A 57,251-nucleotide genomic window follows, 5' to 3' on the forward strand; every position below is an offset into this window, starting at 1 on the left:
GTCCAATCTGCCGGCGCGGAGGGATCCCTGACACACAGTGCACCCCCACGGTCAAGGACCGGGGCGGCGCCGTTCGTGCAGGGGTCAGGCTCCGCGCGGGCCGGCCGTGCTCTCCCGGATCTGCAGGGTGGTGCGCAGCACCACCGTCTGGAGCGGGGGAGTGTTGTTGCCCTCCATGCGCTGGAGGAGCAGTTCGGCGGCGGTGCGCCCGAGTTCGTAGGAGGGCAGTTCGACGGCGGTCAGGGACGGCCGGACCAGGGAGGCCCAGGGGACGTCGCCGAAGGACAGGACTCCGACGTCCGGCGGCGTACGGCCGACCTCTCCGAGCGCGTCCATGACACCGATGGTCATGAGGTTGTTGGCGACGAACACCGCGTCCGGCGGTTCGGGCAGGGCCAGCAGTTCGCGCATCGCGCTGCGGCCGCCGTCGACGCGGAAGTCGGCGTGCCGGACGTACGCCTCGCCGGACGCGACCTCGTCACCGGGGGCGGAGTCCAGGGCGGCGCGGTAGCCCGCCAGCCGCTCCTCGGAGGTGGAGGCGCCGGCGGGGCCGGTGATGCAGGCGATCCTGCGGTAGCCGGCGTCGAGCAGATGGCGCGTGGCCACCTCGCCGCCGTGCCGGTCGTCCACCCTGACGGCGTCCACCTCGGCGTCGCGGGGCCGCCGGTCGACCGCGACCACGGGCACCTTCCGGGCGGTGAGCGGTCCGAGGTCCGTCTCCTCCCGGGAGGCCGCCGCCACGATCACGCCGGCCATCTGCTCACCGAGGGCGACCTCGAGGTAGCGCCGCTCCTTGTCGGTGTCCTCGTCGGAGTTGCACAGGACGACCGAGAGGCTGGTGCGCTGAGCGGCGTCCTCGACACCCCGGGCGAGGGAGGTGAAGAACGGGTTCTCGATGTCCGGGATGATCAGGGCGATCACACTGGAGCGCTGCTTGCGCAGCGACCGGGCGACCCGGTTGGGCGCGAAGCCGAGCGCCGCGGCCGCCTCCTGAACGGACTGGGCGCGTGCCGGTGTGACATTGCCGCCGTTGAAGACGCGCGAGACCGTGGCCGGGGATACTCCCGCGGCTCGCGCCACGTCATGGATCGTCACCACCTGCGTATGCACCTTTCACCGTGTGGGACTCCACCCTACCTTGCGCCTGAAAAGGATTTCATCCCTTAACCAGCGGCTTTGCGGCCCCCGGGCCGGGCAAGCGCGGTCGTTGCGGTGTAAACCACCCGTCCCGGCGGGCAAGTACTTGTCATGAACCTGCGGCCCGGTGGTCGGGCCGCAGTCTCGTGGAGGTGTGGGATGCACCGAAGACTCGCCACCGCACTCGCCGCCCCGGCCCTGGCCCTCGTCAGCGTCCTGGGCACCGCCACCGCCGCCGACGCCGTACCCGCCGACAAGCCCCAGGTCCTGGCGAGCTGGACGCAGACCAGCTCGTCGAGCCACAACCTCTGGGCCGCGGCCCGGGCCAACCAATCGGCCTGGTCCGCCTACGAGTTCAACTGGTCCACCGACTACTGTTCCTCCTCCCCCGACAACCCGTTCGGTTTCCCGTTCTCGACCGCCTGCGCCCGCCATGACTTCGGCTACCGCAACTACAAGGCCGCGGGCATTTTCAGCGCCAACAAGGCCCGGCTCGACAGCGCCTTTTACGAAGACCTCAAACGCGTCTGCGGCCGCTACGGCGGGGCGACGAAGACCGCCTGCAACAGCACCGCGTGGACGTACTACCAGGCCGTCAAGGCCTTCGGCTGAGCGAAGCGTTCACCGAGGGTAATACGGTCGCGGCCGGTGGCCCGCCGCTGCAGACTGTGGCCCGTGGATCGCTTGGCGGAGATCGCGGATCGGCTGGTGGAGGTCGGCGGCGTGGTCGGGGTGTGTCTGGGAGGCAGCCGGGCGCGCGGTACACACGGCCCCGATTCCGACTACGACCTGGGCCTGTACTACCGGCCGCCGCTGGACACCACGGCTCTGCGTCTGCTGGCGGCCGAGCTGACCGGCGGGCCGGTGGAGGTGACCGAGCCGGGTGGCTGGGGGCCGTGGGTGGACGGCGGCGGGTGGCTGACCGTCGACGGCCGTCACGTCGACTGGATCTACCGCGACCTGGACCGTGTGCACCGCGTCTGGCAGGAGTGCCGGGCCGGGCGCTTCGAGATCGGCACCCAGCCCGGCCACCCTCTGGGGGTGTACTCCCACGCCTACGCCGGTGAGGTGGCCCTGGGACGTGTCCTCGCCGATCCCGGCGGCGAGCTCCGGGCCCTGCGGGAGCGTACGCGGCATTATCCGGAGCCGTTGCGCGACGCGCTCATCGGCAACGCGCGATGGGAGGCACCGTTCGTCCTGGGCTGCGCACGCAAGGGAGCGTCCCGGGGAGACTCCTTCTATGTCGCCGGCTGCCTCTTCCGCGCGGTCGGGCTTCTCGTGCACGCTCTCCATGGCCATGCCGGGTGCTGGGTGCTCAACGAGAAGGGTGCCGTGCGGGCCGCGGGGCAACTCCCCGCGGCTCCCAAGGACTTCGCCGAGCGGGCTCACGCGCTGTTCTCCGTGCCCGATACGTCTCCCGAGGCGCTCGGCGCCGCGCTCGACGACGCCGAACGGCTGGTCGCCGAGGTGTGCGACGGCCTCGCCGGGTGACCGCCCACCTCGGCTGCGGACACCTTCTAGCGGCGGTTGCGCACCAGTACGTACAGGAAGTACGGCGTGCCGATCACGGCCGTCATGAGGCCCGCGCCCAGCTGGGCCGGTGCGATCACGGTGCGGCCCAGCAGATCCGCGGTGCACACCAGTACGGCGCCCAGGAGGACGGCGACCGGGAGGACACGGGTGTGCCGGCGTCCGACCAGGGCGCGGGCCGCGTGCGGCGCGACCAGGCCGACGAAGCCGATGGTGCCCGCGGCGGACACGGCGGTGGCGGTGAGCAGCACGCTCAGGACGAGGAAGCCCAGCCTGCCCCGCGTCGGATCGAGTCCGAGCAGCCGGGGGGTGTCCTCGTCCAGGGAGACCAGGTCGAGTTCCTTGTGGCGTACGGCGGCCAGCACGAGGCCGGCGGCGAGGACCGCTGCGAGGGGCAGCACGTCGGGCAGGGTCCGGCCGTAGGTGGAGCCCGACAGCCAGGTGAGGGCCTTGGTGGCGTTGAACGGGTCGGTGAGCACGATCAGCAGGCTGATCAGGGCCGTCGTACCGGTGGCGGCCCCGATGCCGACGAGGACCAGCCGGTTCTGCTGGAAGCCCCCGCGCGCGGCGAGTCCGAACACCACGACGGCGGTGACCGCTGAGCCCGCGAAGGCGGCTCCGGCGACGCTCCACGCGGCGGCGGCCGGGACGGTGGTCACGAGGATCACCGCGCCGAGCGCGCCGCCGCCGGAGACGCCCAGTACGGCGGGTTCGGCCAACGGGTTGCGGGTGACGGCCTGCACCAGGGTTCCGGCCAGCGCGAGCGCCGCGCCGGCGAGGAGGGCGGCGAACACCCGGGGCGTGCGGGTGTCCAGGACGAAGGAGACGGTACGGCCCGCCCTGCCCTGCGCCCAGTTGAGCACGTCGCCCAGCAGCAGCTTGCTGTCGCCCAGAAGGACTGCGGCGACGGTGATGCCGATCAGGGCGAGGGAGAGCACGGTGACGGTGATGAGGAAGACGGTCCTGCTGCGGATGCGCAGTTTGTCGGGCGCGGCTGCGCCGGCGGTGTCGCGGAGCCGGGCCGCCATCACGACGAGGAACACCGCGCCGGTGAGGCTGGTGACCACACCGGTGGGGACGGCCACCGCGGTGTCGGAGTCGACGAACAGCCGCAGCAGGACGTCGGCCCCGAGGACCAGTGCGGCGCCGACCAGGCCCACGAGCGGTGCTCCCGTCCGCAGCCGGGTGACGCCCCGGAACCAGCGGGCGAGCGGACGGACGAGGGCCGGGGCGCACAGGCCGACGAAGCCGATCGGTCCGGCGAGGGTGACGGCGGCCGCGGAGAGCAGCGTCGCGAGGACGACGGCCATGACCCGGGTGGACCGTACCGGGACGCCGAGTCCGCGGGCCGCGTCGTCGCCGAGGGAGAGGGTGTCCACCCGGCGGGCGATCAGCAGCAGACCGACGAGGCCGATGACGGCGACGGGCAGTATCCGCAGGACACCGTCGAAGCCATTCTGGCCGATGCTGCCCTGGTTCCACTGGTAGAGGCCTTCGGTCTCCTGGGGGAACAGCAGGAGCAGCCCTTCGGTGACGGCGGTGAGTCCGAGGGCGAGCGCGGTACCGGCGAGCACCAGGCGTACGGTGCCCGCGCCGAGCCCCGACAGGCCGAGGACGACGGCCGCCGCCGCGAGTCCGCCGGCGAAGGCGATGCCCGAGGAGGCGAGGAGCGGGAGGGACACACCGCTCACGGCGGCGACGCCGAGGGCGAGGTACGACCCCGCGTTGACGGCGAGGGTGTCCGGGGAGGCCAGGACGTTGCGGCTGACGGCCTGCAAGGCCGTGCCGGCCATGCCGAGGGCCGCGCCGACGAGGAGTCCGGCGGTCATCCGGGGCAGCCGTGAGGCGATGACGACGGACGCGTCGTCCGCGTCGGCCCGGCCGGTGAGGGCCTTGAGGACCTCGGCCGGGCCGACCGCGGCCGTGCCCTGGGTGATGTCGACGACGGCGAGGGCCGTGACCAGGAGCACCAGCGCGGTCGTCACCGCGGCCGCGCCCGTCCGGGACGACACCGTCGCCGGACGGGGGGTGGGAGGGGTGGCGGTGACGGTCATCGCGCTACTTCGTCAGCGCGGCGACGAGGGTGTCGGTGTACGCCTCCATCGAGCCGGTGCCGCCGAACATCCAGATGCCGTCGTCCAGCCGGTGCACGTCATCGGACTTCACGAACGGCAGCGACTTCCATACGGAGTTGTCGGCGAGCTCCTTGCCGAAGGGGTTGCTGCTCGCGTCGTCGTCGTTGCCGATGTAAACGAACTGCACCTTCCCGAGGTCGGTGAGCCCTTCGACGTCGGTGGCGGCCAGGCCGTAGGCCTCGTCACCCTTCAGCTTCCAGGCGTTCTTCAGTCCGAGCCGCTCGTTGACCCCGCCGATGAGGGAACCGGAGGTGTAGGGGCGGACGGAGACCTGGTTGGCGTTGACGTAGCCGTCGGCGAAGGCGATCTCCGCGCCGTCCAGACCGGCGTCGGCGAGGGCCTTCCTGCCCTCGGCGAGCTTGGCGTCGAAGTCCTTCTTCAGGGTCGCCGCGCGCTCGGTGGTGCCGGTGGCCTCGGCGATGAGGTCGAGGTTCTCCAGCATGCGGTCGACCGGGTCGGCGGCGTCGGCGGACTTCACCTCGAGGACGGGGGCGACCTTGCGCAACTGCTTGACGGCGTTCGGCTGGAGGTCGGTGGTGGCGACGATGAGGTCGGGCTTGAGCGAGGCGATGGTGTCCATGCTGGGCTCGCCGCGGGTGCCGATGTCCTTGGGCTCGTTCTTGAGCGGGACGGCGGAGTCCCAGGTCTTGTAGCCCTTGACGTCGGCCACGCCGACCGGGTCGACACCGAGCGAGATCAGATGCTCGACGACGTTCCACTCGGTCCCGACCACCTTCTTGGCGGGGCCGTCGAGTTCGACCTTCGTGCCGGAGGCGTCGGTGAGGGTGATCGCCTCGGCGGACGCCTTGGCGTCGTCGGCGGCGGGTTCGGTGGTGCCGCAGGCGGCCAGCAGGAGTGCGGCGGCGGTGACCAGGGGCGCGGTGAGCGGGAGGCGTCTCATGAGGGCGTGCTGAGCCTTTCGGTTCGCGTGTGGTGGCGGCCCATCGCGCGGGTGCGCAGCCGGCCGGTGAGGGGGTCGGTGTCGACCTCGATGCGGATGCCGTAGACCTCGGTCAGCCGCTCCGGTGTGAGGACCTCGCCGGGCGGGCCCTCGGTGACGACGCGTCCCGCCGCCAGGAGCACGATCCGGTCGGCGACGGCCGCCGCCTGGTCGAGGTCGTGCAGGACGACGCCGACGGCGATGCCGTGGTCGTCGGCCAGGTCACGCATGAGGTCGAGGAGTTCGACCTGGTAGCGCAGGTCGAGGTAGGTGGTGGGTTCGTCGAGGAGGAGGACGCCGGTCTCCTGCGCGAGGCAGCCGGCGAGCCAGACGCGCTGGAGCTGTCCGCCCGAGAGGTGTTCGGCTCCGCGGTCGGCGAGTTCGGTGACGCCGGTCAGGGCGAGAGCGCGGTCGACGGCGGCGCGTCCGCCGGGGTCCGTGCCGCCCCATCGGCCGCGGTGCGGGTAGCGGCCGAACTCGACGACGTCCCGCACGCTGAGTCCGCTGGGCGTGGGGCGTCCCTGCAGCAGGAGGGCGACGCGGCGGGAGAACTCCCGTGGGCTGAGCGCCAGCGCGTCGGTGCCGGCATCGATCGTGAGCGTCGCGTGCCGCGGCCGCTGCAGCCGGGCGACCGTGCGCAGCAGGGTCGACTTGCCGCTGCCGTTCGGGCCGACCAGGGCGGTCACTTCGCCGGGCCGCAGGGCCAGCGCCGCGTCGTGCACGACGTCCGTGCCGTCGTACGCCACGGTCACGCCGGCGGCCGACAGGTCGTGGCCGCGCGGGCCCGGGACAGCCTCTTCACCAGGAATCACGAGGCAAGGTTAGCCTACCCTAAATTCCCGTTATCAGGGGGTGACCTGCGGCAAGGCGGAAAACATCTGTCGGCCCGTCAGAAGGCGTACCGCACACCCAGCCACGGTGCGTGGCGGGCGAGCAGTTCCCGCAGCTCCTCGAGAGCACGCCGCTTGACACCGGCCCGGTAGCGGAGGTTGAGGGCGCCGTTCTGGGAGCGCTTGGTCTCCTGCGCGTCGGGCCGCCACAGCACGTCCTCGCCGCGCGGATGCCAGCGCAGGTTGACCTCGTGCAGGTCCGCGTTGTGGGTGAGCATGATCACTTCGGCCCGCGCCTGCCGCTTGACGCGCTCCGGCAGCACGTCGTCCATGTGCCGCAGCAGTTCGGTCCAGGCGTCCTGCCAGCCGGTGCGGACGACGACGGGCGAGAGGTTGAAGTGCACCTCGTACCCGGCGTCAAGGAAGTCGGCGGCGGCGGCGATGCGCCGGTCGACCGGGCTGGTGCGCAGGTCGAGCAGGCGGGAGTCGTCGGGCGGCATCACCGAGAACCGGATGCGGGTGCGGCCGCGCGGGTCGAGCGCCAGCAGGTCGGGGTTGACGAACTTGGTGGCGAACGACGCCTTCGCGGTGGGCCAGTCGCGGAAGGCGCGGACCAGATCGGCGGTGTTGTCGCAGACGAGGGCGTCCACGGAGCAGTCGCCGTTCTCCCCGATGTCGTACACCCATGCCTCGGGGTCGCACTGGTTGGGTTCCGGTTTGGGCCCCTGCGCGGCTACGTGGCGGGCGAGGTGTCCGATGATGGCGTCGATGTTGGTGAAGAGGGTGATGGGGTTGGCGAAGCCCTTGCGCCGGGGCACGTAGCAGTACACGCAGGACAGGGCGCAGCCGTTGGACGGGCCGGGGGCGATCCAGTCGGCGGAGCGGCCGTTGGGACGGGTGGTGAGGGTCTTCTTCACACCCAGGACGAGGGTCTCGCGCTTGATCCGCATCCAGCGGTCGGCGCTGCCCTCGTTGCCGTGCAGCTCGGGGATGCGCCAGTGGGAGTCGACCTCGATCAGCCGGGCGTCGGGGAAGCGGGCGAGGATCTGCCGGCCGCGGGGGGAGACGGCGGCGGCGGGCTCGGCGTGGATCTCGTGGATCGCGAGGAGGCGGCGGGCGTCCGGGGAGTCGCGGAAGGGGGTGGCGGAAGGGGGTGGCGCGTCCGCCGTCGGCGGCTGCGACAGCTCGTCGAGGCCGAAGAGCGGCTCCTGCGGGGTGGGGGACGAGGAAGGGTGGTGGCGCATGTCCTGACCGGCTGCTTCGGGAGGGGGCGGGGCGTGGTGCCCGCCGGCGGGCTTCGGGCGGAACCCGGCGTTCCTCTTCACTGTACGGCGCGGTGGGGGTGCGGCGCGGCGCCGTACGGGGGTGCAGGTCAGGGGGTGTCCGAGCCTGCGGTGCGGGTGCGGCGGCCGGGGTTGCGCAGCCCGGCGCTTGCGGGGTGCCGTCGCGCCCACCCGTGCCGCCCCAGCGGCACGACTGCCCGCGGACGCGGCAGCGGCGGAGCGCGGCAGCGGCCCCACCGCTCCCGCGCTCCGGTCATCATGCTTGGGGGGTGAAGCGGTTCCAGACTCGGTGGGAGGTCAGGAGCTCGCGGACCTGTTCGAGGACTGCCGTGCCGGAGTCGGCGACGACGATGCCCGGGGCGTCGGTGGCGACGCCCGCCGCGTCCAGGGCCGTCTCCCCGCCCGCCCACGCGCCGATCGCCTTGCCGTGCCGGAAGGCCTCCGTCAGCAGTTGGTCCACCCGCGGGTCCGTCGCCGGCCGCGAGGCCGAGGGCGCGCCCTTGCCGTCGCGCGCACCGGGAGCGTCACCGCCCACCGCCGGCGGGCCCGCGAGCAGGACGGCGTCGAACTCGACGGAGCGCGCGGTCACATAGCTGCGCTGGGCGGTCAGCGCGCCCGCGCCCGTGCCGAGGATGCCGCCGGTCGGTGCGACGATCAGGGGGACCATGCCGGCTTCCAGCACCGCGTCCCGTACCGCGTGCACCGCGTCGAGGTCGCCGTCCGGGGCCGTGAGGACACCGATGACGCGGCCGTCCACCGGCCAGGTCCCCCCGACCTGGGAGAGCGCCGGGCTCGGTTCGACGTCGGCGAGCGGCACGGTGGGCTCCGGTGCCGGCAGTCCGAGCCCTTCCGCGACGCCGGCGCACAGCTCGGGGTCGATGTTGGCCAGGACCTGGAGGGTCCGTTTCCTGATGGCCTCCTCGTAGCACTTGCCCAGTTCGAAGGTGTAGGCGCCGATGATGTGCTCGCGCTCCACCGGGCTCATGCTCAGCCAGAAGCGGCGAGGCTGGCTGAAGTGGTCGGCGAACGACTCCGGCGCCTCGCGCACCTTCGACGCCTCCGGAATCCGCACCGGTGTCTCGACGAACGCGCCGGCGTCCGCTCCCGCCGTGAACGGGCAGCCCCCGTCGAGGGAATTGGGCCGGTACGGTGCCACGCCCCGGTGCACGGCGGTCTGGTGCATGCCGTCGCGCAGCATGTCGTTGACCGGCGCGTGCGGGCGGTTGATGGGCAGCTGCGGGAAGTTGGGGCCGCCGAGGCGGGTGATCTGGGTGTCCAGGTACGAGAAGAGCCGGCCCGCGAGCAGCGGGTCGTCGGTGATGTCGATGCCGGGCACGAGGTGGCCGACGTGGAAGGCGACCTGTTCGGTCTCGGCGAAGAAGTTGGACGGGTTCCGGTCGAGGGTCATCAGCCCGATCGGCTGCACCGGCGCGAGCTCCTCGGGCACGATGTTCGTCGGGTCCAGCAGGTCGATGCCCTCGAAGGTCTGGTCCGGGGTGTCGGGGAAGGTCTGGATGCCCAGTTCCCACTGCGGGTACGCACCCGACTCGATGGCGTCCGCCAGGTCCCGGCGGTGGAAGTCCGGGTCGTTGCCGTTGATGAGCTGCGCCTCGTCCCACACCAGGGAGTGCACGCCCAGCTTGGGCTTCCAGTGGAACTTCACCAGCGTCGTGCCGCCCTCGGCGTTCACGAGGCGGAAGGTGTGGACGCCGAAGCCCTCCATCATCCGGTAGGAGCGGGGGATGCCGCGGTCCCCCATGAAGAAGATCGTGTGGTGGGTCGCCTCGGTGTGCAGCGAGACGAAGTCCCAGAAGGTGTCGTGGGCGCTCTGCGCCTGCGGGATCTCCCGGTCCGGGTGCGGCTTCGCGGCGTGCACGACGTCGGGGAACTTGATGGCGTCCTGGATGAAGAAGACCGGGATGTTGTTGCCGACCAGGTCGAAGACGCCCTCGCTGGTGTAGAACTTCGTCGCGAAGCCGCGCGTGTCGCGTACGGTGTCGGCGGAGCCGCGTGAGCCGACCACGGTGGAGAACCGTACGAACACCGGTGTCTCGACGTCCGGGGCGAGGAAGCCGGCCTTGGTCACGGAGGCCGCCGTGCCGTAGCTGCGGAAGACACCGTGCGCGCCCGCGCCGCGGGCGTGGACCACACGCTCCGGGATGCGCTCGTGGTCGAAGTGCATGACCTTCTCGCGCAGATGGTGGTCCTGGAGCAGGACGGGGCCGCGCGGGCCCGCCTTGAGCGAGTGGTCGGTGTCGTACAGCCGTGTGCCCTGCGCGGTGGTCAGACGGCTCCCGGACTGGGCCATCCGCGCCTGGTCGGCACCGGTCGGCTGCCCGGTGGGCGACACGGTGTCCGGGCCGCTCTGGTCCGGCTTGGGCGGCAGCGGCTCACGGGGCTCGGTCGGCTCGGCCACGGTGGGCGGCTGAGGGCCCGGACGGCCGGGAATCCCGTCGGCCGGGGCCGAGGGGTCGCCCTGCAGGCTTTCGGTGATCTTCTTGGCTGCCCGCTTGACGGGATTGGCCTCGCTCATGGGGGGTGACTCTCCTCCGCTTCAGACCGGCCACGGACGGGGTGGCCGTGCGTTCGATTGCCGACTGCGGGCGACCCAATGGGGGCAAAGGGCTAGAAAAGGGCATCGAGCATCGCCACCGTCTCACGGTGAGAACGCCCGCGCAGCAGGCGCGGCCCGATGGGGTGAACTCCCCGCCCGCAGCACCCACGTCCGTACTCCCTCCCGGTCCCCCGCCCCATCCGACCGCCCCGCCCGCGTACCCACGGCCGGGGAGTCAAGGCATGCGGGTTCGGCACCGGGCGCCGCCGCCGACCGGGCGCCGGTTTCAGCAATTCACGTCGGAGGGCTTGCCCGCCAAATGTCTCACCACTTAAATCAAAGCCTGAACTAAGCAGCGATGCAGGCGTGTTGCTCCTCCGGCAGGCCCTCATCCACAGGAAGAGCCGCGTCACCGCACCACCCGCCGCGCGGACGGTTCCGCCTGCGCGCACGCGGGCCCGCCCCGCGTCCCCACATCGCACCAGGAGAAGGCTGACGCATGAGAAGCAGCGAACAATTCGGTCGTCCGAGACGCAGAGCCCTCGGCGCGGCATCGTCGCCACGGCGGCCCTCCTCACCCTGCCCGCCGCGAAGACACCGGCCGCCGCGGCCGAGACACCCCCGTCCAGGGAGCTCCGGCGAGCAACTTCGAGACCGGCCCGTACACGACGTTCGACACCACGCCGATCTCCCGCGAGAAGCCGTTCCTGTACCTCGACGGCGACGAGTACAGGGTGTTCGTGCCCGCCAAGCGCACCGACGCGCGCGGTGTCTCCTGGCCGGCCAACGCGGGCGGTACCTCGCTGCCCCTCGACCGGTTCTACGTGGTCAAGCCGGGTGCCACGGCCGCGACCATCAACGCCGCCCTCGACCAGGGCCTCAACCTGCTGTTCACGCCGGGGGTCCACCGCATCGACGAGACGATCGAGGTCGACCGTGCCGACACGGTGGTACTCGGCCTCGGTCTGGCGACGATCGTTCCGCAGGGCGGGATCGACGCCATGCACGTGGCGGACGTCGACGGTGTCCGGCTCGCCGGTTTCCTCATCGACGCGGGGCCGGTCAGATCCGACACGCTGCTGCGCATCGGCCCGGCGCGATCGTCGGCCGATCACTCCGCCAACCCCACCACGGTGCAGGACGTGTTCGTCCGCATCGGCGGCGCGGGTCCCGGTCTGGCCACCGACTCCGTCGTGGTCAACAGCGACGACGTGCTGATCGACCACACCTGGATCTGGCGTGCCGACCACGGCGAGGGCGTCGGCTGGGAGACCAACCGCGCCGACTACGGGCTGCGCGTCAACGGCGACGACGTCCTCACCACGGGCCTGTTCGTCGAGCACTTCAACAAGTACGACGTGGTCTGGAGCGGCGAACGCGGACGCACGATCTTCTTCCAGAACGAGAAGGCCTACGACGCCCCGAACGAGGCGGCCATCACCCATGACGGCATCGTCGGGTACGCGGCCTACAAGGTCGCCGACTCGGTGAACGAGCACGAGGCGTGGGCGCTGGGCAGCTACTGCAACTACACGTCCGACGACACCATCGTGCAGCACCACGGATTCCAGGTGCCGGTGAAGCCCGGCATCCGGATGCGGCACCTGCAGGTGATCTCCCTCGGCGGCAAGGGGCAGTACCGCCACGTCATCAATGACACGGGAGCCCCGACGTCGGGCACGGACACCATCCCGTCCAAGGTCGTCCACTTCCCCTGAGGGTGACGGCGTCCCGCGCCGGACTCAGAACAGCTGCCCCTGTTCGGCAGGGGCGGTCCGGCGCGGGGCGCGGCGCGGGACCGGGCCGCGGGCCGGGGTCTCCTCGCCGAACAGCGGCTCGGTGCCGTACTCGTCCGGCTCGGCCGGCACCACGACCGGGCCGGTGCCCACGTTGAGGCACAGCGGGGCCTCGCAGTCGAAGTCCCCGGGCGTCATGTCCGTCCAGTCGCGTTCCCGACGCTCACTCACCGACGCTCCGCTCCCCGTCCATCGGGCCAGGTTATCGGCCGGAAGGCGTCCGGCGAACGATGCGCTGCACCGCACGGTCCCGCCAAGTGACGCAGGCCACATCCGCGTTGCGGTCACACATGGCGGGGCCGGTCCGTCAGTGGGGTGTATCCGCGAAGCTGACCAAGGAGAACATCATGAACGCGCGTGTCGACTTCTTCGGCAACCCCCTCGCCGCCAAGGTTCTGCGCCACATCAACTCGGCGGGCAAGGCGGTGACGGATTCCGGGCTGCCGCACGCCACCCAGGAACTGGTCAAGATCCGTGCCAGCCAGATCAACGGGTGCGGCTTCTGCACCGACATGCACACCAAGGACGCCACGGCCGCCGGGGAGACCCCGGTCCGCCTCAATCTGATCGCCGCCTGGCGCGAGGCCACGGTCTTCACCGAGGCGGAGCGTGCGGCGCTGGAGCTGACGGAACAGGGAACCCGGATCGCCGACGCGGCCGGCGGTGTCGACGACGAGGCCTGGGCCGACGCCGCCCAGCACTACGACGAGGAGCAGCTCGTCGCCCTGATCTCCCTGATCGCCGTGATCAACGCCTACAACCGCATCAACGTCATCAATCAACAGCCAGCCGGCGACTACCGGCCCGGCCAGTTCGGGTGACCCCGGGCCGGCCGCCCCCGCGCGGGGGCGGCCGGTGACCGGGCTCCCACCTGCTCGAGCGGTGGTCAGGCCTCCGCGCGCTTCGGCAGCCGCCAGCCGGGGCGGACGAAGTGGCAGGTGTAGCCGTCCGGGTAGCGCTGGAGGTAGTCCTGGTGCTCCGGCTCCGCCTCCCAGAAGGGCCCGGCCGGCGCGACCTCGGTCACCACCTCGCCCGGCCACAGCCCCGACGCGTTGACATCGGCGATCGTGTCCTCCGCGACACGCTTCTGCTCGTCGTCGAGGTAGAAGATGGCGGAGCGGTAGCTCATGCCGATGTCGTTGCCCTGCCGGTTCTTCGTGGTCGGGTCGTGGATCTGGAAGAAGTACTCCAGGATGGTGCGGTAGTCGGTGACGGCCGGGTCGTAGGTGATCTCGATCGACTCGGCGTGGGTGCCGTGGTTGCGGTAGGTGGCGTCGGGCACGTCACCGCCGCTGTACCCGACCCGCGTCGTCAGCACGCCCGGGAACGTGCGGATGAGCTCCTGCATGCCCCAGAAACAGCCGCCCGCGAGCAGCGCCCTCTCCTCGGTCCTCGTCATCTCGTCCCGCCCTTCTCCCAGGTGTCCTGCGACGTTCCCCAGTGAGAACCCCGCCGCGCACCCCATTGTTCCGGCCACGCCCGCACCGGCGGACGGCGGCCCGGCCAACCTGCCCGCATGCTGAGCGACACGCGGGCCTGGCACTGCGACCACCCCTCCCTGCTGATGTCCCTGCTGCCCGGGAGGGTGCGGGTGGGCGACGAGGGCGCCGGGGAACGTGCCGGCCTGCTCGCCCGCCCGTTGCTGCGCGTCCACCGCGTCGAGGTCACCGCGCGCACCCGGCCCCGGACCTGCCAGGCGTGGACCGCACCCGAGCGGGTCCGCCCGCCCGAGGCCACCTGGCGGCCGGAGCTGTGGCGGCGCGCCGTCCACGTCATCCGCCGGGAGCCGCCGACCGCTGGGGGACGCGGTACACGGCGAACGGCAAGGTCGTCCGGACGGAACAGCCGCTGCAGCGGCCGGGCGGCCGGTGACGACGGTGGGCCGGTCGGACTCAGGTGAAGAGGGAGATGCGGGCCGTGATGCTCTTCCCGGCCGGTTCCTGCCGTACGTCCAGGGCCTGGGCGACGGCCATCACGATCTCGAGTCCGTGCTGGCCGACCCGGCCGGGGTCCGCGTCCCGGGGCACCGGCGCCGCGGGGTTGCCGTCGTGGACGACGACCTCGACGGCGTCGTCGGCCAGCCGCAGGTCCAGCCCGACAGGACCCGGCGCGTACTTCCGGGCGTTGGTGACCAGTTCGCTCACCACGAGCTGGGTGACCTCGACGGCGCGCGTCGACACCGGCAGGCCATCCTCCGCCCGCAGCCGGCCCAGGAACGCGGCCGCGAGGTGGCGTGCCTGCGCGATCCAGGCACCGTCGTCGTCCAGGGCGTAGGACGCCCGCCGCCCGGGTGCGCCTGGCACCGCATCCCCTTCGCCGACAGGTCCTGGTTCCATCCGGTCCGCCTTCACTCACCGATCACACCGCGCGACTACCCGCATCGCTCCCCCGCACGCCACTGAAGTGTGACAGGTACCTCCGACATCTCAGCCGGCCAGGTGCCGCTCCATCCAGTCGGCGGCGGTCCGGCGGAACAGACGGCGGTTGTCGGCGCGGCGGAAGTCGTGGCCCTCGTGGCGCAGCAGCAGGAGTTGGGCCTCCAGCCCGCGTTCCCTGGCGGCCCGGACGAACTGTTCGGACTCGCCCGGGGGGACGTTGGTGTCGTGCTCGCCGTGCACGGCGAGGATCGGGGCCCGCAGTGCGTCGACGCGGCTCATCGGCGACAGCGCCCGCAGCAGTTCCCGGTCGTGCTCCGGATGCCCGTACTTGTGGGCGGCGGACTGAGCGATCCAGGGCTCGGTCCCGGCGAAGAAGGTGGCGAAGTCCGACATGCCGCACACCGCGACACCGGTGCGGAACAGATCCGGGTGCCACACCAGCGACGCCATCACCAGATAGCCGCCGTAGGAGCGGCCCATCACGGCCATCCGGCGGGGGTCCGCGAGGCCCCGCACCATCACGTGCGCGGCACAGTCCGCGACGTCGTTGATCGCGTCGAAGCGGCCCCTGCCCAGGTCCGCGTCGACGAAGGTGCGCCCGTGCCCGGACGATCCGCGGACGTCGGGCGCGAACACGTCCAGTCCCCTGCCGAGGAGTTCCAGGTAGAGCGGTTCGAGCACCGGGCGTTCCTGTTCCTCCGGACCGCCGTGCAGGTGCAGGACGCACGGTGCCGGTTCGCCGGGCGAGCGGCCGGGTGCCCGGTAGTACCAGCCGCCGAGGGTGAGTCCGTCGCGGGCCACGGGGCTCATGGGCATCGGCCGTACCGGTGTGCGGCCCGCCGGGAGGGCGTCCTCGTCGCGCGAGGACCAGGGGGTGCGCAGGGGCTGTCCGTACGGCAGCCACCACACGCCGGGGTGGCGCCGTGATCCGGACAGGGCGACGACGGGGGCGTCGGGGTCGGCGGTCGGGGCGATGCGCGTGACCACTTCGTGGGGCAGGTCGACGGTGCGTGCGACACCGGCGGAGGCGGGCCGGGACGTCCCGATGCCGGCCGGCCCGCCGTCGGACCGGGCGGCGGTCAGCCCGGCGGTCTCCAGTTCGCTGACCCCGCGCACGTTCCAGGCCAGTACCGCGCGCCGCCCGTCCCGTCCCAGGGACAGCAGCTCCAGGCCGCAGTCGGGGCGCTGGGCGGCGACCGTGGTGCCGAGCAGATGTCCCCGCGGGTCGAGGTGGGCGGCGACGAGGGCGGCGTGCTCCCGGCCGCCGTCGCTGCGCAGCCACACGGTGCCGGCGTCCGGCGAGAAACCGCCGATCCACGGGTCGCCGTCGGCGACCGGCAGCGCGCAGGTGACCGTCCGGTCGCCGGTGCGCAGCACGAGCGCCTCCCTGCGGCCACGGGGGCCCCGGTACACCAGGGCGAGCCTGCCGTCCCGGCTGAGGTCGCACACCCGCTGGTTGGCCGCCCCGCGTTCGCTCGCCAGCAGCACGGGCGCGGCCGCGCCGTCGGGGTCGACGAGATACGCGGAGAGGGCACGCGGCTCCGGCTCCTCCGCGGACACCGTCCGGTCCCCGTCGGTGGCCCACGCGGGCTCGTGCCGAGGTGCGCCGGGCTCCAGCAGCACGCCCCGGCCGTCCCGGTGTGCCCGGACGGGCGGGGAGGCGCCCGCCGCCCCGGGGTGCGCGGCGAACGGGAGCCCGGCGGGGGCGGAATCGGTGACGGTCACCGCGATGGCCGAGCCGTCGTGCCGCCAGCACCCCAGGCGAGCGGAGGTACCGGGTTCGCCGCCGGCCAGCAGGTGCCGCCCGGTGCCGTCGGGGCGTACGCACAGCACGCGGGTGAGTTCTCCGCCGTCCGGAGCCACCGTGTAGGCGATCCACCGTCCGTCGGGGGACCAGGACACCTCCGTGACCGGATCGGGGTCGGCGTCGAGCCGGCGCACCTCCTCGCCGTCGACGGGGCCGGTCCACAGCTGCGGCACTCCGGCCCGGTCGCAGATGAAGGCGACGTACCGGCCGCCGGGGTCCGCCGACGGGTACCAGCAGCCGTGGACGGCCGGGGGCGGCACGTCGTACGGCGTGGCGGTGTCGCCGAGCGGCAGCGGCTCCGGGGAGGGCAGCTCCCGTGTGGCGGCGTCGGTGCGGGTCTCCATGCCGGTCAGCGGATCCCGTGCGTCTGCAGCCATGTCTCCAGCAGCGCCATCTGCCACAGGGTGTTCGCTCCTCGCCTGGTGCGGTGCGCGTTGGGTGCGTCGAGCAGTGCGGCGACGTAGTCCTCGCGGAAGACGCCGCGGGCCCTGGCCTCGGGGGCGGTGAGGGTCTCGTGGACGCGCTGGAGGACGGGCCCGGCCATGTGCTTGATCGCGGGGACGGGGAAGTAGCCCTTGGGCCGGTCGACGACCTGGCGGGGCAGGACCCGGCGGGCGGCGGCCTTGAGGACGCCCTTGCCGCCGTCGGCGAGCTTCAGCTCGGGCGGGCAGGCGGCGGCCAGTTCGACCAGTGCGTGGTCGAGGAACGGCACCCGGGCCTCCAGGCCCCAGTCCATCGTCATGTTGTCGACCCGTTTGACGGGGTCGTCGACCATCATCACGAGCGTGTCGAGGCGGAGGTCGGCGTCGAGTGCCGTCTCGGCGCCCTCGGCCGCCATGTGCGCGCGGACGAACCCGGCGGAGGTGTCCTCGGCGGGGAGGAACCCGGGCTGGAGCATCGACGCGAGGTCGGCGTGCGAGCGGTCGGAGTAGGTGTCGATGTAGGCCTCGGCGGCCTGCGGCCGCGGCACGTCCGCCATCTGCGGGTACCAGTGGTAGCCGGCGAACACCTCGTCGGCTCCCTGGCCGCTCTGCACAACCTTGACCTCCTTGGCCACCTGCTCCGACAGCAGGTGGAAGGCCACCACGTCGTGGCTCATCATGGGCTCACTCATGGCGCCGACCGCGCCGTCGAGGGCGCCGGCGACCCGGTCGGAGGGGACCATCAGCTGGTGGTGGCGGGTGTCGAAGTGCCGGGCCACGAGGTCGGAGTAGTGGAACTCGTCGCCCTCCTCGTCGCCCTCGGACTCGAAGCCGACGCTGAAGGTGGCCAGGTCCGGCTGCCCTTCGTCGGCCAGCAGCGCCACGATCAGGCTGGAGTCCAGGCCGCCCGAGAGCAGCACCCCGACCGGCACGTCGGCGACCATGCGGCGGCGTACGGCGGTGCGCAGGGCTTCCAGGACGGCGTCCGTCCAGTCGTCGGGGCCGAGGCCGGCGTACTCGGGGCGGCGGGTGTGGTCGGGGTACCAGTAGAGGCGGTCGCGGTGGCTGCCGTCGGGCTGGACGACCCGCACCGTGGCCGGGGGCAGCTTGCGCACGCCGTGGAGGAGGGTGCGGGGTGCGGCGACGGTGGCGTGCCAGCTGAAGTACTGGTGCAGGGCGACGGGGTCCAGTGAGGTGTCGACACCACCGGCCGCGAGCAGCGCGGGAAGGGAGGAGGCGAACCTCAGTCGTTCGGTGGTGCCGGAGAGGTAGAGCGGCTTGATGCCGAGCCGGTCCCGGGCCAGGACCACACGCCCGGTGTCCTGTTCGACGATCACGAAGGCGAACATGCCGAGGAAGCGCTCGACGCAGTCGGTGCCCCACTGCTGGTACGCCTTGAGCACGACCTCGGTGTCGGACTGCGAGAAGAAGCGGTGACCGAGGGCGTGCAGTTCGTCGCGCAGTTCGCGGTAGTTGTAGACGCAGCCGTTGAAGACTCCGGCGAGACGGGCGCGGGGGTCGGTCATCGGCTGGGCGCCGCTGTCGGACAGGTCGATGATCTTCAGTCTGCGGTGTCCGAGGGCCACCGGCCCCTGGGACCACAGCCCGCGTCCGTCGGGGCCTCGCGGTGCGAGCCGGTCGGTCATGCGTTCCACGGCCGCGATGTCCGGCTGCCCGCCGTCGAAACGGACCTCTCCGCTGAGACCGCACATCAGTGGGCCCTCCTTTCCCTCGGGTCCGCGTGGTGGTCCGGGGCCTGGGACGGGGGCGGGGAGGCATGCGTACGACTGGACATGGTGGTGCGACACTCTCCTTGGTCAGGGGTGGTCCGGGAATTGCGCACGAGACCGGAGGACCGGTGGACGGTCCGGATCAGCCGGGCGTGCCCGGCGTCGTGGCCGAGTGGACGTGGGCCCGGGGGCGGCCCGCACCGGGCGGGCCTGCCGGACGCCGGTGACGGCGTCGGGTGGCGGTGGGGGCGAGGCGGTCGCCGCGGGTCTCGGAGGCCAGCATGTCGATGCCGGCGAGCAGGTCCTCGTCCCGTGCGGCCCGGCGCAGCCGGTGTGCGGCGCTGCCCGTGGCGAGGGCCTCTTCGAGGAGCGTGCGCGCGGTGGTGAAGTCGCCGTACGCCTCCAGGGCGGGGCGCAGCCGGTGCAGCATGCCGCGCAGCACGATGGGGGCCGGGGCGCCACGGCGGGTGGCCGGGTCGACGAGCCGGCCCTCGAGGCCCGAGCGCGCGGCGCGCCAGGTGGCGGCGCGCAGCCACTCGTGATGTCCGTCGCACCCGGGCTCCGCCCCGCGCCGCAGACGGTCGAGGGCGTCGCGCACCAGCGCCCTGAAGAGTCCGGCGACCAGCACCACGGTCTCGGTGCGCGGGCAGGCGTCACAGATGCGCAGTTCGAGCGTGCGCTGGTGGGCCGACGGCCGTACGTCGTGGTAGAGCATCCCGGTGTCACTGATGACGCCCGAACCGATCAGCTCCGCCATGGCGGCGTCGTACTCGGCGGCGCTCCGGTAGCAGCCGGCCGGGCCCGCGGTCGGCCACCGCTGCCAGAGCATGGTGCGCCAGCTCGCGTACCCGGTGTCGGCTCCGAGCCAGAACGGGGAACTGGCCGTCAGGGCCAGCAGGGGCGGCAGCCAGGGCGAGAGCAGGCACATGGCGCGTACCGCGGTGTCCCGGTCGGGTACGTCGACGTGCACCTGGGCGCTGCAGATGAGCTGTTCGTCGGCGACCCGGCGGTAGTCGTCGGCCATGCGCCGGAAGCGGGGGTCCTCGGTGACCTCGTGGGAGGTGACGCGGGCCAGCGGAACGGTGCCGGCGGCCACGACGGCCAGGCCGAGCGAGGAGGCGGCCGCGTCCAGCCGGCGCCGGGTGTTGGACAGGTCCGCGAAGAGGGCCTCCAGCGTGTCGTGGACACGGCTGTTGCTCTCGACGGCCGACTGCTGCAGTTCACGGCTGAAGCCCGGTCCGCCGAGCCTGTCGAGCAGCGTGCCGGCACGTGGCACGAGCCGTCCGCTCTCCACGTCCACGACATGGAACTCTTCCTCTGCTCCGATACGCTCCGTCACCGTTGGTCCCCTTGCCCTCGTCCTGTGCCGGACCGCCGGGGCCCGGGGCCACCGGCGGTAAGACGGCACATTCCGGGTGCCCAGAATGCGGTGAGGGCAATCGGAGCCGGAGGTCACTCCCGCTGCGCCGCGCGTGCGCCGTCGGTCCTGGTCTCCAGGGCGCGCAGTACGGCCACCATGTCCTCGCCTCCGTGGCCGTCCGCCACCGTCTCCTCGAAGAGGGCGTGGCAGACGTCGAGGAGCGGCGAGGCCGTGCCCGCCTTGCGGGCGGCCTTTGCGATCAGTCGGTTGTTCTTCAGCACGTCGTCGGCCGCGGCCTGGACCGTGAAGTCGCGCGAGAGCAGTTTGGGCGCCTTCATGCGCGAGACGGCGCTGGCCAGGGGACCGGCGTCCAGGACGTCGAGGAAACGGCGGCGGTCGAGCCCGTGCCGGTCGGCGAAGTGGAACGCCTCGGTGAGCCCGGTGACCTGCGTGATCAGGAACAGGTTCACGGCGAGTTTCATCAGCAGGGCGCCCGGGACCGGGCCGCAGTCGAACGTCTCGCGGCACATCGGGGCGAGCAGCGGCCGTACGTCCGCCACGACGGAGTCGTCGCCCGCCAGCATCGCGACCAGCTGTCCCTGCTCGGCGGGGATCCGGGAACCGGACACCGGGGCTTCCGCGTAGGCACCGCCCGCGGCGCGGACCGCCTCCTCCAGGGCGGCCGAGTACTCCGGCGACACGGTGCCCATGTGGACGACGGTGCGCCCTGCGACACGGGCGGCGAAGTCGGGGGTGCCGCGGCCGAGGATCGCGTCGACGGCGGCCTCGTCGGCCGGCATCAGGATCACGGTGCCGGCCCGGTCGAAGACCTCGGCGGCGCTGCCGGCCACCTCGGCGCCGGCTTCCCGCAGGGGTGCGCACCGGTCGGGGGTGCGGTTCCAGACGACGAGGGGTGTTCCGGCGCGGGCGAGGTTGAGCGCCATGGGCCGGCCCATGACTCCGAGTCCGATGAAGCCCACGTGCACGACGCACCACCGTTTCCGGGTGCGCGGCGCACCCCCACACCTATGACGGCTGTCATAGTAGCGGCCGTCATGACGGCGGTCATAGGGTGAGGGTGACAGCAGTCACGCGGACGGGAGGCCGGGATGACGGTGTCCGGACGGGGGCCCCGGGAGCGGATGGTCTTCAGTGCGGCCCAGCTGATCCGGCGCGACGGCGTGGGTTCCACGGGGATGCGCGACGTGGCCGTGCACGCGCAGGCGCCGCGCGGGTCGCTCCAGCACTACTTCCCGGGCGGCAAGGAACAGCTCGTCGACGAGGCGGTGGGCTGGGCGGGCCGGTACGCCGCCGGCCGCGTGGCCCGCTTCATGGCCGCGCTGCCCGAGCCGACGCCCGGCGGTCTGTTCGACCGGATGGTCCGCCAGTGGACCGAGGAGTACGAGCGGCACGGCTTCGGCGGTGGCTGCCCGGTGGCCGCCGCGACGGTGGACCGCGCCGCGTCCGCCGAGTCGACGCGCGGGGCCGCGTCCGCCGCCTTCGCCGAGTGGACCGGAGCGGTGGCCCGGGCCCTGGCGGACATGGGCGTTCCCGCGGGCCGCTGCGAACCTCTCGCCACGCTCATGATCGGCTCTCTCGAAGGAGCGATCCTCATCGCCCGCGCCGAGCGGAGCGTCCGCGCCCTGACGACGGTCTCCCGTGAGCTCGGCCCCGTCCTGGACGCGGTCGCCGGCGAACCCGTCCGCGCACGTCCGAAGGGTGCCACCAATGAGTGACGCTCTTTCATATTCATTAGAGTGAGCCGGTCAGCATCCGGCTCTTCATGGACCAGTGAGGTAATCCCGAACCATGCCGACCGAAACGTTTGAGTTCCAGGTAGAGGCCCGTCAGCTGCTCCAGCTGATGATCCACTCGGTCTACTCGAACAAGGACGTCTTCCTCCGTGAGCTCGTCTCCAACGCCTCCGACGCGCTCGACAAGCTGCGTCTGGCCGTGCTGCGGGACGACACGCTCGACGCCGACGTCTCCGACCTGCACATCGAGCTGGAAACCGACAAGGACGCCCGGACGCTCACCGTGCGGGACAACGGCATCGGCATGTCGTACGACGAGGTGGGCCAACTCATCGGCACGATCGCCAACTCGGGCACCGCCCAGTTCCTGCGGGAGCTGAAGGAGGCCCAGGACACGGCCGGTGCCGAGGGTCTGATCGGCCAGTTCGGCGTCGGTTTCTACTCGGGCTTCATGGTCGCGGACGAGGTCACCCTGCTCACCCGGCACGCGGGTGAGCAGCAGGGCACCCGCTGGACGTCGCGCGGGGAGGGCACGTACACGCTGGACAGGGTCGACGACGCGCCTCAGGGCACCTCGGTCACCCTGCACCTCAAGCCGGCCGACCCCGACAACCAGCTCCACGACTACACCTCGGTGTGGAAGCTCAAGGAGATCGTCAAGCGCTACTCGGACTTCATCACCTGGCCGATCCGGCTGGTCGGTGAGAAGGGCGACGACGGCGAGGCCGCCGAGCCGGAGACGCTGAACTCGATGAAGGCGCTCTGGGCGCGCTCCCGCGACGAGGTGTCGGAGGAGGAGTACCACGAGCTGTACAAGCACATCGGCCACGACTGGCGCGAACCGCTGGAGACCATCCAGCTGCAGGCCGAGGGCACCTTCGAGTACCAGGCCCTGCTGTTCCTGCCGTCGCACGCCCCGCACGACCTGTTCCAGCGGGACTTCCGGCACGGGCTGCAGCTGTATGTGAAGCGCGTCTTCATCATGGACGACTGCGAGGCGCTGCTGCCGTCGTACCTGCGCTTCGTCAAGGGTGTGGTCGACGCGCAGGACCTCTCGCTGAACGTCTCGCGCGAGATCCTCCAGCAGGACCGGCACATCCGGATGATGCAGCGCAGGCTGACCAAGAAGGTGCTGGCGTCGGTCAAGAGCATGCTGACCGACGACGCCGAGCGGTACGCCACGTTCTGGCGGGAGTTCGGCGCCGTGCTGAAGGAGGGGCTGGTCACCGACGCCGACAACCGTGACGCCCTGCTGGCGGTGGCGTCGTTCACGAGCACGGGCGAGGACGGCGGAACGGTCACCCTGGCGCAGTACGTGGAGCGGATGCAGGAGGGCCAGGAGGACATCTACTACATCACCGGCGAGTCCCGCGAGAGCATCGACAGCTCCCCGCACATGGAGGCGTTCCGTGAGCGGGGCCTCGAGGTGCTGCTGCTCACCGACCCCGTCGACGAGGTGTGGGTCGACGCCGTGGGCGAGTACGAGGGCAAGCGGCTGCGGTCGATCGCCAAGGGCGAGATCGACCTCGACGCCCGCGCGGACGAGGGGAGCGAGGACGACCGGGAGGCGCAGGCCGAGGCGTACGCGGGTCTGCTGGGCTGGATGCGGGAACGCCTGGAGGAGGACGTCAAGGAGGTGCGTCTGTCGACGCGTCTGACGGTGTCCCCGGCGTGCCTCGTGGCCGACGCGAACGATCTCACGCCGGCGCTGGAGAACATGTACCGGGCCATGGGTCAGGAGGTGCCGCGCGCCAAGCGGATCCTCGAACTCAACCCGGATCACGCGCTGGTCAAGGGCCTCAACGAGGCGTACGGGCAGCGCGAGGACCGCTCGGAGCTCACCGACACCGCCGAACTGCTGTACTCGCTGGCCGTGCTGGCGGAGGGCGGCCGGCCGAAGGACCCGGCGCGCTTCGTGCGGCTGATGGCGGACCGACTGGAGCGCACTCTGTGAGGTGACGGCGCGCCCGCCCGTGTTTCAGACACGGGCGGGCGCGGCGGGAGCCGGCCTGCGGGCGGCCGCCCGCAGGCGCCGGCCCCTGCGGGTGAGACCCCAGGGCTTGAGGACCGAGATCACCGTCATGAAGACGTAGGCGGTGAGGGAGACGACCGGTCCCATGAGGACGTCACCGCCGTCGGGCAGGGCGTTTGTGGCAGACACGGCCTCCGCGGCCGCGTTCACTCCCGGCCGCAGCGCGAAGGCCGTGGCCGTGACCGTGGCGAGGGTCAGCCAGAACTTCGTCCACACCCAGCGGTGCCTGGCCAGTCCCCAGGGCGTGCCCAGGGACAGGACGAGCCCGCTGAGGAGCGTCAGGAAGGCGATCGGCAGCAGGAGCCAGTCGGCGAAGAGCTTCATGGCCCGCACGGACGCCTCGAGCACGGCCGGGTCACCGGTGGTGTTCGCGGTGATGCCGAGTGCGAGCAGCCCGACGGTGAGTCCGAGCCAGCCGGCGGAGGCGATGACATGGATGACGAGGTGGGCCCGGCGTGCGGGTCGGCTGAGTTTCACGCGACCCACGGTGCCGGGCCCGGGCGGCGCGGACATCTGACGGCGGGAGTAACCCCGCGTACTGACGTCGGCGTACGTCGCGGGGGTCAGCGGTCGCGCAGCCGGCCCGCCTGTTCCAGGGTGCGCCGGGCCGCGCCGGCCGGCCGGGGTGGCCGGGGTGGCCGCGCACGAAACGCCGGGCGGCACGGGCGGGCTCCCGGCCCAGCCGGTACGCGGCGCCGCCCGGCCCCGGTCGCACCACGGCCCCTTCGTGGACCGGCAGTTCGCGGGTCTTGAGCGAGTCCTTGTAACGGGCGGCCCCGCTGCCCAGGTCGACCATGCGGATTCCGTCGGCGGCCGCGGCCCGGAGCATCCGCAGCAGCAGCACGAGCCCCATCGAGGCGAGCAGAACCGTTGCCGCGGCCCGTCGGGAGCGCACCGTCACCCCTTCGACACGCGTCCGGCGGGGGTGGGAACACCAGACCGGTACCGGGCGGCCCCCGCTGTGCGCCCGGCACGTCCTCCAGTGGCGCCGAGTGCGTACCGCTCCGTCAAGGCCTCCGCGTAGCCACGGAACGCACTCGGTCCGCACCGGCCGCAGCGTTCCCCGGGCGCCCCCTCCCTCACGCCGAGGAACGATCCCTTTTCGGCCGGACGGGCGGCGTGCCGACGGCCGGATCCGGGCACATGTGAGCGGTGACCTCCCCTGACGTTCTCTTCACCCTGCTCGGTGCCGGCGCCCTCCTCGCGGCCGTGCTGCCACGCCTGGTGGCCCGGATACCGCTGTCGCTGCCCCTGGTGTTCCTGGTCTGCGGAGTGGCCCTCCAGCTGCTGCCGTTGCCCATGCCCGAACTGGATCCCGTGTCGGACCGTGCCTGGGTGGAGCATGTCACCGAGATCTGTGTGATCGTCTCCCTCATGGGTGCCGGACTCGCCCTGAACCGGCCCTTCGGCCGGCGCAGCTGGCGGGCCACCTGGCGGCAGCTGGGCGTCACCATGCCCCTGACGATGGCGGCGGTGGGCGTCCTCGCCTGGGGGGTGCTGGGCTGGGCACCGGCCGCGGCACTGCTGCTCGCGGCGGTGCTGGCGCCGACCGATCCGGTGCTCGCCTCGGAGGTGCGGGTGGGCGCGCCCACGGATTCCGAGCACGACGAGGACGAGGTGCGCTTCACGCTGACCAGCGAGGCCGGGCTGAACGACGGGCTGGCCTTTCCCTTCGTCCTGGCCGCCGTCGGGCTCGCGGCCGCCGCGGGCGGGCGGGTGACCGGCGGCGGGATCGCCCACTGGGCCTTGGTCGACCTGCTGTACAAGTGCGCGGTGGGCGTGTTCGCGGGGCTCGCGGTCGGCATGCTGCTGGGCTGGCTGTTCTTCCGCGCGGGGTGGCGGGCGATGCGGCTGTCCGAGCACCGGGAGGGTTTCGTCGCCTTCGGCGCCACGTTCCTCGCCTACGGGGTGACCGAGCTGCTGCACGGCTACGGTTTCGTCGCGGTGTTCGTCACCGCCTGCCGGATCCGCGCGGCGGAGCGGGCGCACGGCTTCCACATCGTGCTGCACGACTTCGTGGAGCAGGTGGAGCGGCTGCTGACCGCCGCGCTGCTGTTCCTGCTCGGCGTGTTCGTCGCCCAGGGCGGGCTGGGGCCGCTGACCTGGCAGGGTGCCCTGGTGGGGATGCTGTTGCTGTTGGTGATCCGGCCGCTGGCCGGGTGGGTCGCCCAGCTCGGTACGCCCGCGGGTCCCCGGGAGCGCCTGGTGATCGCCTTCTTCGGGATCCGCGGCATCGGCTCGCTGTTCTATCTGGCCCACGCGCTCGGCTCCCCCGGTTTCGACGTCCCGGCCGGGCAGTTGTGGGCGGTGGTGACCTTCACGGTGCTGGCGTCCGTCGTCCTGCACGGGGTGACCGCCACCCCCGTGATCTCCCGCCTCGACCGGCTGCGTCTGCGCAGGGCCCACCCGGGCGGTCCGGGAACGGACCCGGACGAGGACGCGGTGGCGGGCGAACGGCTGTGAGGGCGCGGTCCGGCCCGGCGGGGGCGGCGATTCGGGCGGCCGGGCCGACGGGGCGCCCGCCGGCTCGAGCGGAGCCGAGCCACCGGCCGCCCTGCCTGAGCCTCGTCGTTTCGGGGCGAGCACCTACCTCGAGCCACTGGGACGGCCCCGGCGGCGCGACGGCCCACCGAGCCGACCGCCCGCCGGACCCGGGCAACCGCGCCCTCGCCGGACGGCCCACCCGGCCGGCCGGCGCCCTGCCACTGCCCACCCAGCCACCGGCATCTGCGGTCACTCGACCGGGACCCGAACCCACGGCGCGCGGAGCCACTCGGCGGCGCACGGCCCGTCCGGTTACCGGGTCCGCGGCGTACCCGGGCTCCACCGAGCCGAACTCACGCTCCGCCAGGACACCGGACGGCGTTCTCGCGCTGCGCGCGGCGTTCCGATGTGCGCGGTCGTCCCGTTCGGTGGAGTCTGGGGATCATGCCGCGGAAGGATGCGCAGAAGGATGCACAGGACGGCGGGGACGACGACGTGGAGTCCGTCCTCGACGAGCTCTACGCGCTGCCGCCGTCCGAGTTCGTCGCCCGGCGCGAGGAACGGGCCGCGGCCGCGCGGACGGCGCGGCGGGCCGGTGACGCGCGCCGCATCCGCGCCGCCCGCCGGCCCACCCTCGCGGCCTGGGCGGCGAATCTGCTCCGGCGTTCCCGGCCCGACGAGGCGGAGCAGTTCCTGGAGCTGGGACGGGCGCTGCGCGAGGCTCAGGCCACTCTGGATCCGAGCGGGCTGAAGGAGTTGTCGGCCCAGCGACGGCGCATCGTCTCCGAGCTGTCCCGGCAGGCGGCCGGCCTGGCCCGGGAGGCCGGCCATCCGTTGTCGGACACGGTCCAGCGGGAGGTGGAGACGACCCTGCGCGCCGTGCTCGCGGATCCGGAAGCGGCCGGCGTGTGGGCCGCGGGCCGGGTGGAGAGCACGCTCACCCCGCCTTCGGGTTTTCCCGCGGACACGCCCGCCGTGTCGGAACCGGCGGGCAAGGAGTCCCGCACACCCGCCCGTACGCCGTCGGCGCCGGCGCGGAGGAAGGACGAACTGGCGCAACGGCGCGCGGAACGCCAGGAGCGGCTGGCCCGGGCGCGGGAAGCGGCACGGGTGGCGGAGGAGCGGCTGCGTGACCGGCGTGCGGAGCAGGAGGAGGCCGACGGCTCGCTCCGGCGGGCGCGGGAACGGCGCGAGGAGGCCGAGGGGCGGGTGTCCGCGCTGGAGGAGCAACTACGCGATCTGCGCGGTGAGTTGGAGCGCGCCGAGCGCGAGCAGCGGGAGGCGGAGAAGCGGCACCGGGCCGCCGAGGACGCGCTCGGCAAGGCACGGCGGGTGGCGGACGAAGCCGTGAGGGAGGCGGAGCGGGCGGGGAAAGGGGCGCGCTGAACGGGGGACGGCCCAGGTGCGCGAGGGCCGTTCCTCCGGGGGCATGGCGCTCAAATTGAGCCGTGCATTGGCATAGACCTGACACCGACGACTCGCTAAGCTCTGCTCAACTCACCTTGAGAGCGCTCTCACAGTGCGGTTGTTCCACCCCCACCTTGCTGGAACGACGAAGGGCAACCTTCCATGAGACGCACCGGACTCACGCGTGCCTGCGTGGCCGCCCTGTTCATGATCGGCAGCTGGGCCGCGGCCGGCACCCTGCCCGCCTCGGCGCAGAACCCACCCGACTCCCCCGCCGCCCGTGGCGCCGACTCCGCCCCCGCCTCCACCGCCCTGCTGGACGCCATGCAGCGGGACTTCGGCCTGACCCGCGCCGAGGCGGAGGACCGGCTGGCCGCCGAACGCGCGGCGACCGAGCTCGCACCCGAGGCGCGCAGAACGGCCGGATCCGCCTATGGCGGCGCCTGGTTCGACGCCAGGAGCGAGAAACTGACCGTCGCCGTCACCGACGACGCCGACGCCTCGACGGTCCGCACCCTGCGCGCGTCCGGCGCCGCCGTACGCACCGTCGAGCACAGCGCCAAGCAGCTCGACGCGGCCAAGTCCCGTATCGACCGGCTCGAGGCGCCGTCGGGAGTCAACAGCTGGTCCGTCGACCCGACCGCCAACTCGGTCGTGGTGAACGTCGTTGGCGCACACCGTGCTGACAACGATGTCCGCAGCTTCGTGGCCAAGGCCCGCGCAGCCGGCCCCGTCACCGTGCGCACCGTGGCGCGCCAGGCCGAGACGTTCGCCGCCGGGACCGTCGGCGGCGACCCCTACTACACCGGTAACGTCCGCTGCTCCATAGGCTTCTCGGTGCACGGCGGCTTCGTCACCGCCGGGCACTGCGGCGGGGTCGGACAACAGGTCAGAGGCTGGGACGGCTCGTACATCGGCAACTTCCAGGGCTCCTCGTTCCCGGGCAACGACTACGCCTGGGTCAACGTGGGCAGCGGCTGGTGGACGGTGCCGGTGGTGCTCGGCTGGGGCACGGTGTCGGACCAGTTGGTGCGCGGCTCGGCGGAGGCGCCGGTCGGCGCCTCGATCTGCCGCTCCGGGTCCACGACCCACTGGCACTGCGGCCGGGTCCTGGCCAAGAACGAGACCGTCAACTACAGCCAGGGCGCGGTGCATCAGATGACGAAAACGAGCGCCTGCGCCCAAGGCGGCGACTCGGGCGGCTCGTTCATCAGCGGCGACCAGGCGCAGGGCGTCACCTCCGGCGGCTGGGGCAACTGCTCCAGCGGGGGCGAGACCTGGTTCCAGCCGGTCAACGAGATCCTCAACCGATACGGGCTGACCCTGCACACGGCCTGACGGACCGACGACTCATCAGCGGGCCCCGCCGGACGACCGGCGGGGCCCGCCCCTGCGCACACCGGCGAAAGTTACCGTGCCGTAACTTACTCGTGGGTTACCAGCGGTAAGTGAGCGCTGCTAGTTTCACGTTTCACCTTCCGGAGCAGAGCGAGGAGTGAGCCGTGAGCCGAATCAGCAGCGTGCTGACCACCGTGGTCGCCACGACCGCCTGTGTGTGCGTGGCCGCGCCGCCCGCCGCCGCGACCGACCCCGTCGTCTCGCGGGGCGTCACCATCCCCGCCTTCTACACGCCGCCCGCCGAACTGCCCGCGGGCAACGGCGTACTGGTCCGGCACGAGCCACTGCGTCTCGGGCTGAGCCTGCCCAGCCTGGGCGGCCGCTCCCTGCCGGGGACCGCGACCCGCCTGATGTACACCTCCACCGACTCAGGCGGGCAGCCGGTGGCCGTCACCGGCGCCTACATCGAGCCCTCCGCCGACTGGAAGGGCGCCGGCCCCCGTCCCCTGGTGGTGGTCGGCTCCGGAACCATGGGCCAGGGCGACCAGTGCGCACCCTCGCTCGCCCTCCAGCACCCCCTGATCCTCAACGGCCGGACGGTGTCCTTCGGGTACGAGACGGCGGCGGTCCACCGGCTGCTCGCCACCGGGGCGGCCGTCGTCGTCACCGACTACGTGGGCCTCGGCTCGACCGACCGGCTGCACACCTACGTCAACCGCGTCGACGAGGGGCACGCCATGCTGGACGCCGCCCGCGTCGCGCGCTCCGTGCCGGGAGCGTCCGTCACGGACGCCTCCCGCGTGGCCATGTACGGCTACAGCCAGGGAGGCGGGGCCAGTGCCTCGGCGGCAGAACTCCACCGCACCTACGCACCCGACGTACCCCTCGTCGGCACCTACAGCGGGGCGCCGCCGGCCGACCTGACGGAGGTCATGAAGGGCATCGACGGAAGCGCCCTGGCCGGCGCGCTGGCCTGGTCGATCAACGGCTTCGCCCAGGCCGAACCCGAGCTGCGCAGGGTCGTCGACGAGAACATCAACGCCACCGGGCGCGCCGCGCTCGAGGACATCTCCACGGCCTGCGTCGGGGACGCGATCCTCGGCTACGGCTTCACCAAGAGCACCAAGTGGACCTCGAGCGGGAAGTCCGTCGCCGCGATCATCGCCGGTGAGCCCGCCGCCCAGGCCGTCCTCGACAAGCAGCGCCTCGGCACCATGAAGCCCACCGGACCGGTCCGGCTGGTCACCGGCGTCCAGGACGACATCGTCCCGCACGCGCAGGCACGCCGACTGGCCGCGGACTGGTGCGCCAAGGGCGGCGACGTCACCTACAAGGCCGTACGGCTGCCGAATCTGGGCGACAAGCTCCTCACCAACCACCTGGCGCCGCTCCTGGCCGACCAGGGCGACGCGGTCGAGTGGCTGGCCGACCGGCTCAAGGGCAGGCCGGCGGGCTCCAACTGCTGGGCCGTGCCCACCCGGCGCTGAGCCGCGGGCAACGCGACGAGCCCCGTCCCGACGGATCGGGACGGGGCTCGTGAGCAGAGCGCCGGGCAGGCCTTGCACCTGCATCTCCCCGCAGGAAGCGGGGCGTCTTTCCTTGGACCACCAACGCACGGCCGGACTCGGGGAGTTCCCCTCGCCTCAACGTGGAACAACCGTAGCGGTGATCGCCTCACTTGTCACATCGGTCACATGAGTGCGCCGGTGAGGGCTCCCTCGAAGTTCTTCTCCACCTGCGCCTTCTCCGCCGCGCTCGGGTAGGCGTTGGTGCACGAGGTTCCGGCGCTGGCACCCGACATCAGGCTGGAGCAGGGGCCGGGCTTACGGTCCGGCAGGCCGAGCATGTGGCCGAGTTCGTGGGCCGCGATGCGCATCGTGGAGTGACCCTGATCGACCGCCTGGCGTCCGATGTAGACCGTGCCCCTGCCCAGGGAGTCGGGGAGGGAGCGGGGCCAGCCGTCGTCCGCCACGATCCGGATGTCGGCGCGTTCACCGGACGCGGCCGGGCGCAGCTCGACACCGTCCACGCTCGCGTTCCAGATCGCCGCTCCCCGGTCCACGGCGGATCCGAACTCCGCGGCCGCTCCGGCGTCGTAGGTGAGCACCCGGCCGGCCGCCACCAGGGGCTGGGCGGTGCGGGCGGACGGGACGGCCGTGGCCGGGCCGGTCAGCGCGGGGCAGGACAGCACGAGTGCCGCGGCCAGGCCGCCGGTCAGCGTACGGATGCGCATGGTCGACCTCCTGTGGATTCAGAAGCGGAACTGCTGAATCCCATGGAACGGATCGGTTGGACTTCGGGATCACGCGGAGGCACTGTGGGCAAGGATCAACACCATCCCACGGGACACCCCCACTCGCATCACCGGAGACCACCCGATGAACCACATCGCCCATCCCGAGCGCTACGACGGCACCATGCGCTACCGGCGCACCGGCCGCTCGGGGCTCGACCTCCCCCTGCTGTCCCTGGGGTACTGGCACAACTTCGGCGACGACCGGTCCTTCGAGACACAGCGCGAGATCGCCCTGCGCGCCTTCGACCTGGGCATCACCCACCACGACCTGGCCAACAACTACGGCCCGCCCTACGGCGCGGCGGAGATCAACTTCGGCCGGCTGATGAAGCAGGACCTCGCACCGTACCGGGACGAACTGGTGGTCTCCACCAAGGCCGGCTGGGACATGTGGCCCGGCCCCTACGGCCAGGGCGGCGGCTCCCGCAAGTACATGCTGGCCTCGCTCGACCAGTCCCTGCAGCGCATGGGACTGGAGTACGTCGACATCTTCTACTCGCACCGGCTCGACGCCACCACGCCGCTCGAGGAGACCATGGGCGCCCTGGACACCGCCGTCCGCCAGGGCAAGGCGCTCTACGTCGGCATCTCCTCCTACGACGCCGAGCGCACCCGTCGGGCCGTGGCCATCCTCCGCGACCTCGGCACTCCGCTGCTGATCCATCAGCCCTCGTACAACATGCTGAACCGCTGGATCGAGACGGACGGCCTGCTGGACGTGGCCCAGGAGGAGGGCTTCGGCATCATCGGGTTCACGGCACTGGCGCAGGGGCTGCTGACCGGGCGCTACCTGGACGGCGTACCCCAGGACTCCCGGGCGGCGGCGGGCAAGTCGTTCGACACGGCCTGGCTGACCGACGACATGCTGCACCGGCTGCGCGCCCTGGGCGACATCGCGGCACGGCGCGGGCAGAGCCTCGCGCAGATGGCGCTGGCCTGGGCCCTGCGGGACCCGAGGGTCACCTCGCTGGTCATGGGCGCCTCCCGCACCGAGCAGCTGGAGCAGAACGTGGCCGCGCTGGAGAACCTCGACTTCACCGCCGAGGAACTGGCCGAGATCGACAAGTACGCCACGGAGGGCGGCGTCGACCTGTGGCGCGACGCGCGGACGGGCACGATGGGCTGAGCCCCCGGCGGCCGCCACGAGGTGTGCGCGGCCGCGGAAGGGGAACTGCGGTGCTTGAGCCGCGCCGCGAGGCGCGGAGGCCCCCGGCCCTTCGGACGGTCGTATGCAGACCTTCATGCCGTACCCCGATTTCCACGAGTCGGCGCTGGTGCTCGACCGGCGCAGGCTCGGCAAACAGCGGGTGGAGGCGCTCCAGGTGCTGCGCGGGCTGATCGTGCCCGGCTACGGATGGCGCCGCCATCCGGCGGTGCGCATGTGGACCGGCTACGAGGAGGCCCTGGTGCGGTACGGCCTGGAGGTCTGCCGGGTCTGGCGCGACCGTGGCCACCAGGACAGCTGTGCGGCCACCCTCGTCGCCGACCTCGCCGGCGTCCGGCCCGGCGCTCCGGTGCGCGATCAGCGGGCGCTGGCCGAGGCCGGCGAGCTGCCGCCCTGGCTCGGGGACGAGGACCTGCACCGCAGCCATCGCTCGGCGCTCGTCCGCAAGGAACCGGCGGTCTACGCGGAGCTCTTCCCCGGGGAGCCGGACGACCTGCCCTATGTGTGGCCGTCGTCCGACCGGGATCCGGAGGCCGTCGCCGACTGACGGCGCGCGACCGGTCACCCGCGCCGGGCCGGGGCACGGCGCGGTCTCCCGTCACCTCCCGGGCCGGGACCGCGGTGAGGCGCCCGGACCGTTGCCCATGGAACGGCGAGCACGGGTGCCCCGGCGCCCCTCCCCCGGGGTTCGCCAGGGCATCCCGGGCGGCCGTCCGTCACCGGGCGGTCAGGTACTCCTCCACTCCCGGAGCCGCGTGCGCGTCCTCCGCGTTCACCACGCCGCCGACCGCCTTGGCATCGGGCTTGAGCACATACGTCTCGACGCTCGCGGGGCGATCGACGTCGGAGAAGTTCTGCGGGGTGCCGAGGCCGGTGTCGGCGTTCGTCTGGGCCCGGTGCGCCTCGACGACGTCCTCGCGGGTCAGGCCGCCCGCCTCGCAGGCCTTCTTCAGATCGGCGCCCATGAGCTGGGCGGCGTTGTACCCGGACAGCACGCCGGAGTCGACCGGCGACTTCGGGTACTTCTTCTGGTACGACGCCACCATGCGCCGCACGCCGGGCAGGTCGGAGCTGACCGCCGGCGCGGCGCTCACGATGGTGAGCATCGCCGCGAGCGCCGGCGCCGCCGGGGTCTTCATCAGCTGGGGCGCGAAACCGGGGGCGCTGCTGACGACGGGCACCTTCAGGCCGCGGGAGGCCGCGACGCCGACCAGGGAGGCCGTCTGCGCGGGTCCGGCACTGATCAGGACGGCCTTCACGCCCTCCTTGCGCAGGGCCGAGACCTGGGCCGACAGATCGGTGTCCGTCGCCTTGATCTTCTGTCCGGTCACCTTCAGACCGGCCTTCCCGGCCGCCCACGTGGAGCCCTCCAGCGCATTGGCCCCGTAGTCGCCCTCGAAGTAGACGTGACCGATGCTGTCGCCCTTCTTCAGACCCTTGGTGCGGGTGAGGAACTCGACCGCGGCGATCATGTCGACGTCATACGTGGTGCCGAGCACCTGGATGGCGTCCTTGCCGAGCAGGGAGGCCGCCCAGGCCTGCGGGAAGGTGAGCATCTTGTCGCGTTCGATGTCGTCGAGCAGCGCCGCGACCACGGGGGAGCCGATGACCTGGGGCAGCGCCACGACGTCGGGGGCGATGTCGGCGTAGGCGGTGACCGCCTTCTGCACGTCGTAGCCGTGGTCCTTGACGACGATCTCGACCTTGCGGCCGCAGATGCCGCCGTCGGCGTTGACCTCGTCGGCCCACATCTGCTGGGCCTGCACGATGCTCTTGCCGAGCGTGGCGTAGGGGCCGGTCAGGTCGGTGAGCGCGCCGAGTCTGATGGTGTCGGCACCGATGCCGGGCCCGGTGCGCAGGCCGTCGGCCGCCTTGCCGCTCTTGTCGCCGCTCTCCGCCTTGGAGCTGCATCCGGTGGCCGCGAGCAGCAGGGCGAGGGCGCCGGCGAGGACGGTCCCGGCGGTGCGGTGCCGGTTGCGGTGAATGGTGTTCACGGGGTGTGCTCCTTGGGTCGTGCGGCTGCGGCGGGTTGCGGAGGCGCGGGGACAGCGGTGTCCGGGTCGGAGGTGCGGGTGCGGCGACGCCGTACGCGGTCCCGGGCCCGGCGGGCCAGGCCGTGCAGGCCGTCGGGCGCGTACAGCAGGACGAGGACGATGGCCGCGCCGTAGAGGTAGCGGGCCGCCTCGGTGGGGCCCACGGTGCCCTCGGCGGAGCCGGGGGCGGTCACCAGGGGGAGCTGGTCGGCGTAGCGGGTCATCAGCAGGGGCAGCGCGGTGACGAACAGGGCGCCGGCGACGGCTCCGGCGACGGAACCGAGGCCGCCGATGACGATCATGGCGAGGTAGTCGACGGAGAGGGCGAGGGAGAAGTAGTCAGGTACGACGCGCCGGAAGGCGAGCGCCAGCAGCACTCCCGCGAGACCGGCGTACATCGACGACACCACGAAGGCCGCGGAACGGTGCCGGGCGACGTCGACGCCCATCACGGCGGCCGCGGTCTCGCTGTCACGCAAGGCGGCGAGCGCCCGCCCGGGGCGTCCGCGCAGCAGGCCGCGGGCGGTGAACCAGGTGAACGCGAACAGGGCCAGGCCCAGGAACCACAGCCGTTCCTCCGCGCCGAACGGCACACCGAGGACGGTCATTTCGGGGTCGCTCTCCGCGAAGGTGAACCCGCCGAGGCTGAGCGGCGGCACGGAACGGCCGTTGAAGCCGCCGGTGACGGAGTCGGCGGTCAGCAGGACGTGGTGGCCGAGGAAGACCAGGGCGAGCGTCGCGATGCCCAGGTAGATGCCCTTGACCCGGGCGGCGACGGGGCTGAACAGTCCGCCCGCCGTCCCGGCGAGCAGCACCGCGAGCAGGGCGGCGAGGGCCGGGGGCAGTCCCGGTCCGGGTTCGCCCGCGAGCCAGGCGTAGCCGTAGGCGCCGACGGCGAGGAAGAAGGCGTGGCCGAGGGAGAGCTGGCCGGCGGTGCCGCTGAGCAGGGCGAGGCCGACGGCCCCGATGGCCGCGGCCATGGAGAACAGGCCGATGCGCAGCCAGAAGGCGTCCAGGTAGAACGGCGGCAGGCACAGGACGACGGCGAGCAGCAGCAGCGAGGCGCGCCGGCGGGTGAGTGCCGTCAGGAGTCGGTCAGACACGGGCCGCTCCCTTCGCGCCGAACAGTCCGGTGGGCCGGACGAGCAGCACCAGCAGCATCACCGCGTACGGGGCGACGTCGCCGAACCCCTCGCCGAGGATGTGCAGGTCGGACTGGTAGCCGACGACGAGTGCCTCGGTCAGGCCGATGACGAGGCTGCCCGCGAGGGCGCCGGCCGGGGAGGCCAGCCCGCCGAGGATGGCGGCCGGGAAGGCGTTGAGCGCGATCTGGCCGGTGGTGCGCTCCAGGCCCGGCGCGGGGAACGCGGCGAGGAAGACCGCCGCCAGTGCGGCGAGCGCGCCCGCCAGGCACCAGGCGCCCGCGCGGACCCGGCCCAGCCGTACGCCCATGAGCGCGGCGGCCTCCAGGTCCTCGGCCGCCGCCCGCAGGGACAGTCCCCAGGAGGTGAACCGGAACAGTGCGAACACACCGCCGATGACCACCGCCGACACCACGATCGCGGCGAGCCGGCTGTCGGCGACGGTCACCGGTCCCAGCTCGGTCACCGCGTCGCCCCACGGGTCGCCGAGGGACAGCAGGTCGCCGCCGATGCGCCGGGCCAGATCGGTGAGCAGGACGATGTCGATGCCGATGGTGACGATGGTCTGGACGTGGGCCGAGTGGGCGTCCTGGCCACCGCGTTGCAGAAGGAAGCGGTCGAGCGCGCCCGCGAGGGCGGCCGTGCTGAGGACCGCGAGGGCGAGTGCTCCGGCGAACCCGAGGTCGTCGTGAAGGACGGCGATGAGGTAGCCGCCGAAGAGGAGCAGGGAGCCGTGGGCGAAGTTGAGGACGCCCGAGGCCTTGAAGATGACGACGAAGCCGAGGGCGACCAGCGCGTAGACCGCGCCGAGCGCCAGTCCGCCGAGGACGTTGTCGAGAAACCCGGTCATGCCGCTTCCTCCCCTGCCGCGTCGGTCCCGAGGTAGGCGCGCAGCACCTCGGGGTCCCTGCGGACCTCGTCGGGGGTGCCGTGGGCGATGGGCCGGCCGAAGTCGAGCACGGTGACGTCGTCGGCGAGGCGCATGACGAGGCCCATGTCGTGCTCGACGAGGACGATGGACAGGCCGAGTTGGGCCCGCAGTTCGCCCACGGCCTCGGCGGTGCGGGCGCGTTCGGCGGCGTTCATTCCGGCCACCGGTTCGTCGAGGAGCAGCACACGGGGCTCCAGGCAGAGGGCGCGGGCGAGTTCGACGCGCTTGCGGTCGCCGTAGGACAGCAGGGCGACGGGGCTGTCGAAGTGGGGGCCCAGTCCGGTGAGTTCGGCGGTCTCGCGGGCCCGGGCGAGATGGTCGCGCTGTTCCCGGACGGCGCTCGGCAGGCGCAGGGCACTGGCGGCGAATCCGGCGCGGGACAGGGCGTGGCGGCCGAGCATGAGGTTGTCGGCGACCGTGCCGTGGGTGGTGACGATGTTCTGGAAGGTGCGGGCGACGCCGAGGGCGGCGATGCGGTGCGGGGCGAGCCGGGTCAGCTCGGTCTTGCCGAGGGTCACCGTGCCCGCGGCCGGGCGGCACAGACCGGACAGCACGTTGAAGCAGGTCGACTTGCCGGCTCCGTTGGGTCCGATGAGTGCGTGCACCGAGCCGGGGGCGACGGTGAAGGAGACGTCGTCGAGGGCGGTGAGGCCGGCGAAGCGCACGGTGACGCCCCGTACGTCGAGCACGGGCGGTGCGGTGGTGGTGCGGTCGTTCACGCCGCCCCCTGGTCCTCGGCGGCCTCGCCCAGGTAGAGGCGGCGTACGGCGTCGGTGCGGGCGAGTTCGGCGGCGGGGCCGGACAGGCGGGTCTCGCCGACTTCGAGGACGTGTGCGTGGTCGGCGAGGGAGAGCGCCATGCCGGCGTTCTGCTCGACGAGGAGTACGGCGGTTCCCTGGGCGTTGATCTCGCGGATCACGCCGGCGATCCGGGACACCATCTGCGGTGCGAGGCCGAGGGAGGGCTCGTCGAGGAGCAGGAGGCGGGGGGCGGCCATCAGGGCGCGGCCGATGGCGAGCATCTGCTGCTCGCCGCCGGAGAGCAGACCGGCGGCCTGGTGGGTGCGTTCGGCAAGGCGCGGGAAGAGTGCGAAGACGCGGTCGCGGGCCTCCTGTACCTGGGCGCGACCGCGCCGGCCGAGACCGAGTCCGCCGGAGCGGAGGTTCTCGTCGACCGAGAGTCCGGCGAACACGCGCCGTCCCTCGGGGACCTGGACGACTCCGGCGCGCACCGCTGCGACGGGGTCCTTGCCGTCGAGCACCGTCTCGCCGTAGCGGATGCGGCCGGCCGTGAGCGCGCCGCGGTGCAGGCGCAGCGTGCCGGAGACGGCCCGCAGCAGGGTCGTCTTCCCGGCGCCGTTGGCGCCGAGCAGTGCCACGACGGCGCCGGGTGGCACGGTCAGGGACACGGAACGGAGAGCGGACAGCGCGCGCCCGTACGTGACGTCGACGTTCTCGACGTGCAGCGCGGGCAGGCCGTCCGGTGGTGCTTCGGGCATCGCGGCTCCTCGGGGCCGGACCGCCGTTCGGGGCGGCGTCGGCTTCGGGGGAAGGGGTGCTCACGACAGCACGGGGGTGGAGGGGCGGTACAGGTTTCGGCATGCGTACGCTGCGGCGTACCAATGGGGGTGGGTGGGGGTTGTGCGCGTGCCCAGACGCCGGCCGCTGGGGGCGCGGGGTGGAGTGGCTGGGCGCCGGGCAGGTTTGGGCGCCGGGGCTCCGGTGGGCCGGGGCGGGTGGCAGTGGGCGCTTCCGGCGGGGTGCCGTTGCGCCCATCCGTGCCGCCCTGGGGGCACCTCCCAGGCCCTTGAGGCACTGAGGGAGGCGCGACTGCCTTCAGTCGTGCGGGGGACGGGTGCGGGCGCGGATGGGCGCGGCTACGCGCGGGAGGGCTACGGGCGTGGGTGGGCGCGGGTACGCGTCGGACCCGTGCGGGCACGGCCGGGCGCAGCTACGCGCGGGAGGGGTACGGGCACGGCCGGGCACAGGTACGCGCGAGAGGGATGCGGGCGCGGGTGGGCGCGGCTACTGGTGGGGCGGGTGCTGGCGCGGCTGTCTGGGGCTGTGGAGGGTGTGGGCTGTCAGGGCGAGGGTCACCTCTACCAGGTCGGAGGGGCGGGAGAGGGAGCGGCCGGTGAGTTGTTCGTAGCGGCGCAGGCGGTTGAGGACGGTGTTGCGGTGGCAGTACAGGCGCCGGGCCGCCCGCTGGGCCGAGCCGTCACAGGCCAGCCACGTTGCCAGGGTGTCCAGCAGGACCTCCGCGTCGGCGGGTTCGAGAGGGGCGAGCGGGCCGAGGAGCCGCTCGGTCAGCGCGGCGCCGAGTTCCGGGCTCGACGCGACCAGCGCCGCCGGGAGGTGTTCGGTGAGCCGGACCGTACCGCCCGACTCGGGGCTGAGTCCCAGCGCGGTGTCCGCGAGGCGCCGGGCCTCCCCCACGGCGGCCAGTCCGTCGACCGCGCTGCTGACGCCCACCCGTGTCCCGGGTGCCTGCTCCTCGGGCACGATCGGCTCCTCGCCGTCCTCGACCAGAACGATGCCGTAGTCGGCGTCCACACCGGTGTGCCAGTGCACGCGCACACCGGGAGCGAGGGCCGCTTGGGCACCGGGACAACCGGCGAGCCGGCCGCCGGCGGCCGCGACGACCACGTACCGCCCGTGCTCCGGCAGGTCCAGCGCCTGCGCCGCCTCGGGCAGGTCGGCGATCCTGCTCGTGCCGTCCAGCAGCGCCGAGGCCAGCAGACGCACCCTGTTCTCCCTGCGCCACGCCAGCTGCCGCTCGGTCTGCCGGTAGGCCTCCGCGACCAGGGTGCAGTGCTCGTCGACGAAGTCCCACACGTCGGACGCGACGTGCACCAGCAGGCGTACGTCCTCGGGCGCCGTCCTCGACGTCTCGTCGACCAGGCCCTGCCACACCAGTGAGCCGCCCAGCCGGAAGGCGTGCAGCAGCGCGTCCAGCGGAAGCCCCTGTTCGGCGCGGGTGGCGCCGATCTTCCAGGAGCAGCGGCGCGCCGCGTCCCGGGCACCGCGCGGGTCGATCAGGGAGGTGATGCTGTGCCGCAGCGACCGGTGCACCTCCTGCCACGTGGCGGTGGCGTCGCCGTCCATCGCGGACCGGTACGCGGGTTCCCGCTCCTGCAGCGCGGCGACCAACCGGTCGGTGAGCTGGGGCAGGTCGTCCAGCAGAACGCGGGCCGCCCGGTGCAGCACGCGCAGCGCGTCGGCGTCGATCAGCGACCGCACCCGCGGTGTCCGCGGACGTGGGGCGGGCATGGGCCCGGGGCGCAGCAGGGTACGTGGCCGTACGGCGTGTTGCATCGCGATCTCCCCCAGGGTCGGCTTCCCGGCGGTGCCCGTGCGGCGGTCCCCGTACCGGCGCCGGGCCGGCCGGGGAGCCCGTGGGCCGGCCGCCGCCGGACTCGTCCTGCCCCGAAGGATGGCATACCGTCCGGTCGGTCCCTAGAGCCGTGCACCGGTCTTTTCCGCCTGCTCGACCAGACGGGCCAGCTCCACGCGGGAACGGACGCCGAGGGTGGCGAACACGTTCCGCAGGTGATAGTCGACGGTGCGGGTGCTGACGGACAGGCTCAGTGCCACCTCCCGGTTGGTGGCGCCCTCGGCGACACACCGTGCGATACGCAGTTGCTGCGGGGTCAGCCGGGACAGTCCCCCGGTCTCGGAGCCCGCGGGGGCCGCACCGCCCGCCCGCAGCTCGGCGGCCGTCTGCTGCGCCCACGGGTGAGCACCGCAGCGTTCGAAGCCGATGAGCGCCTCCCCGAGCCGGGCCCGTGCCTCGCGCAGCCGGCGCCGGCGCCGCAGCCACTTGCCGTGGAGCAGTTGGGTACGGGCCCGTTCGAAGTCACCGGCCGTCTCCTCGTGACGGTCCAGGGCACGCAGGTACAGGGCGTCGGCCGCCTCCGGTGCGGCCAGCAGCGCGCGGCAGCGCAGGAGTTGGGCGGGGGCGTGCGGGTCGGCGCCGCACGCGGCCCACACCGCGAAGTCCTCGACCACCGCCGAGGCGTGCTCGGGCCGGCCGGCGAGAGCGGTGGCCTCCACGAAACAGGGGACGGCGAGCATCCACACCGCGAAGTGGCCGCGTCGCGCACCGGGGCGGACGAGCGGGGCGAGCCGGTCCGCGGCCTCGCGTGGGCGGCCCGCGCCCAGGTCGGCGCGGGCCGCGGCCCACTGGGCGAGCGTCGCGGCCTGCGCCAGTCCGTGCCGGCGGGCGGTGCGGAGGGCGGCCTCGGCGTGCCCGGCGACGAGTTCCTTCTCCCCTTCGATCGACGCGGCGAGGGCCAGGACCGCGTGGTGATGGGCGGCGGCGTTCCGCTGCCCGGTGCGCGAGGCGGTGCGCAGGCCCTCCTCGGCGTGGGTACGGGCGAGCTGGTGGTGTCCGGCGCGCAGTTCGGCGTACGCCAGGTACTCCAGCGCCCTCGGTTCGAGGGCGGCGGAGCCGCGGGTCCGGGCCGCCGCGAGCGCCTGTGCGCCGGCCCGACGGGCGGCGGTCAGGTCCCCGAGCATGAGCGCGGCGGCGGCCGAACGCAGCAGCCGTTCGGGCTCGTCGCCGCGCAGACCTTGGTCGACCACCCGCCGCAACGGCCCGGCGGCCAGGTCGAACCGCCCGAGCAGCACGGCCCCCATCCCGTCCCGGTGATCACGGAGCACGGCCGTGTGGGACGGGACGACGCCGACGGCCCTTCCTCCCTCGCCCCGTCGGTCCGCGCCGGCCACGCTGCCGTTGCCCGCGCTCCCCGTGGCGGGCACGCCGTGAGCCTGCCCCCGACCGGCGCTCGGCACGGCCGCGGGGGATGCGCCGGTGACCGCCCGGCCCGGGGCGGGAGATTGCGCCGACTTGGCGGTACCCGAGGCACCTTCGCCCGGCGGGGTAGGGAGGCGGCACTCCGCCGCATCGGACGCGCGGGCCACCGCACCGGACTCCCGGCCGGCGACGGGTGGCGACGAGGCGGGGCTGAGGGCCTCCACGCAGGAGGCCGCGGCCGCGTCGCCCGCGTCCACCGCACCCAAAGCGGCCCGCACGGCGGACTCTTGGCCGGCGACCGGTGACGACGGGGCGGGGTGAACCGCCGCGGCGGGAGCAAGGGCCTCCAGACAGGACGCCGCCTCGCCCGCCGACCAGGCCGCGTCCACCGCACCCAGAGCGGACGCGTGGCCGGCGACCGGTGACGACGGAGCAGGGCGGCCCGCCACAGCCGGGGTGACGGCCTCCAGACGCGACGCCGGATCGCCCACCGACCAAGCCGCGTCCACCGCACCCAGAGCGGACTCGTGGCCGGCGATCGGTGACGACGGGGCGGGGTGACCCGCCGCGGCGGGAGCGAGGGCCTCCAGACAGGACGCCGCCTCGCCCGCCGACCAGGCCGCGTCCGCCGCACCCAGCGTGGCCCGGACGGCGTGCTCGTGGCCGACGGCGGCCAGCAGAGCGGCCGCGAGCAGGAAGGACTCACGGGCGTCGGTCACCGGTCCGTCGGCCAGGAGCACCGCGCCCCGCAGGAGTTCCGCCGCGCCCCGCGCGGACGCCGGTGCCGGGTGGCTCCGGGCGGCGTCGAGCAGACGCAGGGCCTCGGGCGGGTGACCGGCGAGGGCGGCCTGCTCGGCGGCCGCGGTGTACCGGTGGGCCCGTTCGGTGGGGTCCGCGGTGAGATCGGCCGCCCGGGTGAGCACCTGGCGGCGCAGCTCCGGCGGAAGGGCCGACGGCCCGTCCGCCGCCGCCACCAGCGCGGCCGCGAGGGCGGGGGCGTGACCCGTGACGGTCCAGGAGCGGTGCAGCAGGGCGAGCGCGCCGTGAGGGTCGGTCAGGGCCTCGGCGAGCGCCCGGTGGGCGGCGCGGCGCCGCTCGGGCGGGGCACCGGCGTACACCGCCCTCCCCAGGAGCGCACTGTGGAACCGGAGCCGGCCCCCGGTGAGGGCCAGCACCTCGGGAAGCGGTCCCGGGGCAGGTGCGCCGGCCGCTCGCCGGACGAGTTCCGCGTCGGCGGCCGGCTCCCCCGTCGCCCGTACGGCTGCCGCCGTCGTCAGCAGCAGGCCGGCCTGCTGCGGCGGCAGCCCGGTCAGGACGCCGCCGACCACGCCGGCCAGGGTCTCCGCGTCGGCCGACGGTTCGGGCAGCGCCCGTCGTCCGCCCAGCTGGGCGGGTGACAGCCGGTGGATCATCGCCAGCAGCAGCGCGGGGTTGCCCTCCGCCGCCGTCACCAACTCCTCGCGGACGGCGGGGTGAACGGCACCGTCCGTCGCCTCGTCGGCCAGACGTGCCGCCTCCGCGGGCGTGAGCGGGCCGAGCCGCAGCACCGGCAGCCCCGCCAGCTCCCGGTCGACGGGCCGGTGTCCGGGGACCGAGAGGAGGACGCCCGCCGGGACCCCCTCCTCGTGCACGCGCGCGACCGCGTGCCCCAGCGCGGCGCGCGACGCGGCGTCCCACCGGTGCACGTCGTCCACGCACACCAGGAGCGGCGCCGCGCCGGCCGCGGTGCGCAGGGCGTCGAACAGCGCTCCCCCCGCCGAGCCTTCCCCGGGGCGGGGCACGGTGCGGCCGGCCGCGCCGATCAGGGTGTGCAGGCCGCTCGGGCGCCGTGCGGACGGGGCCCGGTCGGCGGGTACGTGCCACACCGGTCCGGCCCGGAAGGAGCGCGCGGCCTGTTCGAGGAACGCCGTGCGGCCGCAACCGGGTTCGCCGGTCACGACGCGGACACCGCCATCGGTGCGCAGCGTGTCCAGCAGCGTGGCGATCACCCGAGGCCGGGGGGTCGTCTGTCCGGTCATCCCTCGGACCTTACTCACGCGTAAGGTCGCGCGGAAGGAAGGCGTCCCTTCCTTGGTGAACGCTCAACTGTCGTTCCACCAGCGATTCTTCCCGTTCGACCCGAGGAGCGGACTGTGCCGCGGCCCAAGCGGGCCGGTGCTCGGCGGTGCACCCGCACAACGCCGGTGGCGGCCCGCACCATGTGCGAACCGCCACCGGGTGGCCGTGCCGAAGGCTCAGGAGGTGTGCGGGCAGTTGCCCCGTGACTCCTCGATCGTCAGGCTCGGCCGCGGCAGCGGGCACAGGAACTGTTCGTAGCGGGTGTCGTTGTCGATGAACCGCTTCAGCCAGGAAATGCTGTACTTCGCGATCGTCGTGTTCGACGAGTTGGGTGTGAAGTGGGAGGCTCCGTTCAGCTCCAGGTAGGCCCGGTCCAGGGACGAGGGCAGGCCGGTGTACAGGGGCTCGGCGTGGCTGGAGACAGGGGCGATCGTGTCGCCGTCGGCGCCGAAGATCAGGGTGGGGGTCCTGACCTCGGGCCAGGTCTTGTCGAGGTTCCAGGGCGTCAGCGGGATGGCCGCCTGGAGGGAGGGCCGGTCCTTGGCGGCTTCGAGTGTTCCGCCGCCGCCCATCGAGTGGCCCATCACGCCGAGCCGGCTGCTGTCGACGCGGCCGCGGACCGCGCTGCGCTGCGTGAGGTAGTCCAGCGCGGCCAGCAGCTGTTCGCCGCGGGAGTCGGGCTGGTCGAGCGTGGTCCTGGTGTCGATGGTGAACACCACGAACCCCTGGGACGCCAGACGGGGTCCCAGCCAGGCGATGGAGGACTCGTAGGCGGTGAAGCCGGGCGACACGGCGATCGCGCCGAAGGTGCCGTCGGCGGTGCTGGTCGGGTAGTGGATCGTGCCTCCGCCGAAGCCGGTGACGGAGAGCGAGGAGACGGAGATGTCCGACACGGCGTAGGGGCCGCGCAGTGCCTCGATGCTCGCCTCGGTGGGTGCCGGGCCGCGCTCGTAGGGGTTGTCCGCCGCGTGGGCGCCGGGGCCGCTGAGGGTGGTGAGTCCGACGACGGCGGCCAGCGCCGCGGTCAGTCCGGCGAGCCGGCCGGCCTTGCGCCTGCTCGTGTGGGGGTGCTGCTGCACGACGAGTGGTCCTCTCTGTCGCGGCGGACCACCCGGCCGGCCGGGTCACGGGATCAAGGCGTGGGTGGGAGCCGTGCCCCGGCCGGGGGCGCCGCCGATTGACTGGCGGTGCCACTGTCGGAGAGGAGGGGGCCGGTACGGACCGGCAATCTCACCGGTCTTGTGGTGCCGTGCCCGGGTGCACGCATGGTGCCGTGCCCGCGTGCGCGCGACAAAGGTGACCCCGCGCACCGCATGCCGGAGAGAAGCGGGGGTACACGGGCAGGCGCGGTCACCGTCGGAGTCGGCGCCGACGGTGACCGCGTCGCGTGCCGGCGAAGTCCGCCGGGCACCGTGATCCGGTGAGGCGCGGCGGAAGCGTCACGCCGCGTCGTAGACGTGGGCCCGGCCGCCGGCCCACTTGACCCAGGCCGGATCGTCCAGGAGCTGCTCACCGTCCGGGAGCCCCGCACGTCGCAGGAACTCCACCACGTCACGGTCCGAGGCGGCGAGGCCGACGATCTCACCGCGCACGGTCACCCGGCGTCCGCCCGAGCCGAGCGGCGGATGTACCACGATCGGCGGCTTCCTCACCCCTCCAGCATCCGGCCGCTGCCGCCGATATGCATCCCGGCACCGCATGTCACCCGACTGGCCCGCCGGACGAGCCGCCCCAGGGTGTGCCGTGCTCGTATGGAAGCGGCCTCCACGCCTACCCGGAGGGAGCTGGGAATGCACGAGATGTGGTGCGGTGCAGACACTTCGGGGGAGCCGGTGTGGCACGTCCTCACCCCGGACAAGACATCGACGCTGTGCGGAGTGGAGAAGGAGGAGGACTCGCCGCGGCGTCACACGACGGACCGGCACTGCTTCTCCTGCATGCAGTCGTTCCAGGCCGTCGTGGCGTCCCGCTGAGGGCCGCGCACTCCGGTCCCGCTCCGTTCCTCGCCGGCCGCTCCTGTCGCTGGGCTCAGTGACAGGGGCGGCCGGTGCCGGAGTTCTCCGGGTGGTGCGTCTGAAGGCGGCAGAAGCAGGACGCCTCGATCGGGACGTCGGCCAGTGCGGCCGCCTGCTGAAGCTGCCGGGCGATGATCGCGGCCTCGCCCGTCTTCCCGGTGCGCAGCAGGCACTCGTGGAACCCGTGCAGCGCCCAGACGTTGTGGGGGTGCTGCTGGGGCCTCGGCAGGGTGGTGTCCAGGCCGAGGTCCGCGCGGTAGACGGCCTCGGCCTCGGCGACGCGGCCCTGTTCCAGGAGCAGCGCCCCGTAGGCGTGCCGGGTGGGCTGCATCCAGCCCCAGGGTTCGTCGTAGGGCAGGTTGTCGTCGAGCTCGATGGACCGCCCCAGCGCGGCGAAGGCGGTGTCGTACTCGCCCTTGCGGTACGCGAGCTCGCCGTCCAGCATCTGCGAGGCGATGGCGAGGATGTCGTGGCAGGTGTTGTTGAACAGCATCCGGGTCGCGGGGACACGGTCCACCGCCGCGCGGAAGCTCTGCCGTTCCGTCTCGGCGGCGTCGGTGGCGCCGGTCGCGGAGAGGGCGACACCGCGGGCGTAGTGGAGCAGGGCGGTGGTCACGCAGTACAGCTCCGGGTCGTCGGGGAACGGCAGCGCGAGGATGTCGTCCCAGCGGCCGAAGCGGATGAAGACGTGGACGCGCATCGCCAGGAACCCCTCGAGCCAGTCGGCCATGGGCGGGCTCTGCACCCGCAGCAGCTTCTCGGGGACGGTGGCCTCGAGCTGTGCGGCGGCGTCCAGGGCGACCTGCGACTGCCCGGCGAACATGGCGCCGTAGATCTTGAAATGGTGGTTGTGGACGCGGTACAGCGTGTAGAAGTTCATCGCGCCCGCGCGCCGGAGGTACTTCTCGTCGGCCGCGATGGCGGCGGTGTTGTCCGAGACGACCCGCCGGTAGTCGCCGCAGAGCACCTCCAGGTGCGAGGGCATGTGGTGCAGGTGCCCGGCGTCGGGCACGGCGCCGCGCAGCCGGTCGGCGACCGTGAGGGCGGCTTCCGGAGTGGCGGACATCTCCATCAGGTGGATGTACAGGTGGAGGATGCCGGGGTGCCGGGCGCCGGCCTCGGTGGCGAGCGCGCCGTCGAGGATCGCCTTGGCCTCGAGGGTGCGGGCACCGTCGGCGGGTCGGCCGGTCCTGAGGTCCCACAGCTGCCAGGGGGTGAGGTTCATCAGCGCGTCGGCGCAGAGCGTGGCCACGTCCAGGTCGCCGGGGGCGCTCTCGTACACGGCGAGCATCCGGTCCGCGTACGGCTCGTTCCACACGGAACAGTCCTCCGCGGCCCGGGCCTGCGGATAGCGGGCGCGCAGGGCCTCCACGAGGGCCTGCTCGACGGGGGTGGCGTGCGCGGCCTTCTCGTGCGCGAGCTCCACGGCCCGGTGGGTGCGCTCGACGGTGCCCGCCAGTTCGTCCTCGCCGAAGGCCTCCCAGGGTTTGTTGTAGTTGGGGCCGAGGGCGTAGGCCATACCCCAGTGGGCCATGGCGCAGTCCGGGTCGGCTTCGGCGGCCTTCTCGAAGCAGGCGACCGCTTCCTCGTGGTTGAAGGCATACGTCCACACCAGCCCGCGGTCGAACCAGAGTTGTGCCTCGGCGGAGGACGTCGTCACCGGCCGGCCGTGGGTGCCGAGGTCGTAGTAGTCGTCCATCACTGCCTGCCTCCCCGGGGAGCGGACGGGCCGGCCGCCGCGCCGGCGGCGGACGTCCCGTGGGGACGAAACCGACGATAGCGGGGCACAGGTGCTCGTGCAGGCGTCAGCGCGGATCCGGCCCCCGTCCGCCTACGTGCTGACGAGGAGCTGCGGGGACAGCACCTTGATCATCGTGTTGGTCCAGCGCATCTGGCGGAGGGTCTGGGGATGGCAGGACGAGACCAGGTCCAGCAGGTCCCGGTCCCGGGTGGCCTGCGCCGCCTGGGCCAGCATCTCCCAGTGGAGCGAGTTGCGGGTGGCGGCCAGGTGCAGGTCGCACAGGTCGTGCAGGAGGAGCAGACCGGTCTCCGGGCGGCGTCCGAGGATCTCCGAGGTCTTCTCCCGCAGCGCGGCGAGCGCGCCGGGCGCGGGGTGGTCACGGGGACCGGGCAGATCGAGGCCGTGATCGCGGCCGAGGGCTGCCAGCCGCGTGGCGTGTTCCCGGGACCAGCGGGCGACGTCGGTGGCGACATGGTGGAACTCGTGCTCGACCCGATGGCGTTCGGCGGCGGCGAGCAGGTTCTGTTCCAGCTCCCGTTCACCGTCGTGCAGGGTGCGCAGGGTGACGCCGATGCCGCTCATGCCGTGCTCCCCGCCGTGTCGGTGCCGTCCGCTCCCCCGCCGTGCCCCGCGTCGCGCCGGGCGACCAGGGTCATGCGCGCAGCGGCCGTCTTGAACAGCGGCTGTTTGGAGAGCGGGTCCCAGTCGGTGATGGTGGTCTCGTTGGCGGCGCGGCCGGGGGTGTCGTCGGGCGGCCGGTGGCCCTCCGGTGTGTCCCAGTAGCCGTAGTGGAACGGCACGAACACCACGCCGTCGCGGATCGCGGTCGTCCGCAGCCGGGCCCGCAGGGCTCCGCGCGGGGTCGTGACCTGGACCAGGTCGCCGTCGGACAGCCCTTGTGCGGCGGCCTCCGCGGGGGAGATCTCCGCCCATACGTCCGGCGCGGCGGCGTTGAGCTCGGGGGCGCGGCCGGTCTTGGTGCGGGTGTGGAAGTGGTGGACCGTGCGGCCGGTGATCAGCTGGAGAGGGTACTCGGGCGAGGTGTCCTCGTGGGGCGGGAGGTACTCGGCGGCCTTGATCACCGCCTTGCCGTCCGGGTTGAGGGAGCGGTACTCGACCGGTGTGACGGTCGCGCCGGTCACCATGTCCTTGCCGTAGCTCTCGCACACGTCGGGGTGGGCGTAGGTGATGCCGTCGGCGTAGAGGCGTGCGGTGCCGTCGGGGGCGTCCTCGGTACAGGGCCACTGGATGCCGCTGCCGCGCCGCAGTTTGTCGTAGCTGAGTCCGGTGTAGTCGCAGGGGCGCCCGGCGCTGCACCGCTGCCAGGCAGCGAAGGCGCCCTGCGGGTCGCGCCAGCTGATCAGCGGTCCGCCGTCCTTGTCGCGGAAGTCCATGCGGGCGGCGAAGTCGAGGAAGATGTCGAGGTCGGCGCGGGCCTCGCCGGGCGGTTCGACGGCCTTCTCCGACAGGTGCACGGTGCGGTCGGTGTTGGTGAAGGTGCCGGTCTTCTCGCCCCAGGTCGCGGCCGGCAGGACGACGTCGGCGAGCTGGGCGGTCTCGGTGAGGAACAGGTCCTGCACCACCACGAACAGCCTTTCCTGGGCGAGGATCGAGCGGATCCTGGCGAGTTCGGGCAGGGAGACGGCCGGGTTGGTGCCGGTGATCCACAGCAGGCCCAGGGAGCCCTGTTCGGCGTAGCGGAAGATCTGCATCGCATGGGTGGGCGGGCCGTGGTGCGGGATGGCGTCCGGCTCGACGTTCCAGATCTCGGCGAGCTCCGCCACGTGCTGGTCGTTCTGCCAGTTGCGGAAGCCGGGGAGGTCGCCGTTCGCACCGCACTCACGGGTGTTCTCGGCGGTGGGCTGGCCGTTCATCTGGAGCAGTCCGCAGCCGGGGCGGCCCAGCATGCCGCGGACGAGATGCAGGTTGTTGACCTGTACGGCGGCGGCGGAGGCCTGGTGGGACTGGTAGACGCCCTGCAGGACGGTGGACAGCAGCCGTCGCGCGTCACCGAGGAGTTCGGCCGCCCGTTCGATCTGCGCGGCGGGGACGTCACAGATCTCCGCGGCCCATTGCGGGGTGCACCGCTCCACGCGAGAGGCGAGTTCGTCGAAGCCGACGGTGTGGGCGTCGAGGAAGGCGCGGTCGATCCGGCCGGTGCGGATGATCTCGTGCAGCAGGGCGTTGAGCAGCGCGACGTTCGTGCCGGGGCGGGGTGCCAGATGCACGTCGGCGCGCCGGGCGACGGGGGTGTACCGGGGGTCGACGCACAGCAGCCGGGGCGGGTCGGAGCCTTCCAGGCGGTCCAGGATCCGCATCCAGAGCACCGTCTGGGTTTCGGCCACGTTGTGCCCGAACAGGGCGATGGTGTCGGCGTGGTCGATGTCCTCGTACGAGCCGGGCTGGCCGTCGGAGCCGAAGGTCTCCTTGAGTGCCTCGGCGGCCGTCGCGGTGCACAGCCGGGTGTTGCCGTCGAGGTGGTTGGTGCGGATGCCGACGTGGGCGAGGACCGCGAGGGTGTAGTACTCCTCCAGGAAGAGCTGTCCGGTGGTGTAGAAGCCGACGGCGCCGGGGCCCCGTTCGTCCAGCAGGGTCCGGGTGCGGGAGGCGATCCGGTCCATGGCGGTGTCCCAGTCCGTCTCCACCAGCCGTCCGTGCTGCCGGACGAGGGGCCGGGTGAGACGGTCCGGCGCGTGGTTGGCCTGCCAGCCGAAGAGGTCCTTGGGACCGAGCCGGCCGCGGTTGACCCGGTCGACGGCGCGGCCCCGGACGCCCACGATGCGTCCGTCGCGCACGGCGATGTCCATCGCGTCGCCGTTGGAGTGCAGGATGGAGGCGGAGCGCACCCATCGCTCCACGTCCTCCTCCCGGACCCCTTCCGCCAGATGCATGTCGGTGCGGACCGGCCAGGGCGTGCCGGGTGCGTACGGCGTGCGTGCGCCCCAGGGGTTGGCGATCGGGTCCGTCGAGCTGTCCAAGGTCCGGCCTCCCACGGGAAACGGGCGTCGCCCGGCGAGTACCCCGCGTCCGACCCGCCAGACGCTCACGTAACGCGCCCATACGAGCACCCATGGTGACCACAGGTGTGCCGGGCGGTATTCCTTCGAGGCCTCATTCGCCGACGGGCTGGCAGGGGCCGCGTGGCGCTCCCTAGGATGTATTTCCTGTCCAGCCAGTCCAGTTGGCGCGGTACTCCGCAGGGGGAACGATGCACACCGGTAAGCAGTTGTCCACCGAGATCGACGCAACCGTGCCGACGGCCGCACGTATGTACGACTACTACCTGGGCGGCAAGGACAACTACGCGGCGGACCGCGCCGCGACCGAGGAACTCGACAAGGTGGTGCCCAGCACCCGTCGTCTGGCCCTGAACAACCGGCGCTTCCTCCAGCGCGTGGTCCGTACTCTGACCCAGGAGTACGGCATCCGGCAGTACCTGGACCACGGTTCCGGCCTGCCCACCCAGGACAACGTCCACCAGGTCGCACAGCGCATCGACCCCAGCACCCACGTGGTGTATGTCGACAACGACCCGATGGTTCTGGTCCACGGCCGGGCCCTGCTGGAGCAGGACGAGCGCACCGTGGTGATCCAGGCCGACATGCGCGAGACGGACGAGATCTTCGGGCACCCCGAGACCCAGCGGCTGATCGACTTCTCCGAGCCGGTCTGCGTACTGTTCAACTCGGTCTTCCACTGCATCCCCGACAGCGACACCGACGGCCCGCTCGCGGTGGCCCGCCGGGTGCGCGAACGGCTCGCACCCGGCAGCTTCATGGTGATGTGCCAGCTGGTCAGCGAGGACCCCGAAGTCCGCGAGTTCGTCACGAACTTCATGGACCAGGCGACCCAGGGGCACTGGGGCCGGGTGCGTGAACCGAAGGACGTGGAGGGCTACTTCGAAGGGCTGGAGGTCCTGGAGCCGGGCCTGGTGGAGGTGTCCACCTGGCGTCCGGACACCGAGGTGGCGCCCCGTCAGCTCACGCAGGAGTGGATCGAATTCGGCGGTGTGGGCCGGCTTCCGCAGTAGACACCCTCTAGCGACGCCAAGGCCGGCGCTGCGCCCCTACGAGGTGGCGTAGCGCTCCTTGATCGTGCTGCGCAGCAGTTCCACGGAGTCGCGGGGCTTGAGGGCCTCGTCCGCGAGACGGTCCAGCGCGATGCGGTACTCCTCCGTCTCGTCCCGGTCCTCGAGGAAGTTGGCGCTCCTGATGTGCTCCAGATAGACCACGTCGGGCAGATCCAGACCGCCGAAGCGCAGATAGGTCACCGGGATCGCGGGAGCCGACGCGTTGGTCACGTCGAGCGGCACGATCTGCACCGTCACGTTGGTGCGTTCGGCCATCGTCACCAGGTGCTCGAGCTGCTCGCGCATCACCGCGCGGCTGCCCAGGACTCGCAGCAGGACCGACTCGTCGATGACGGCCCACAACTGCGGCGGGGCCTCGCGCTGCAGAAGCTCGGCGCGGCGCATGCGCAGTTCCACCCGGCGCTGCACCTCGCCCGCCGGGGCGTTGGGCAGCCCTCGTTCGACCACCGCGCGGGTGTAGGCGGCGGTCTGCAGCAGTCCGGGAACGTACTGGATCTCGAAGGTACGGATGGTGGCCGCGGCCTCCTGGAGCCCGACCAGACGGTCGAACCACTCGGGCATCAGCCGCTTGTCGTACCGCTGCCACCAGCCCGGCTCTCCGGCCCGCCGGAGGAGTTTGAGCAGCACCGAGGCCTCGTAGTCGTCGGTGCCGTACAGGTTCAGCAGCGCGCGGACGTCACTCTCGGTCGGCGGGCGCCGGCCCTTGCCGGACTCGATACGGGACAGCTTCGCCCCGCTGAAGCCGGCAGAGCGGGCCGCCTGGTCCTGGGACAGCCCGGCATCCTCGCGGAAGCCCGCCAGCTGCACGCCGACCAGCATCTTCAGCAGGGTCGGCGCGGGCTCGGACCTGTCCAGATAGGGTTCCAGACGGGAGATGCGATGCGACGACGCGGCGGACATCCTGACTCCCAGCAGACCGGCACAAGGGCGATTAACACTATCGCATCTGACGCTGCCTCACCGCATCCGCCCGGGGAAGCCCGGCAGAAGTGAGTGGTTGAACTCCGTTTCACCGGCGCCGCCCCAGGGCGGCCGGCGCCGGCCGCCCTGGCACTCAGAGGAGATGGTCGAACTCGCCGTCCTTCGCACCGGCCAGGAAGGCGGCCAGCTCCGCGGACGTGTAGACGAGGGCGGGGCCGTCGGGATCACGTGAGTTGCGCAGCGCGATCTCCCCGCCGGTCAGCGGCGCCACCTCGACACAGTTGCCCTCGGCATTGCTGTGCCGGCTCTTGATCCAGCGGGCGTCCAACTGACTGGCCCGCACTCCGTTCCGCACTCCTGGCACCGCTGTCTCCTTGCTGTTCGCGTTCCCCACCCGGCACGGCTCCCGCCGCCCATGACGAAAAATCTCGCGCAATTTCTCGTGCAATTGCACGCGAGCGCTGTCAGCGTGGATAATAGCTGCGGCGTCAACCCCCTTGTAGGCGCCCCGTCCTGACGTCGCATCGAGGAGATGCCGTGTCATCACCTGCGTTACCGGCGCTGCGGCCGCCGGCCGTCGCCGTGATCCCGTTGCGTGGCTCCGGCACGGCCCCGGCCTCCCCCCACGCACCGCTGCCCGCGATGCCGTACGAAGGACCTCCTCCGACGCCGGCGACGGCCGGCGCCGCGTCCGCCTCGGTGGCGCTGCGCATCACCTGCAGCCGGGAGGGCCTCGCCCGGGCGCGGTCCTTCACCCGGGACACCCTGGGCGTCTGGTCGCTCGGCCACCGCTGCGACGACGCCACCCTCGTGATGACCGAGCTCACCGCGAACGCCGTGACACACGCGGCACCGCGGTGCGCGGGTGTGCCGGACGTCCGGCTCGGGTTCCACCGGGAACCGGCGCACCTGCTGCTCACCGTCTCCGACCCCGACGACCACCCGCCCGTCCGTGCTCCGGGCGCCTGCCTGGAGGAGCACGGCCGGGGGCTGCACATCGTCGACGCCCTGTCCGAGGCGTGGGGCTGGACCCCCACGGCCCCGGCCGGCAAGACGGTGTGGGCCCGGTTGTCCACCCGCCCGCCCACCTGACACGACTGCCGCGGAAAGGCATCCACGCCATGCGCAGCGCTTCGACGGAACAGCCGAGCAGCGAGCGCCCTGTGCGCCACACGTCCCCCACCGGAGTGGCACGGACCACACCCCTCACGGCAGTGTCCCATGTGCCGTGGGCCGACATGCAGGACTCCACCGGATCGGCGGCGGCCATCCCCCTGCTGCTCAACGGCATCGCCTGGGGAGACTCCGACACGGCCCTCGCCGCCCTGGAGGATCTGCGGAAACGCATCTGCCAGTACGGGTTCGTCACGGAACAGGCGACCGCCGCCACGGTCCCCTTCCTCTGGGAGCTGGCCCAGCTGCCGCACGTCACCTGCCGGGCCCGGATCATCCAGCTGCTCAAGGCCATCGCCGACGCCCGGCAATGGGAGAGCACCGCCGCCGCGTATCCCAAGCTGCTCAACCGCCGCGAGAACCCGGTGGTGTGGGAGCGGGCCGCTCGGCAGGCGGTCCGCGCCCGGCGCGGCGAGCTGAACCGGCTGCTGTCGGAGCCGGACACCGAGATCTCCCGCGCCACCACGGAACTGGCCCGGGCCCTGGCCGACTGAGGCCGGGACGGACACGTCCGGGGGTGGCCCGGGCACCGAACGCGCGCGACCTTCGGGGGACGAGTCGCGCGCAGGGGGAGGGTCGCGCGCGGCCGAGGGGGGAAGGCCGCGCGCGACCCGCGGCACGGAACGGGGGACGGGCGGCAACCCGCCGGTCAGGTGGGTGCCGCCCCTCGCCTCGCGTGGCCCGGCGGTGTAGACATGGCACATGGTCCGACTCATGGGTCGATCCCGGACCCGGTCGCCCCTGCGGCCCGGTGCCGCGGCGTCCGCACGGCGCCGACAGAAGGGGGGCGGCCCCTCTCGGCGGCATCCGGCGGCGGCACTGCGGTCGGTACTGAGCGGGCGCAGCGTCGCCGGTCAGGTGTTCGTACTGCATCTGCTGATCGTGCTCCTGCTGGTCGTGGCCGCGGTCGTCGCCCTGGTGCTTCAGGTCCGTCGGGACAGCACCCAGGAGGCCCGCAACCGTTCGCTCGCCGTGGCGGAGACCTTCGCCAACGCGCCCGGCACCGTGGCGGCGCTCGACTCCCCCGACCCGACGGCCGTCCTGCAGCCACGCGCCGAGGCGGCCCGCGAGGAGTCGAACGTCGACTTCGTCGTCGTGATGAACACCGACGGCATCCGCTACACGCACCCCCGGCCGGACCGCATCGGCAAGCAGTTCGTCGGCACCATCGAGCCCGCGCTGGCCGGGGAGCCGGTCGTGGAGGAGATCGAGGGGACCATCGGGCAGCTGGTGCAGGCGGTGGTGCCGGTCGAGGACGGCGACGGCACGGTGGTGGGCCTGGTGTCGGCGGGGATCACGACCGAGAACGTCGGCGGAGCCGCGGAGGCCCAGCTGCCGCTCGTGCTGAGCGCCGCGCTCGCCGCGCTCGCCCTGGCCACCGGGGGCGCGGCCCTGGTCAGCAGACGACTGCTGCGCCAGACCCACGGCCTGGGCCCGCACGAGATGACACGGATGTACGAACACCACGACGCCGTGCTGCACGCGGTGCGTGAAGGGGTGCTCATCGTCGACGGCCACGGCACCCTCATGCTCGCCAACGACGAGGCGCACCGTCTGTTCGGTCTGCCCCCGGACGCCGAGGGCCGGCATGTGCGGGACATCGGCCTGGATCCCGGCACCGCCGACCTGCTGTCCTCGGGGCGGGTGGCCACGGACGAGGTGCACCGGGTGGGCGACCGGCTGCTGGCGGTCAACCAGCGGCCCACGGACCGCTCGGGCGGCCCGCCCGGCAGTGTCGCCACGGTCCGCGACTCCACCGAGCTGCGTGCCCTGTCCGGCCGGGCCGAGGCGTCACGCGAGCGGCTCAACATGCTCTACGACGCCGGGGTGGGCATCGGGACGAGTCTGGACGTCACCCGCACCGCCGAGGAGCTCACCGAGCTGGCCGTGCCCCGGTTCGCCGACTTCGCCACGGTGGACCTGTTCGAGTCGGTGCTGGCCGGCGGGCACCCGGACCCGGCAGCCGCTCTGCGCCGCACGGCGGTCACGGGAATCGCCGACGACCCTCCGCTCTATCCCAGGGACGAGAAGATCCGCTTCGTGGCGTCGTCCCCGCAGGGCCAGAGCCTCGCCGACGGCCGCCCGGTCCTCGAGCCCCGCCTCGCCGAGGCCCCGGGCTGGCACGCACAGGACGTCGAGCGCTCCGGGCAGGTCATGGAGTACGGCATCCACTCGCTGATCACCGTGCCGCTGCGGGCCGGTGCCCTGGTGCTGGGCGTGGTCAGCTTCTGGCGTTCCCGCAAGGCGGAGCCGTTCGACACCGATGAGCTGGCCCTGGCGGAGGAACTGGTGGCCCGGGCCGCCGTCTCCATCGACAACGCCCGCCGCTACACGCGCGAGCACAGCATGGCGGTGACGCTCCAGCAGAGTCTGCTGCCGCGCAGCCTGCCCGAGCAGAGCGCCCTGGAGATCGCCTACCGCTACCTTCCGGCGCAGGCCGGGGTGGGCGGGGACTGGTTCGACGTCCTGCCGCTGTCCGGCGCGAGGGTCGCCCTGGTGGTCGGCGACGTCGTCGGGCACGGCCTGCACGCGGCGGCCACGATGGGGCGGCTGCGCACCGCGGTGCACAACTTCTCCGCGCTGGACCTCCCGCCCGACGAGCTCCTCGGTCTGCTCGACGAGCTGGTCGCCCGCATCGACCAGGACGAGGCACAGGACGAGCACAGCGCCCCGGTGACCGGTGCGACCTGTCTGTACGCCGTGTACGACCCCGTCTCGCGGCACTGCACCGTCGCCCGTGCGGGTCATCCCCCGCCGGCCCTGGTCCGGCCGGACGGCGGTGTCGAGTTCCCGGACGTGCCCGCCGGCCCCCCGCTGGGGCTCGGCGGGCTGCCGTTCGAGTCGGCCGATCTGGAGCTGCCGGAGGGCAGCCGGCTGGTCCTCTACACCGACGGTCTGGTCGAGGACCGGGGGCACGACATCGACGTCGGCCTGGAGCGGCTGCGTGAGGCGCTGTCCCGGGCCGGGGACTCCCCCGAGGACACCTGCAGGGTCGTGCTGGACTCCCGGCGGCCGGTGCGGGCCGGGGACGACATCGCGCTGATCGTGGCGCGGACGCGGGTGCTGACCGCCGACCGGATCGCCGAGTGGCCGGTGCCGTCGGATCCGGCGGCCGTCGGCGAGGTGCGGGCCGCGGTCACCCGCAAGCTGGCCGAGTGGGGACTGGAGGAGCTGACCTTCGGCACGGAGCTGATCCTGAGCGAGCTGGTCACCAACGCCCTCCGCTACGGAGGCAGCCCGATCCAGGTGCGCATGCTGCACGACCGCAACCTGATCTGCGAGGTCTACGACAGCAGCAGCACCTCGCCGCATCTGCGGTACGCGACCATGACGGACGAGGGCGGGCGCGGGCTGTTCCTGGTCGCCCAGCTCGCCGAGCGCTGGGGCACCCGCTATCTGCCCGCGGGCAAGGTCATCTGGGCGGAGCAGCCCACCCCCTGAGCCATAAGCCAGACCTGGGAGAGGTCATAAGGGATGCTTATGAGCTCATAGAACGGACCCGCGTACCAGGTAAGGCATGCCTTAGTTTAGGCTTCCCCACGAGTCGTCCGTCATCGCTCGAAGGGAACCGCACATGCCCCGCCCCCTGCGGGTAGCCATCGTCGGATCCGGCCCCGCCGGGATCTACGCCGCCGACGCCCTGCTCAAGTCCGACGTCGCCGCCGAACCGGGCGTGTCCATCGACATCTTCGAGCGCATGCCGGCGCCGTTCGGTCTGATCCGCTACGGCGTCGCCCCCGACCACCCGCGGATCAAGGGCATCATCACCGCCCTGCACCAGGTGCTCGACAAGCCGCAGATCCGTCTGTTCGGCAACGTGGACTACGGCACCGACCTCCACCTGGACGATCTGCGCACGTTCTACGACGGCGTGATCTTCGCCACCGGCGCCATGGCCGACCGCGCACTGGACGTCCCCGGCATCGGCCTCGACGGTTCCTACGGCGCCGCGGACTTCGTCTCCTGGTACGACGGCCACCCGGACGTGCCGCGCACCTGGCCCCTGGAGGCCGA

At 72.7% G+C, this 57,251-nt stretch carries 47 protein-coding genes and 2 pseudogenes (1 of these 49 running past the window's edge); 19 read left to right on the forward strand and 30 right to left on the reverse strand.

The annotated features are described in order from the left end of the window. Nucleotides 1-84: 84 nt before the first annotated feature. On the reverse strand, nt 85-1,095 hold the full coding sequence (locus ACZ44S_RS27755) for a LacI family DNA-binding transcriptional regulator (RefSeq protein WP_466933643.1): 1,011 nt from the start codon (nt 1,093-1,095) through the stop codon (nt 85-87). Nucleotides 1,096-1,296: 201 nt separating this feature from the next. Between ACZ44S_RS27755 and ACZ44S_RS27760 the strand changes: the two genes are divergently transcribed. Further along, complete coding sequence (locus ACZ44S_RS27760) at nt 1,297-1,749, forward strand: phospholipase (RefSeq protein WP_466933645.1); 453 nt, start codon at nt 1,297-1,299, stop codon at nt 1,747-1,749. A 63-nt stretch (nt 1,750-1,812) separates the two neighbouring features. Further along, the gene (locus tag ACZ44S_RS27765) at nt 1,813-2,628 is read left to right on the forward strand and encodes a nucleotidyltransferase domain-containing protein (protein ID WP_466933647.1); all 816 of its coding nucleotides are present in this window, start codon (nt 1,813-1,815) and stop codon (nt 2,626-2,628) included. Nucleotides 2,629-2,654: 26 nt separating this feature from the next. On the opposite strand, the gene ACZ44S_RS27770 is transcribed toward ACZ44S_RS27765, so the two are convergent. From ACZ44S_RS27770 to ACZ44S_RS27790, 5 genes are all read right to left on the reverse strand, one after another. Next, nucleotides 2,655-4,721, reverse strand: a complete 2,067-nt coding sequence (locus tag ACZ44S_RS27770) for an iron ABC transporter permease (protein ID WP_466933648.1) — start codon at nt 4,719-4,721, stop codon at nt 2,655-2,657. A 4-nt stretch (nt 4,722-4,725) separates the two neighbouring features. Next, on the reverse strand, nt 4,726-5,703 hold the full coding sequence (locus tag ACZ44S_RS27775) for an ABC transporter substrate-binding protein (protein WP_466933650.1): 978 nt from the start codon (nt 5,701-5,703) through the stop codon (nt 4,726-4,728). Continuing rightward, nucleotides 5,700-6,554: an ABC transporter ATP-binding protein gene (locus ACZ44S_RS27780; RefSeq protein WP_466933652.1), complete on the reverse strand. Its 855-nt coding sequence runs from the start codon at nt 6,552-6,554 to the stop codon at nt 5,700-5,702. Before ACZ44S_RS27780 ends, ACZ44S_RS27775 begins: the two co-directional genes overlap by 4 nt. A gap of 77 nt (nt 6,555-6,631) precedes the next feature. Further along, nucleotides 6,632-7,816 (reverse strand): spore photoproduct lyase family protein, encoded by a 1,185-nt coding sequence (locus ACZ44S_RS27785; RefSeq protein ID WP_466933654.1) that lies wholly within the window; start codon nt 7,814-7,816, stop codon nt 6,632-6,634. Between the two features lie 295 nt (nt 7,817-8,111). Then, on the reverse strand, nt 8,112-10,388 hold the full coding sequence (locus ACZ44S_RS27790; protein ID WP_466933656.1) for a catalase: 2,277 nt from the start codon (nt 10,386-10,388) through the stop codon (nt 8,112-8,114). 638 nt (nt 10,389-11,026) lie between these two features. Here ACZ44S_RS27790 and ACZ44S_RS27795 point away from each other — a divergent pair. Further along, a pseudogene (locus ACZ44S_RS27795) lies at nt 11,027-12,127 on the forward strand (discoidin domain-containing protein); the annotation flags it as partial. 24 nt (nt 12,128-12,151) lie between these two features. Here ACZ44S_RS27795 and ACZ44S_RS27800 read toward each other — a convergent pair. Then, nucleotides 12,152-12,376: a hypothetical protein gene (locus tag ACZ44S_RS27800; RefSeq protein ID WP_466933658.1), complete on the reverse strand. Its 225-nt coding sequence runs from the start codon at nt 12,374-12,376 to the stop codon at nt 12,152-12,154. Nucleotides 12,377-12,552: 176 nt separating this feature from the next. Here ACZ44S_RS27800 and ACZ44S_RS27805 point away from each other — a divergent pair, with 176 nt between their 5' ends. Further along, the gene (locus ACZ44S_RS27805) at nt 12,553-13,026 is read left to right on the forward strand and encodes a carboxymuconolactone decarboxylase family protein (protein ID WP_466933660.1); all 474 of its coding nucleotides are present in this window, start codon (nt 12,553-12,555) and stop codon (nt 13,024-13,026) included. A gap of 65 nt (nt 13,027-13,091) precedes the next feature. Here the strand turns inward: ACZ44S_RS27805 and msrA are convergent, their stop codons facing one another. Further along, on the reverse strand, nt 13,092-13,604 hold the full coding sequence (msrA, locus tag ACZ44S_RS27810) for a peptide-methionine (S)-S-oxide reductase MsrA (RefSeq protein ID WP_190162587.1): 513 nt from the start codon (nt 13,602-13,604) through the stop codon (nt 13,092-13,094). 126 nt (nt 13,605-13,730) lie between these two features. Between msrA and ACZ44S_RS27815 the strand changes: the two are divergent. Beyond that, a pseudogene (locus tag ACZ44S_RS27815) lies at nt 13,731-14,009 on the forward strand (aminoglycoside phosphotransferase family protein); the annotation flags it as partial. Between the two features lie 88 nt (nt 14,010-14,097). Here the strand turns inward: ACZ44S_RS27815 and ACZ44S_RS27820 are convergent. The 5 genes from ACZ44S_RS27820 to ACZ44S_RS27840 form a co-directional block, all read right to left on the reverse strand. Beyond that, on the reverse strand, nt 14,098-14,541 hold the full coding sequence (locus ACZ44S_RS27820) for an ATP-binding protein (protein ID WP_466933664.1): 444 nt from the start codon (nt 14,539-14,541) through the stop codon (nt 14,098-14,100). A gap of 90 nt (nt 14,542-14,631) precedes the next feature. Next, nucleotides 14,632-16,734 (reverse strand): S9 family peptidase, encoded by a 2,103-nt coding sequence (locus ACZ44S_RS27825; protein ID WP_466933758.1) that lies wholly within the window; start codon nt 16,732-16,734, stop codon nt 14,632-14,634. Nucleotides 16,735-16,739: 5 nt separating this feature from the next. Further along, nucleotides 16,740-18,524: an N-acetylglutaminylglutamine amidotransferase gene (locus ACZ44S_RS27830; protein ID WP_466933666.1), complete on the reverse strand. Its 1,785-nt coding sequence runs from the start codon at nt 18,522-18,524 to the stop codon at nt 16,740-16,742. A 160-nt stretch (nt 18,525-18,684) separates the two neighbouring features. Beyond that, nucleotides 18,685-19,881 carry a carboxylate-amine ligase gene (locus ACZ44S_RS27835; RefSeq protein WP_466933667.1) on the reverse strand — a complete coding sequence of 399 codons (1,197 nt, stop codon included), beginning with the start codon at nt 19,879-19,881 and terminating at the stop codon, nt 18,685-18,687. 113 nt (nt 19,882-19,994) lie between these two features. Then, nucleotides 19,995-20,888, reverse strand: coding sequence for an NAD(P)-dependent oxidoreductase (locus ACZ44S_RS27840; protein WP_466933669.1), 894 nt, complete (start codon nt 20,886-20,888; stop codon nt 19,995-19,997). A 123-nt stretch (nt 20,889-21,011) separates the two neighbouring features. Here ACZ44S_RS27840 and ACZ44S_RS27845 point away from each other — a divergent pair, with 123 nt between their 5' ends. Continuing rightward, nucleotides 21,012-21,638 (forward strand): TetR/AcrR family transcriptional regulator, encoded by a 627-nt coding sequence (locus ACZ44S_RS27845; RefSeq protein WP_466933670.1) that lies wholly within the window; start codon nt 21,012-21,014, stop codon nt 21,636-21,638. A gap of 73 nt (nt 21,639-21,711) precedes the next feature. Beyond that, a complete protein-coding gene (gene htpG / locus ACZ44S_RS27850) occupies nt 21,712-23,610 on the forward strand; it encodes a molecular chaperone HtpG (protein WP_466933672.1) in 1,899 nt (632 codons plus the stop codon). Nucleotides 23,611-23,634: 24 nt separating this feature from the next. Here the strand turns inward: htpG and ACZ44S_RS27855 are convergent, their stop codons facing one another. Together ACZ44S_RS27855 and ACZ44S_RS27860 are read right to left on the reverse strand one after the other, a co-directional pair. Next, nucleotides 23,635-24,126: a DUF2269 family protein gene (locus ACZ44S_RS27855; protein ID WP_466933760.1), complete on the reverse strand. Its 492-nt coding sequence runs from the start codon at nt 24,124-24,126 to the stop codon at nt 23,635-23,637. Then, entirely contained in the window at nt 24,044-24,736 is a 693-nt protein-coding gene (locus ACZ44S_RS27860) for a GNAT family N-acetyltransferase (RefSeq protein WP_466933674.1), read from the reverse strand. Before ACZ44S_RS27860 ends, ACZ44S_RS27855 begins: the two co-directional genes overlap by 83 nt. A 104-nt stretch (nt 24,737-24,840) precedes the next feature. Here ACZ44S_RS27860 and ACZ44S_RS27865 point away from each other — a divergent pair, with 104 nt between their 5' ends. The 4 genes from ACZ44S_RS27865 (at nt 24,841) to ACZ44S_RS27880 (ending at nt 30,404) form a co-directional block, all read left to right on the forward strand. Next, on the forward strand, nt 24,841-26,151 hold the full coding sequence (locus ACZ44S_RS27865; RefSeq protein WP_466933676.1) for a cation:proton antiporter: 1,311 nt from the start codon (nt 24,841-24,843) through the stop codon (nt 26,149-26,151). A gap of 465 nt (nt 26,152-26,616) precedes the next feature. Beyond that, on the forward strand, nt 26,617-27,558 hold the full coding sequence (locus ACZ44S_RS27870) for a hypothetical protein (protein ID WP_466933678.1): 942 nt from the start codon (nt 26,617-26,619) through the stop codon (nt 27,556-27,558). A gap of 183 nt (nt 27,559-27,741) precedes the next feature. Continuing rightward, nucleotides 27,742-28,917, forward strand: a complete 1,176-nt coding sequence (locus tag ACZ44S_RS27875) for an alpha-lytic protease prodomain-containing protein (protein WP_466933680.1) — start codon at nt 27,742-27,744, stop codon at nt 28,915-28,917. Between the two features lie 164 nt (nt 28,918-29,081). Continuing rightward, nucleotides 29,082-30,404 (forward strand): lipase family protein, encoded by a 1,323-nt coding sequence (locus ACZ44S_RS27880; protein WP_466933682.1) that lies wholly within the window; start codon nt 29,082-29,084, stop codon nt 30,402-30,404. Nucleotides 30,405-30,607: 203 nt separating this feature from the next. On the opposite strand, the gene ACZ44S_RS27885 is transcribed toward ACZ44S_RS27880, so the two are convergent. Further along, the gene (locus ACZ44S_RS27885) at nt 30,608-31,150 is read right to left on the reverse strand and encodes a snapalysin family zinc-dependent metalloprotease (RefSeq protein WP_466933684.1); all 543 of its coding nucleotides are present in this window, start codon (nt 31,148-31,150) and stop codon (nt 30,608-30,610) included. 145 nt (nt 31,151-31,295) lie between these two features. Here ACZ44S_RS27885 and mgrA point away from each other — a divergent pair, with 145 nt between their 5' ends. Next, a complete protein-coding gene (mgrA, locus tag ACZ44S_RS27890) occupies nt 31,296-32,339 on the forward strand; it encodes an L-glyceraldehyde 3-phosphate reductase (protein ID WP_466933686.1) in 1,044 nt (347 codons plus the stop codon). Between the two features lie 103 nt (nt 32,340-32,442). Continuing rightward, entirely contained in the window at nt 32,443-32,925 is a 483-nt protein-coding gene (locus tag ACZ44S_RS27895) for an MSMEG_6728 family protein (protein ID WP_190162567.1), read from the forward strand. 169 nt (nt 32,926-33,094) lie between these two features. On the opposite strand, the gene ACZ44S_RS27900 is transcribed toward ACZ44S_RS27895, so the two are convergent. From ACZ44S_RS27900 to ACZ44S_RS27940, 9 genes are all read right to left on the reverse strand, one after another. Next, nucleotides 33,095-34,372, reverse strand: coding sequence for an ABC transporter substrate-binding protein (locus ACZ44S_RS27900; protein WP_466933688.1), 1,278 nt, complete (start codon nt 34,370-34,372; stop codon nt 33,095-33,097). Beyond that, nucleotides 34,369-35,514, reverse strand: a complete 1,146-nt coding sequence (locus tag ACZ44S_RS27905; RefSeq protein WP_466933691.1) for a branched-chain amino acid ABC transporter permease — start codon at nt 35,512-35,514, stop codon at nt 34,369-34,371. The genes ACZ44S_RS27900 and ACZ44S_RS27905 overlap by 4 nt, the downstream gene beginning before the upstream one ends. Further along, a complete protein-coding gene (locus ACZ44S_RS27910; RefSeq protein WP_466933693.1) occupies nt 35,507-36,403 on the reverse strand; it encodes a branched-chain amino acid ABC transporter permease in 897 nt (298 codons plus the stop codon). The genes ACZ44S_RS27905 and ACZ44S_RS27910 overlap by 8 nt, the downstream gene beginning before the upstream one ends. Continuing rightward, the gene (locus tag ACZ44S_RS27915; protein WP_466933695.1) at nt 36,400-37,203 is read right to left on the reverse strand and encodes an ABC transporter ATP-binding protein; all 804 of its coding nucleotides are present in this window, start codon (nt 37,201-37,203) and stop codon (nt 36,400-36,402) included. Before ACZ44S_RS27915 ends, ACZ44S_RS27910 begins: the two co-directional genes overlap by 4 nt. Then, complete coding sequence (locus ACZ44S_RS27920) at nt 37,200-37,982, reverse strand: ABC transporter ATP-binding protein (RefSeq protein WP_190162562.1); 783 nt, start codon at nt 37,980-37,982, stop codon at nt 37,200-37,202. The genes ACZ44S_RS27915 and ACZ44S_RS27920 overlap by 4 nt, the downstream gene beginning before the upstream one ends. A gap of 526 nt (nt 37,983-38,508) precedes the next feature. Beyond that, complete coding sequence (locus ACZ44S_RS27925; protein WP_466933697.1) at nt 38,509-39,798, reverse strand: RsbRD N-terminal domain-containing protein; 1,290 nt, start codon at nt 39,796-39,798, stop codon at nt 38,509-38,511. Nucleotides 39,799-39,939: 141 nt separating this feature from the next. Continuing rightward, the gene (locus tag ACZ44S_RS27930; RefSeq protein WP_466933699.1) at nt 39,940-43,257 is read right to left on the reverse strand and encodes a helix-turn-helix transcriptional regulator; all 3,318 of its coding nucleotides are present in this window, start codon (nt 43,255-43,257) and stop codon (nt 39,940-39,942) included. A gap of 216 nt (nt 43,258-43,473) precedes the next feature. After that, entirely contained in the window at nt 43,474-44,376 is a 903-nt protein-coding gene (gene bdeA, locus ACZ44S_RS27935) for a bis(hydroxyethyl) terephthalate hydrolase (protein WP_466933701.1), read from the reverse strand. 360 nt (nt 44,377-44,736) lie between these two features. Next, nucleotides 44,737-44,931, reverse strand: a complete 195-nt coding sequence (locus ACZ44S_RS27940) for a hypothetical protein (RefSeq protein WP_466933703.1) — start codon at nt 44,929-44,931, stop codon at nt 44,737-44,739. 156 nt (nt 44,932-45,087) lie between these two features. On the opposite strand from ACZ44S_RS27940, the gene ACZ44S_RS27945 reads away from it, so the two are divergent. Continuing rightward, nucleotides 45,088-45,270: a hypothetical protein gene (locus tag ACZ44S_RS27945; RefSeq protein WP_229853504.1), complete on the forward strand. Its 183-nt coding sequence runs from the start codon at nt 45,088-45,090 to the stop codon at nt 45,268-45,270. Nucleotides 45,271-45,325: 55 nt separating this feature from the next. Here the strand turns inward: ACZ44S_RS27945 and ACZ44S_RS27950 are convergent, their stop codons facing one another. From ACZ44S_RS27950 to ACZ44S_RS27960, 3 genes are all read right to left on the reverse strand, one after another. Beyond that, nucleotides 45,326-47,011 (reverse strand): tetratricopeptide repeat protein, encoded by a 1,686-nt coding sequence (locus ACZ44S_RS27950; protein ID WP_466933705.1) that lies wholly within the window; start codon nt 47,009-47,011, stop codon nt 45,326-45,328. A 132-nt stretch (nt 47,012-47,143) separates the two neighbouring features. Beyond that, nucleotides 47,144-47,635, reverse strand: a complete 492-nt coding sequence (locus ACZ44S_RS27955) for a hypothetical protein (RefSeq protein ID WP_466933707.1) — start codon at nt 47,633-47,635, stop codon at nt 47,144-47,146. Next, nucleotides 47,632-50,031 (reverse strand): molybdopterin oxidoreductase family protein, encoded by a 2,400-nt coding sequence (locus ACZ44S_RS27960; RefSeq protein ID WP_466933709.1) that lies wholly within the window; start codon nt 50,029-50,031, stop codon nt 47,632-47,634. The genes ACZ44S_RS27955 and ACZ44S_RS27960 overlap by 4 nt, the downstream gene beginning before the upstream one ends. Before the next feature lie 230 nt (nt 50,032-50,261). Here ACZ44S_RS27960 and ACZ44S_RS27965 point away from each other — a divergent pair, with 230 nt between their 5' ends. Next, nucleotides 50,262-51,083 (forward strand): SAM-dependent methyltransferase, encoded by an 822-nt coding sequence (locus ACZ44S_RS27965; RefSeq protein ID WP_190162554.1) that lies wholly within the window; start codon nt 50,262-50,264, stop codon nt 51,081-51,083. A 36-nt stretch (nt 51,084-51,119) separates the two neighbouring features. Here the strand turns inward: ACZ44S_RS27965 and ACZ44S_RS27970 are convergent, their stop codons facing one another. Then, on the reverse strand, nt 51,120-52,043 hold the full coding sequence (locus ACZ44S_RS27970) for a helix-turn-helix domain-containing protein (RefSeq protein WP_466933712.1): 924 nt from the start codon (nt 52,041-52,043) through the stop codon (nt 51,120-51,122). 154 nt (nt 52,044-52,197) lie between these two features. After that, the gene (locus ACZ44S_RS27975) at nt 52,198-52,428 is read right to left on the reverse strand and encodes a DUF397 domain-containing protein (RefSeq protein WP_466933714.1); all 231 of its coding nucleotides are present in this window, start codon (nt 52,426-52,428) and stop codon (nt 52,198-52,200) included. Between the two features lie 149 nt (nt 52,429-52,577). Here ACZ44S_RS27975 and ACZ44S_RS27980 point away from each other — a divergent pair, with 149 nt between their 5' ends. The 4 genes from ACZ44S_RS27980 to ACZ44S_RS27995 all read left to right on the forward strand — a co-directional run. Next, complete coding sequence (locus tag ACZ44S_RS27980; RefSeq protein ID WP_466933762.1) at nt 52,578-53,156, forward strand: ATP-binding protein; 579 nt, start codon at nt 52,578-52,580, stop codon at nt 53,154-53,156. 29 nt (nt 53,157-53,185) lie between these two features. Further along, complete coding sequence (locus ACZ44S_RS27985; RefSeq protein ID WP_466933715.1) at nt 53,186-53,731, forward strand: hypothetical protein; 546 nt, start codon at nt 53,186-53,188, stop codon at nt 53,729-53,731. A 220-nt stretch (nt 53,732-53,951) separates the two neighbouring features. Then, nucleotides 53,952-56,678: a SpoIIE family protein phosphatase gene (locus ACZ44S_RS27990; RefSeq protein ID WP_466933717.1), complete on the forward strand. Its 2,727-nt coding sequence runs from the start codon at nt 53,952-53,954 to the stop codon at nt 56,676-56,678. A gap of 133 nt (nt 56,679-56,811) precedes the next feature. Beyond that, nucleotides 56,812-57,251 carry the start of an FAD-dependent oxidoreductase gene (locus ACZ44S_RS27995; RefSeq protein ID WP_466933718.1) on the forward strand. 925 nt of this gene lie beyond the right edge of the window, so the window shows 440 of its 1,365 coding nt (coding positions 1-440); it begins with the start codon at nt 56,812-56,814; the stop codon falls past the right edge of the window.

Source organism: Streptomyces malachitofuscus, from assembly GCF_055571035.1.

What these genes read in the sequence shown, in the direction of transcription:
- ACZ44S_RS27895 (WP_190162567.1), top strand. Translation starts at nt 32,443, where the DNA reads ATGCAGACCTTCATGCCGTACCCCGATTTCCACGAGTCGGCGCTGGTG.
- ACZ44S_RS27870 (WP_466933678.1), top strand. Translation starts at nt 26,617, where the DNA reads ATGCCGCGGAAGGATGCGCAGAAGGATGCACAGGACGGCGGGGACGAC.
- ACZ44S_RS27920 (WP_190162562.1), bottom strand. Translation starts at nt 37,982, where the DNA reads ATGCCCGAAGCACCACCGGACGGCCTGCCCGCGCTGCACGTCGAGAAC.
- ACZ44S_RS27965 (WP_190162554.1), top strand. Translation starts at nt 50,262, where the DNA reads ATGCACACCGGTAAGCAGTTGTCCACCGAGATCGACGCAACCGTGCCG.
- ACZ44S_RS27945 (WP_229853504.1), top strand. Translation starts at nt 45,088, where the DNA reads ATGCACGAGATGTGGTGCGGTGCAGACACTTCGGGGGAGCCGGTGTGG.
- ACZ44S_RS27805 (WP_466933660.1), top strand. Translation starts at nt 12,553, where the DNA reads ATGAACGCGCGTGTCGACTTCTTCGGCAACCCCCTCGCCGCCAAGGTT.
- ACZ44S_RS27770 (WP_466933648.1), bottom strand. Translation starts at nt 4,721, where the DNA reads ATGACCGTCACCGCCACCCCTCCCACCCCCCGTCCGGCGACGGTGTCG.
- ACZ44S_RS27830 (WP_466933666.1), bottom strand. Translation starts at nt 18,524, where the DNA reads ATGTGCGGTCTCAGCGGAGAGGTCCGTTTCGACGGCGGGCAGCCGGAC.
- htpG (WP_466933672.1), top strand. Translation starts at nt 21,712, where the DNA reads ATGCCGACCGAAACGTTTGAGTTCCAGGTAGAGGCCCGTCAGCTGCTC.
- ACZ44S_RS27790 (WP_466933656.1), bottom strand. Translation starts at nt 10,388, where the DNA reads ATGAGCGAGGCCAATCCCGTCAAGCGGGCAGCCAAGAAGATCACCGAA.
- ACZ44S_RS27785 (WP_466933654.1), bottom strand. Translation starts at nt 7,816, where the DNA reads ATGCGCCACCACCCTTCCTCGTCCCCCACCCCGCAGGAGCCGCTCTTC.
- ACZ44S_RS27925 (WP_466933697.1), bottom strand. Translation starts at nt 39,798, where the DNA reads ATGCAACACGCCGTACGGCCACGTACCCTGCTGCGCCCCGGGCCCATG.
- ACZ44S_RS27910 (WP_466933693.1), bottom strand. Translation starts at nt 36,403, where the DNA reads ATGACCGGGTTTCTCGACAACGTCCTCGGCGGACTGGCGCTCGGCGCG.
- ACZ44S_RS27820 (WP_466933664.1), bottom strand. Translation starts at nt 14,541, where the DNA reads ATGGAACCAGGACCTGTCGGCGAAGGGGATGCGGTGCCAGGCGCACCC.
- ACZ44S_RS27985 (WP_466933715.1), top strand. Translation starts at nt 53,186, where the DNA reads ATGCGCAGCGCTTCGACGGAACAGCCGAGCAGCGAGCGCCCTGTGCGC.
- msrA (WP_190162587.1), bottom strand. Translation starts at nt 13,604, where the DNA reads ATGACGAGGACCGAGGAGAGGGCGCTGCTCGCGGGCGGCTGTTTCTGG.
- ACZ44S_RS27760 (WP_466933645.1), top strand. Translation starts at nt 1,297, where the DNA reads ATGCACCGAAGACTCGCCACCGCACTCGCCGCCCCGGCCCTGGCCCTC.
- ACZ44S_RS27970 (WP_466933712.1), bottom strand. Translation starts at nt 52,043, where the DNA reads ATGTCCGCCGCGTCGTCGCATCGCATCTCCCGTCTGGAACCCTATCTG.
- mgrA (WP_466933686.1), top strand. Translation starts at nt 31,296, where the DNA reads ATGAACCACATCGCCCATCCCGAGCGCTACGACGGCACCATGCGCTAC.
- ACZ44S_RS27950 (WP_466933705.1), bottom strand. Translation starts at nt 47,011, where the DNA reads ATGGACGACTACTACGACCTCGGCACCCACGGCCGGCCGGTGACGACG.
- ACZ44S_RS27875 (WP_466933680.1), top strand. Translation starts at nt 27,742, where the DNA reads ATGAGACGCACCGGACTCACGCGTGCCTGCGTGGCCGCCCTGTTCATG.
- ACZ44S_RS27885 (WP_466933684.1), bottom strand. Translation starts at nt 31,150, where the DNA reads ATGCGCATCCGTACGCTGACCGGCGGCCTGGCCGCGGCACTCGTGCTG.
- ACZ44S_RS27955 (WP_466933707.1), bottom strand. Translation starts at nt 47,635, where the DNA reads ATGAGCGGCATCGGCGTCACCCTGCGCACCCTGCACGACGGTGAACGG.
- ACZ44S_RS27775 (WP_466933650.1), bottom strand. Translation starts at nt 5,703, where the DNA reads ATGAGACGCCTCCCGCTCACCGCGCCCCTGGTCACCGCCGCCGCACTC.
- ACZ44S_RS27930 (WP_466933699.1), bottom strand. Translation starts at nt 43,257, where the DNA reads ATGACCGGACAGACGACCCCCCGGCCTCGGGTGATCGCCACGCTGCTG.
- ACZ44S_RS27990 (WP_466933717.1), top strand. Translation starts at nt 53,952, where the DNA reads ATGGGTCGATCCCGGACCCGGTCGCCCCTGCGGCCCGGTGCCGCGGCG.
- ACZ44S_RS27845 (WP_466933670.1), top strand. Translation starts at nt 21,012, where the DNA reads ATGACGGTGTCCGGACGGGGGCCCCGGGAGCGGATGGTCTTCAGTGCG.
- ACZ44S_RS27825 (WP_466933758.1), bottom strand. Translation starts at nt 16,734, where the DNA reads ATGGAGACCCGCACCGACGCCGCCACACGGGAGCTGCCCTCCCCGGAG.